This is a genomic window from Candidatus Kaelpia imicola (assembly GCA_030765505.1).
GTDB classification, from domain to species: Bacteria; Omnitrophota; Gorgyraeia; order Kaelpiales; family Kaelpiaceae; genus Kaelpia; species Kaelpia imicola.
The window spans coordinates 1-57,671 of record JAVCCL010000020.1; the positions used below are offsets into that span (position 1 = coordinate 1).

Genomic DNA, 57,671 nt, shown 5'->3' on the forward strand with positions numbered 1-57,671 from the left:
CTGCTGGAGATTTGGCTGATTCAGTACAATCTCATACCTATAGCTTAGCCGGCACTTATACAGCTACTTTAACAGTGACTGATGATCAAGGTCTTTCAAGTACAAATACGGACAACAGCGTAGAGATTACAGTAGAAAAATCTCCTCCTGTAATCGGTGATATTATGATTGATGATGAAAGTAATGAACTCTGTGCTAGTTATGATGGAAACGAAGCCTGCCATACATTTTCTATTAATGTTGATAATACAGAAGCAACATATGATCCAGATGGAGAGATAGACCTATATGAATGGGATTCTGGAGACAATCATACAGCTAGTGGAAAGTGGTTTACGAGCTTTGCTCACACTTATGGTCAGGGTCTCTATATAGCTACATTAGAAGTAACAGACAACGATGGTTTAATCACCACTAAGAAGTTTGACGTAAAAGTAGATGTAGAGTGTTCTAATACTGTAGAGTGTAACTCCAATACATCCCCCTATTGTGTAGATAATCAATGTGTTGAATGTCGCTCATCTAGTGATTGCCCTAATGTGGGGGCTTCATGTATAAGTAATAGTTGTCACTTTGGAGAGAAGAGATGTCCTCAAGCTAATGGGAATAATTATTCAACGTTGGATGGATGTAAAGGGCAATGTAAGAAGCTTAACGGCAGCTATACAAGTGGATGTATAGAACATTGTAGCTGGCACGATGAGGATGGCGATATTCACTATGAAGAAGGAGCAATAAAATGTTCAGTTAATCAAGATAATAAGATTACGGTGGATGGATCTCAGTATACTCGTAGCATGCAGTGGTACCAATGCAGTTGTCATTAACCATTAATGACTAATATAGAATGCCCCGATTAACCGTCGGGGCATTCTTTGTTTGGGAGCAAAATTCAATTCTATAGCCAATTTTGTAAACAGTAAGAGCACTTATTTTTTAGAGTTTAAAATTTTTTATCTTTAAAATTTATTTTCTGTTATATATAATAACCCAGTATGAAAAGCACAAAACAGTATTTCTTAAAAGCTTTTTTATTGCTCTTGGTTTTTTCGTTTAAATTTAATATTTCCTCAGCCGAAGTATCTCTTACAATAATCGGGGAAGATAAAGAGATATCTCAGGATTTTGTTAAAGGGTTAAAGAGATATTTACCTGAGTTTAGTCATGTCTATTATCATCACAAAGATTCTAAAATAAGAGATGTTTTAAAAGAACTTCAGCTCTCTTACCTTCCGGTTATTATTTACGATAAAGATAAACTCGACAGTGCTGATAAGGAACTTTTAAAAAAGAAACGTTTAATAACCAAGGAAGGTGACTATTCTATTTTTTCACCCTCCAGACTGCATTATGTAACAAATGTTCATCTCCTAAATCGTAAGCCTATCCCTAATCAGCTGGGCATATTCGCTATGAGTATGTGTCCTTATGGGCAGAGGGCGCAGCGGCAGATTACCAGGCTTATAGAAGAAAACGACCTGCCGATAGAGTTAAAATCCTATTTTGTAGTTAATCTAAGAGACGGCCGGATTACTTCCATGCACGGGCCGAATGAAGTAGAAGAAGATATTCATCAGCTTTTAATTAAAGAGTACTGGCCGGAGAAATTATCCAAGTATCTTCTTTTAACTGAAGAGATGAGCCGTTTTGAAGCGCTGGATAAGGCCGGGCTCTCTTATAAGAAAATAAGTAATTTAAGAGAAGAAGGCGAAGAATTACTTAAAGAGAATATGAAAGTTGCCCAGGAGCTTGGCGTTCGTGCTTCTCCGACATTCCTCTGGGAGAATGTATATTTAATATCAGGCTTAAATAAGATTATCGAAATCTTAGAACAGAAAAAGGTAAAAGCTGATAAAGAGACAGATTTACCTTCAGGCCGTAAGAAGATTCCCGGACAGCTGGGTATGTTTATTATGAGTATGTGTCCTTACGGAGAGAGGGCGCAGCGGCAGATTACTAAATTTATAAAAGAGAACAATTTGCCCATAGATTTAAAGCTGTATTTTATTGCAGATATAAAAGAGGGAGTAGTTACTTCCATGCACGGGCCGGATGAAGTAGAGGAAGATATCCATCAGCTTTTAATTCAAAAGTATTGGCCGGAGAAATTATCCAAATATCTTCTTTTAACTGAAGAGATGAGCCGTTTTGAAGCGCTGGAGAAGGTAGGGGTATCTTATAAAAAAATAAATAATTTAAGAGAGAGAGGCGAGGAGCTGCTTAAAGAGAATATAAAAGTTGCCCAGGAGCTTGGTGTTAGTGCTTCTCCGACATTCCTCTATGAGAATGTGTCTATAATATCAGGTATAGATAAAATTATGGAAATTTTAGAACAGGAGAGAGTAAAAATTCATGAAAAAACTCATCCGCTCATAGAGTATAAGATTATCGATTCAGGTGATTCTAAATCATCTCAAAACATTATTACTTTGCTTAAAGAAGACTTCAGGCTTCAGGGTTCATCTATTCCTATTGGTTCTCCTTTAGCAGAAGAGTACATAGAGAGATTTAAAGTTGATTACCTTCCTTTTGTTCTGATTAAAAAAAGCGGTGATTTAGCCTTACAGAGAGTCTTAAGAAAAAAACTTGGCTGGGAGGAGAGAGACAAAGGTTTTGTTATGCCTAAAGAGTCTGTTTTAGGAATTTCTCCTGTCTATTATTTAAACCGCGAGAAGAAGGAAGATCAGGTTGATGTTATAGCAGGAAGGAGAGAGTTAAATAAATTCAGAGACAGTTCGTTTATAAAGGTGTTGTCTGATTTAGGAATCAAAGTCAACTTTCATAAGCAGGGAATATTCTTTAAATCCGGATTATATAAAGAGTTGGGTATTAAAAAACTTCCTCTAATTTTATGGGAGAATCGATATTTAGTGTCTGATTTTAAACAATTATCAGGGCTGCCTGAGGTAAAGCAGAAGTTTGAAAATTTAAGAACAGATAGAAGAATAATTCTGGATTTCTTCTCTTCACCCTCCTGCCGTTTCTGTAAGACTGTAGAAAATAAAGTTTTACCTCAAATGATAGAGAGATACGGGGATTTACTGGATATAGTTAAATTTGATACCAGTCAGCCCCGGAAGTATAAATTTTTGCTCAGGATAGAAGAATATTTTGATATTGATGAAACAGGTATACCCAAAATATTTTTAGGTAAGAGAGTTTTAACAGGTAAAAATGGTATAGAGAGCGGATTAGAGATGGAAATTTTAAATGCTTTATTCAGCGGTACGCAGATTTTTAACAATACTTCTGAACCTGTAAAAATAGATTGTTTTTATAATCTCTCTTATATTCAAAAGAATAAGGATGCAGAATATATCTGGGATGAGTTTTTGCCGCTTATAGAGAAAAGATATAAAGACCGGATAAAATTAATTAAATACGATATTGCGAAAAAAAAGAATTTTGATTTGATGCTTCAAATGAAAAAACAAATTTCAGAGAGGAAAAGTTATTTTACCCCTAAAGTGTTTATTGCAGGAAGTATTCTCGAAGTAGCTGATGATATAAAGCAGAATATGGATTTATTAATTCAGGAGGAACTGTTATCTTCTTCCAAAGAGCAGGGAGAAAACATATTCGTCTCAAAAATTTCTAAATTTACCTTGCCTGCTATTATCGGCGCCGGCCTTTTAGATGGAATAAATCCCTGTGCTTTTACCGTGATCATTTTTTTCATCTCTTTCCTTGTCATGGCGGGGTATAAGAAAAAAGAGATGTTCTATGTAGGCAATGCATTTATATTTGCCGTATTTCTAACCTATCTATTAATCGGGCTGGGATTGTTTGCTGCATTTTACAGGCTTGCATTTTATAAAACAGTATCCGGTATCTTTCGTTATATCATTATTGGAATTGTATTTTTGCTTGCCGGACTGAATCTATACGATTATCTAATTTATAAGATTAAAAGAACACCCAAAAATTTGATACTTCAACTGCCGGTGAGGATAAAGTTCTTGATTAAAAAAGTTATCGGCAGGGGATACCGGGGGCAGGATGCAGAACCGCAGGGGATTATGAGGCTTACAGCCATTGCGCTGAGCGTAGGGTTTATAGTTTCGATTTTAGAATCTGTCTGTACCGGGCAGGTATATTTTCCGACAGTTGCATTTCTGGCCCAGCTTCCCGGTATTATGAAAATAAGAGCCTTAAGCTATCTTCTTGTATATAATTTAATGTTTATTATCCCGTTGGTTATAATATTTATGCTGGGACTGTTAGGGGTAAGTTCAGGCCAATTTGAGCGGTTTCTGAAGCATAATCTGGGTAAGATAAAGATAGTTACGGCAGTACTGTTTCTCTTCCTGGGGTATATTCTGATAGTCTTATATTAATTTCGCATTTTACTTTAGAGGTCTCCTTATATAGAATAACAGCATGCAGGAAAGAGAAGAGAACTTTATCGGACGGCTGCTTCTTAATGTAGGAGTTATAACAGAAGAGGGTCTGGAAAAAGCTCTTACTGAGCATAAAAGGACGGGTGAGTTTTTAGCAGCTACTATTGTTAAATTAAAACTTGCGCGGGAAGAAGATGTATTCAGTATCCTGGGCGAACAGTTAGGCGTAAGTTTTATAAATTTAAAAACTGCTTCTATTAGTCCTGAAGCTTTAGAGAAAGTGCCTGCCCGCTTTGCTTTACATTATAAAATTGTGCCGGTAAGTTTCAAAGATAATTTGCTGGGAATTGCAATATCCGACCCCTTAAATATCCAGGTTTTGGATGATATCAGAATGCTTTTAAACGTAGATGTCAAGGTTTACATTGCATATGAGAAAAGTATTGTTGATGCAATCAGCAAAAATTACGGTCTTGGAGCAGGGACAGTTGAGGGGTTAGAAGATAAGGAAGAAGTTCAGGAGGAGAGAGAAGAGGACCAGGGGGTTGAAGAGTCTTCAATTATAAATTTTGTAAATCAGATTTTAACGCAGGCGGTAAAAGAGAGAGCTACCGATATCCACATCGAGCCGTTTGAAGACGAATTAACAATTCGTTATAGAATAGACGGTATCTTGTATAAGACGCCTCTTCCTCAAGGGGCTAAGCAGTTTCAGAATGCAATTACGTCCCGCATAAAAATAATGGCCAGTTTAAATATTGCAGAGAGAAGGCTTCCTCAGGATGGAAAGATTCTCTTTAAGATGGGTGAGGAGGAGTATGATTTGAGGGTCTCAACCCTTCCTACCCCTGAAGGCGAGAGCATAGATTTAAGGATATTATCTAAAACGATGCTTTTTAATTTTAAAGATTTAGGATTGCTTGAAGAAGATCTCTCCCTGCTGGAGCAGGTACTGAAGAGACCTAACGGTGTGGTCTTTGTTACCGGCCCGACAGGAAGCGGGAAGACCACCACTCTCTATTCCTGTCTGCAGAATCTTAATACCCAGGACAGGAAGATTATTACGGTTGAAGACCCTATTGAGTATAGGATTAAGGGTATTACTCAAATTCAGGTCTATCCTAAAATCGGGTTATCTTTTGCCTATGGATTGCGGTCGATTTTAAGGCATGACCCGGATATTATTCTGATTGGCGAGGTGAGAGATGTTGAGACCGCAGAGATTGCAATCAGAGCGTCTCTAACGGGGCATCTTGTTTTTTCGACTATCCATACTAATGATGCGGCAAGCGGTATAACCCGCCTTTTGGATATGGGCATTGAACCCTATTTAATCGCTTCGACCGTGGAATGCTTTATTGCCCAGAGATTGGTCAGGGTCTTATGCCCGAAGTGTAAATTTAAGGTTAAAGCAGATGATAAAATATTAAAAACGTTTGGAGAGAAAGAAGAGGTTGACATATATGATGCCAAAGGGTGCGAAGAGTGTAAATATACCAAATATAGAGGCAGAACGGCTATTTATGAATTTCTGTTGGTTGGTTCTGAAATAAAAGATTTAATCGTAAAAAGAAGTTCGGCAAATAAGATCAAAGAGCAGGCTGTTAAATCCGGTATGGGGACTTTAAAGATGGAAGGCTGGCAGAAGATTAAACAGGGCATGACTACAGTTGATGAAATTTTGCGGGTGGTTTCAGGGGAAGAGTTTAACGAGGGATGAAAACTTTCTATTACAAGGCGCGTAATCAAAACGGAGAATTAATAGAAGATAAGCTGAATGCTGATTCACAGCATCAGGCGATTGAAGAGCTTACCAAAAAAGATTTTTACATACTCTCTCTACAGGCGGCAGAAGAGAGAGCTGCGTCTTTAGTCAGAAGAAAACCGAAGGTAAAAGATGTAGCGCGGTTTACAGCAAGGCTTTCAGAATTGGTTTCGTCGGGCGTGCCGATTTTAAGAGCTTTGGATTTACTGGAGAATCAGTTTGTCAATAAACCTCTGGGGAAGATAATAGCCGATCTGGTTTTGAGAATAAGAGACGGGGCAAGCTTCTCCGAGTCTGTTGATAGTTTGGGAGTATTTCCTCCTATTCTCTCTGCGTTGGCAGCGGCTGGTGAAGCGGGAGGTAATCTTGATTCAGTCTTAAATGAAGCAGCCAATATCTTTGATAAAGAGCTGGATTTAAAAAATAAAGTAAAATCGGCAATGTTTTATCCTGCACTGGTTCTTACAATGGGAGTTCTCACAGTTTTCTTTCTGCTCTCTTTCGTGATACCTAAGATTTCCGGAATTTTCCAGGATTTAGGCCAGGCGCTTCCCTTAATTACAAGGGTGGTTGTAACAGTCAGCGGTATTTTTGCAAAATTCTGGTGGCTCTTTACTATATTAGGAGTTGCAGTGTATATAGCGTTTAAAAAATATACCAAATCGGAGGAAGGGAAATTATTATGGGATGAATTTAAACTTAAAATTCCGATAGTTAATAAAATATGGATTCAGAGAGAGTTGATTTTATTCTCGAGAAGTTTAGGGCTGCTTGTAAAATCAGGGGTACCTTTGGTCGAGGCGCTTGATTTAACCAAGTCAGTGGTATCTATCAGCAGGTATAAAATAAGTATCGAAAAATTGAAAACAGATTTGAAAGAAGGAGTTTCGTTAAGTTACGGTGTAAGAGATTTCTTGCCTCCTGAGGTTACCGACATGATTTCAGTAGGCGAGGAGAGCGGCAATTTAGATAATGCTCTTTTGAATATTGCCCGAAATTATGAAAAAGAGTTGGATTATAATCTTAAAGTAACTACTCAGCTGATAGAGCCGTTAATGATCTTGTTTGTCGGGTGTATTGTAGGTGTTATAATAATTGCAGTTTTATTACCGATTTTCCAGCTTAATATGATTATAAGGTAGGAGGAGTGAAGATGAAAAGGAATGCTTTTACTTTAGTCGAACTGTTAGTTGTTATTACAATTATAGGAATTTTAACGGCGACTATTTTGCCCCGCTTGGCAGGCAGGACTGGAGAAGCGAGGATTAAAAGAGCAGAATCTGAAATTTACGGTACTCTTTCAACAGCTCTCGATATGTATGAACTGGATATCGGCAGATACCCCGACTCTTTAGAGTGTTTATGGCGTTTGGATGCACCCTCAGGGTTTGATGTGGATGAATATAGCAGTCTCTGGGAAGGACCATATATAAAAAGGGCAAGAGTTAGAGGAAATTCTATTCTTGATCCCTGGGGTAATCCCTATCAGTACGAATCAGTCGATCAGGGGAGTTCTTATAAAATTTCTTCTCAAGGAGCGAATACCCAGGACTCAAATGACGATATTGTTTATTCCGGAGAGATGACGTTTGAGGATTAGCAGGCGGGGATATTTTCTCCTGGATGCTGTTTTAGCAACTTTAATACTCTCTATTCTTCTGAGCGCCGTGCTTCTCTCCTTACAGACTTCAATAAAAGGGTTTCGAAAAGTAAATCAGCTTCTGTACGGTTATTGTCTAACTGAAGATGTTGTCTATTATAAATTGCTGCTGGAAGATAATTTTGAAAATCAAGGCAAAAAAAATACCCCCTACGGTGAATTCAGCTGGTTAATCAAAGAAGATAGAGAGCAGCCGGGTAATTTAAAAATAATCAATGTAGCAGTTACTAAGAATACGAAAATTTGTTCAAAACTTTCTTCTTTAGGTTTTAAATAAAGTGGCAGCTAAAAAATCTTTTACTCTACTCGAACTTTTAATTGTAATTGCCATAATATCGGTTTTGTCGGTTATTATCCTGCCGGGTTTTTCTAATAAATATAATGCGGTGAAATTTGATAATTTTTGTTTTAAAGCGCTGGATGTTTTTAAATTCTCTCAAAATAAGACTATTCAGGAAGCTAAGATTGTAACAGTTAAAATCAAACAGGATGGGTTATCAATATATCTATCGGATGAAAAAGCAGGGGAACTGTTAATCCCTGCTATCTATGAGATTGATTCCGAAATAACCAGTGTCGATATGTTTCCTACCGGAGAGATGCGCCTATATGCGGATTCTTTAGTCTTAGACAGAGCGGAGATAGAACTGTCGTCAAAATTCGGAGTTAAAAAAATTGTCCTCTTAGCCGGAGCAGGAGATGTCTCTATTGAAAAGTAAAAAATCATTTACATTGGTTGAAGTTATAGTGGCAGTGGTGATTGTCTCTTTAATATTCAGCTTGAGCAGTTCTTTGATCTGGCTGAGTTTCAGGCTCTCTGTAAGGAGCAGGGAGGTTGCGGTCCGTTTTTCAGGTATTAGAAATGTTTTTGAAATTTTGAGTAATGATTTAAGGTCTGCCTGCATTTTTGATTATAACGAAGAGCCCAATTTTATAGTTGATTCAGAAAATAAAATAATCTCTTTCTGGATGACCCGTCCTTCAGAAAGTGTTAAGACAAGTTATCTTCTGCCGATATTAAAGGTCAGCTATTTTGTTAAAGAGGAGGAAGGGAAGAGAGTGCTGTATAAACGGTTAGAATCCGAATTTGAAGATTACAAAAAAGAGATACCTATCTATGAAGCAGATTTTGAGTTTTCAGCATTAATCTATAGTGAAGATAAAAAAGAGTTATTAACCGAGCAGTTTTATTCCGACAGTAAATTGCCTCAAGCGGTAAAAATCAAGTGTATAAAAGATGAAAATGAAATTGAGAAAATTATCTATATCCCATCTGGTAAAAGTATTTAAAAAAGGTGGGGTGGTATCTATCTTTATCCTCTGGGTAATTGCTGTATCAGTATTGATGTCTGCCGGCATAAGTTATAGGGCTTATATGGAATTACGTTCTTTCAGGTTCTATAGGGAGCGTCTCTATGCCCGAAATTTAATCTGGCGGGGTTTTATGCAATCGCTGGAATTACTGAGATTAGATTATGAGAATAACTCTGGAGTTGATGATTTAAATGAAGAGTGGAGTAAAGATAATATTGAATTTCAGAATGAGTACGGTATATCCCATATTAAGATTGAGGACGAAGATAGAAAGATAAATATCAATCAGATTGCCAGGGAAGAAAATCTGGATCTTTTGAAGGAATTTTTCTCTTTAGAGTTTGCTCAACCAATAATTGATTGGGTAGATCAGGATGATTCTCCATATTCTCCTTATGGAGGAGAGCAGGAAAATTATTATAATCTTTTAAAATATAATTGCAGGAATTCCAACATTAGAAGTTTATACGAGATAAAATATATTAAAGGATACCCTCCCGATTTTAACTTAAGAGATCTGGAGGATCAAATTACCGTTATAGGGAGTGAGAATAAAGTAAATATTAATACAGCGTCCGGAGTATGTTTTAAGACGTTAGGACTGCCTGAATCTCTTGTTGCAGAAATTTTGGAATTTCGTCAACATAACGGTGTTTTTGATAACGTACCTGATAATATTTCAGGAATTTTCCCTGAAATTGCAAATCTTGATATAGAGAATCAATGGGCTGCTTTGAAAAATTACTTTAAAGTGAGCTCTCGATATTTTAGAATATACATAACGGTTCAGACAGAGAGAGGAGTTAAACGCTATGCCCAGGCTTTAGTAGAAAGAAAAGGCAGCAGGTTTGATATCCTTTCTTGGCAGGAGAATTTCTGGGAGGAGTAGATGTATAGTTTTGAAATAGAGAATGAAAAGATTAAATTTGCTAAAGTCTTGTTCAAAGAAGGCAGGTTTTTCTTATCCGGGCTAGGAATATTTAACCGTCCTATAACAGAGAAGAATGGAAAGTTATTAGAAAAATTATTACATCAAAATGAGGAGTCAGTAATATTTGTAATTCCCAGAAGAGAGGTCTCCATTCATTACCATTCTTTTCCCTCTCAAAAAGACGAAGAGATTAATCAGATGGCAGGATATCAGGCGCTGAGGCAATTTCCTTATAAGGATTTGAATGTCCTTCATTCAGCGAATGTTCTGTTTAAGATCTCTAATGGATATACAAAAGTTATGCTTGCGGTTGTAGGAGAGGAGACATTGAATAAATACGTATCTGAGCTTACTCGTTTTATATTACCGAATAGAGTTACAATAAACAGCTTGGGCGTTGTCGGTTTTTATAAGATGATAAGAAAAGATAAAGATAGAGTCTTAATTGATATAGATAATAGATCCAGCAATCTGTGCATAATAGGAGGCGGTAAACTTCTGTTCTGCCGGGAAATCAACAAAGGGTTTTATTTTATAAAGGATAACGGCATAACTCCATGGCTGAAAGAAGTTTCAAATTCCATTGCAGCATTTAACAAAGAGAAGTTAAATCAAGATATAAGATCGCTTACTATATTTGGCCCTCGGCATATAAGTTTTATGGAAGATAGAAGAGCATCTTTGCCATTTGATGATGTTGAATTCATCTATCAGGAAAAGTTTATTTCTAAGGAAGAAGATTTTCAGTTTTTTGGAGAAAACAGTGAAGAGATTTACTCTCTAGTTAAACTGTTAGGTTTAAGTTCTATCCAGGTTCCGGAGTTTGATTTAATGCCGATAGGGATAGCTCAGCGGGTTGTCAAAAAAAGCCTTTACAGAGAGAGGAAGAGAGCAGGTGTCTATTTTGTATTGGCAGCTTTAATCTGTATGCTGATTGTGGGATTGGAGTATAAAAGGGAAGAAGTATATTTAGACAGGTTAAAGAGTTTTGTTAATAGCGTAAGCCCTGCTGTTAAAACTTTAGAGATGAGGAAAAAGATAAATCGAGTTTTTTTAAAACATTCCCGGGATGCTATTTTTTTAGATTTATTTAAAGAGTTGGTTGATATAGTTCCGGATAATATTTTATTAAGGAGGGTAGATTATGAGAAAAATTCGCAGTTAGTTATAGAAGGAATCTCTTCCAATGCAGATTCGATATATGAACTCTATGAAAACATTAAACATCTTCATGCAGTATCTAAAATCAAAGCGTTTAAGATAAATACTACATCAAAACAAGAGAGCGTCTTTTATTTAAAATTGGGATTAAAATGAATTTAGACAGATTAAAAGATAAGCAATATTTAAAATTATTTGCTGTTATCGGTACAATACTGCTGTTATACATTGTAGTTCAGCCTTTTATTGTAAGATGGAGCGGTTTAAATACTGCTGTAAAAATAAACGAAGGTAAGTTTCATAAAACCTTAAAGCTGATTTCTGAGAAAGATAAAATCAATTCTGTCTATAAAAGTATTGCTGCAGAGGTTACCCTTGATAAGCTGATTGCGGGTGACGATGAAGAGGTGCGGATTTCTGTCTATAAAGAATTAAACAGGTTAGCTAATTACTGCAGGGTAAAATTGCGCAGCGTAACACCGAAAACAACTATTTTGAATAAGGAGAATGAACAGGCGTTATATTTTGAAATAAACGTAGAGGCGGGCTTAGAAGGAATATTAAAATTTTTGTATCATATCGAGAGCCCTTTTAGTCTAATGTCTGCTGAAAAGATTAAAGTAAACCCGGGTAGTAACAATAAATTGATGTTACAGATAAAATTGAAGAGAATTTTAATATGAGACGGCTGGATTATTCTTTACTCCAGTATGCTAAGACTACAGCAATAGCAGCATTTGTATTGCTATTTTTATATTTGGTGTTTAGAGAGTCTGTAAATATAGACGAAGTTTTAGAAAAAGCTTCTATTGGGGGAATAAAAAAAAGTACTATCGATATTCCTAAAAGAAAAGAGATAGATGAATATTCTTTGATTTTGAATAAGAAGAATATTTTTGATTTTTCCAGTGGAGAAAGAGTGACTGAAGAGAACCTAAGTCGAGAGAAAGATGTTTTGGCTGATCTTTCTTTTAATGGTATAATCATCCTGGATAAAAAGTATGTTGCTATTTTTAGCAAAGAAGATAAAAAACAACACCTGGTTCCCGAAGGGCAGAATATAAAAGGCATAAAAATTAAGAAAATAAAACAGAGTTCAGTTATAATAAGTGTTAATAATGAAGAGAAAGAGATTAGTTTTTAGCCTAGTACTTTTATTATTTTCCTTTTCAGCTTATGCATCTCAGGTAGATATTGGTGCTGCGGTTACTTTGGACATTAAAGGGATGGATATACTTGATGTATTAAAAATAATCTCTTTGCGTTCGGGATTAAGTATCGCTGCCTCTCCTTTGGTGCGGGGTAAAGTTACAGTCTTTTTAAAAGATGTTTCCGTCTGGGATGCCTTTGAAATTTTAATTGCAGCAAATGATCTGGCTTATGAAAAAAGAAAAAATTTAATTACCGTTATGACGAACAAGGAGTATAAAGAAAAATACGGCAAGCCGTTTTATGACTTAAGAGTAATTAGAAGATATAATTTAAAGGATGCCAAAGCCGCATCTATAGGAGAGACTCTTGAAGAGTTTAAAAGCGATATAGGCAAAGTGATTATTGACAGTTTTTCAAATTCTATAATTGTTTTGGATACTCCTGATGTTATTTACGAGATTGATAAAATAATAAAAGCGGCAGATACCCCCTTAGAGACGAGAGTAATCCAGCTTAACTATGCCCGGGTTGAAGATATAAAAGAGAATGTAGCTGATCTTGTAAGCAAGGATGTAGGGGTAATAAAATTTGACCAAACCTCAAACAGAGTTATAGTCACGGATATTTTCAGTAACGCTGAGCACATTGAGAAGGTTCTCACTGCTTTTGATAAGAGACCTCAGGCTGTTAAGATTGAAGCTAAGATTATCCAGATTACTTTAAGCGACGAATATCGTTTAGGCGTAGATTGGGAGGGAGTATTCGGGAAACATTTAGGAATATCTTACAGCGGTAATTTACCTGTATCGGGTAGTGCAGGTGTAGGGCAGATTGCTATAGGTAAGGCAGCTTTAAATGTTGATCCAGCTTTAAACGGACAGCATCAATATTACGGGATTGTTAAGGCTTTTGATACCTACGGGAAGACCGATGTTCTCTCTTCTCCTCATATAACAGTATTGGATGGACAGGAAGCCTATGTTCTTGTAGGCGATAAGGAGCCTATCGTCTCTGTCTCTGTCACATATCCAGAGTCAGGTGAGACCCTGTACTCTGAGAGCGTTGAATACATGGATACAGGAGTCAGGCTTAGTGTTACGCCTTATATCTCTGATGACGGTTTTGTAACTATGCAGATTAAGCCTGAGGTTAGCTCAGGTACAGAGGTTGAGGGAGCTTTAGAGGGTTCGATATATATAAAGAAGACTACATCTGAAGCAGAGACAACAGTTATAGTAAAAGATGGTGATACTATTATTCTTGCGGGTTTGATGAAAGAGACAGAGGTGTATGAGAGAGAGAAAGTTCCAATTCTTGGAGATATTCCGTTAATAGGAAAACTCTTTTCTGAGAAACATAAGAAAAAAGTTAAGACAGAGATTATTATCTTACTTACCCCTCAAATAGTAGGAGTTAAAAAGGGTCCTGATGATAATGCCTCTGATTTTGCTAAAGAGCAGTTTGGTTATGAGAGCCTTGAAGCAGATTCAATTAGCTCAATTAAAAGATTTGATTATGCTAAAACAGAGATGATTTTGGCAGAAGATAAAGAGCGCAGCTCTTATTCGGAATACTATCTTAAAATTACAAATATGATTTATGATTATTTTAGCAAGAATTATTTGAATATGGGGTTAAACAGAGAAGTGAATGTTGTCTTTCTTCTTAGTAACAGAGGAGATTTGATAGGTGAGCCTGCAGTTGTAGGTGAGGTTGATCCTATTGTAAGAGATTTGGCGATAGAGGTTGTCAAAAAAGCAGGACCTTATCCTGTATTTCCTATTTTACTTGATAAAGATAAAGAAGCTTTTAATATACTTCTTAATTTCTAAATAGGATTATTGAGTCTTTACCTTATTCTCTTTGCACCGAAGAACTTCTTGGTAAAATTAGCTGCTATCTTTTCATCGTATTTTCTGCAAAAGAAGATGTTTATATAAACTGAATTTCAGAGTTTTGAGAAGTACCTCGGCAATAAATGGTTTCTATCAATAAATAATGGGGAATAAGAGTTATGTTCTAAATTGAAAATGTCTTAGCAGATTTCATTATCTGCCCCAAAAATAATCGTTTGTCAGGGTTTTTTATCTCAGAAGGAGCAGCAGGTATAGGTTCCAGGAGAGAGCTTACTTTTGCTGCCTTACGAAAAAGATATTGCATATGAGTAATATGTCTGCCTTTTTCAAAGAAAGGAGATACTACAATTAAATCAATATCGCTATCTTTCATGGGGTTGCCTTCAGCGTAAGAACCAAATAACAGTATTTTTTCTATGGGAATTTCTTTTTTTAACTCTTCTGTAAATCGTTTAATTAAAGTATCTATTTTTTTATTTTTTTTTCTTAGCCATTTAAACATTTTCTTAGTTTTATCAAAATAATTAATTGCCGTTTTTTTATTAATAATCTCAGAAATACTTCTTTTGTAATTACCATATCTGGCTTCAATTGCAAATGGGGTTAAGTCTGCTAATAAATCTTGATAATCAGGAGGCATAAAATTATAAACTTTAGTTAATTCCGCTAATCTTACTAAATTATGTGTCCGTAATACCTCTCCTCCCTTTTCAACAATAATAGCTTTAAGAATTTTCTCAAGCGCTTATTGAGACATAAATGCTACATATAAATGTCGGCCAGCGCTGAGCATTGCTTTGGCAGTATCTAAATCATACCTTGCTCTCATTAACCATTTTTTAGTAACTTCTTCCATAAGTGTTAAGATAATAACATAATATAAAAGGTTTCTCAATACGTTATTGAACTCTTTTCTTTTTATTCATCATTTATTGTCTATTACTATAATTTCAATTATAAAGGGAAAAAAGTTGAGTTTTAACATTTGAGATTTATATTTATATTTTTTATCTGCTAAGCAAGACTGTGCTGAAAATCGGGAGCTAAAAGATATAAACTATGAGTCAAGAGCTGCCTTATTCCGCTTTCCTTAGAATAAATCTTTTTCTCATCCGTTTTGATTGGAAGAATTTCTTAGTGAATTCAACTGCTATTTTTTCATCGTATTTTTTACAAGAGAAGATGTTTATATGAGCCGAATTCCAGAGTTCTGAAAAATGGCCTGTAATTGAGCTTGTCTCGATAAGCTGAACTAAAGAGTAACCACTGGTATGCGGTTTCTCATGTCCGAAGTGCGGTATCAGTGCTTTACCGTATTGTTTCATCTTTATGAGTTTACAGAGTTTATCTGCATAGGATTGAATCTCTTTTTTTGTTGCTATCTTTTTGGGGTTGCAATCATATAGATCTAAAATTAACTCCCAGCCAAAAACTTTCTCTTTCATTTTCTATCTCCTGTTAGCTTTTTTATATAGTTCGGTAACTTAAAAGATGCTAGATGTATTTCAGGGTTGTAGTACTCTGTTTTAATGTTGGTTTTAAGAAATCTCTTTTTAATTACAGTTAAAGACAAAGATTTTATATTTATTTTATCTGATGCAAAGATAAGATTGAAAAAACCGCCTATATATGTTGGTATAGCAACGATATAGGCATCAGTATACTTAAATATTTTGGATAGTCTCTTATAATTGTCTTTTAGCTCTTCTTTTTGGAGGAAAGAAGAGCCGCTCTGTCTTACCATAATGCCGTTATTTTTTAAAATCTTGGATATGTTCCTATAGAAGTTGTTTTTAAAAAGTACCTTTGCGGGCCCGATTGGGTCAGGCGAATCTATTATTGCTATATCATAAATTTTCTTCTTACCCTTTATAAGCCCTGCTCCGTCTGCGATAACCAACTCTAGTCTTTTGCTTTTAAATGCATCTTTACATATTTGGGGCAGATATTCCTTTGTCTGTTCTATAACTTTTTCTTCTATCTCAACCAGTGTAACTTTTTTAACCACCTTATGCTTTAAAACTTCCCTCAATATTCCTCCGTCACCTCCGCCTACTATAATTATATTTTCAGGGCTAGGGTGTGAAAAGAGAGGGATATGAGACATCATTTCGTGGTAGATGAATTCATCCTCTGCTGTTGTCTGGATTGCCCCATCCATTATTAGTGCGGTTCCAAATCTATAAGTTTTTAGAAACTCTATTTTCTGTAAGGATGAATTAGATGAATAGAGTTTTTTTTGAACTTTTAATTTCAGTTCAATATCTGCGTATAGAGTTTCAGATGTCCAGGAGTCTTTCATCAAGGATTCCCCTTTTAAACTCCATAACCTGGATCTCTTCTGCTGAAAACCCCTCTTTTAAAATAGGAACTGCAAGGTAGGGATCTACATCGCCGCAGACAAATATATCAGCTGCTGCATAATTAAATTCCGGCCAGCTATGTACGGAGATATGAGACTCTTTAAGTATTGCAACAGCAGAGATACCATTGTAAGGAGAGAAGGCGTGAGCATAGACATGTAGAAGAGTTGCCTTACATGCTCTTACGGCATTTTTTAATACCTCTTTTGTATTCTCTTCGGAAGCTATGTTTTTTGCACCCCACAATTCTACAATCAGGTGTTTTCCTGCGTAGCTTATAGCACCCTCTTTACAATATACAGATTGTGACTCTTTAACTGTTTGACTCTTCATATTTTTCTCTCAAGTATTTAATTTTAATAATCATATATGATAGGAACAGTTTTAAGTATAGTCAATAATTTATTTCATTTCTTAAACATTTTTTAAACATCTTCAAGTTGCTTTATTGGTCAGTCTCTATTATAATAGAGATGCATAAAACCAGTTATGTTTTAGAGATTGTTAAAAAAGGAGGCAGCAGCAGTGAAAAATATTCTGGTTGTAGACGATGATGCAGATCTAAGAACTGTTGTTAAGATGAGGCTTGAAATAGAAGGTTACAATGTTAATACAGCATCTGACGGCAAGGAGTGTCTTAAGGCAGTCGCAGAAGGGAAGCCGGATTTAATATTGCTGGATATGACAATGCCTGTTATGGATGGATATACTGCGTTGAATAAATTAAAAGAGCAGCCTGAGAGTGCAGATATTCCTGTAATTATTTTCTCAATAAAAGAGAAGATGAAAATGGAAGGTCTCTTTATGGGTGATAATGTTGCCTGTTATATTGAGAAACCATTTGAGACAGAAGAGCTTATCGGTAAAGTTAAGGCTATTTTGGGAGAATAGTTTGACTTTTCTTTTCTCTTATGTACAATATTCCTTTATTTAGATTTAGGAGAGAGTTATGAAATTAAAATTAGGTATTCCAAAGGGTAGTTTACAAGAGAAGACAGTTCAGATTTTTAAAAAGGCTGGTTTTAATATAGCTTTAACTTCAAGGTCCTATTTTCCTTCGGTAGATGATCCAGAACTTGAACTCGTAATGTTAAGAGCTCAGGAGATATCTTACTATGTTGAAGCTGGTGTACTTGATGCCGGTCTGACTGGTGAGGATTGGATACGTGAGAATAACTCCAAGGTTGTGCGGGTAGCTGAACTTATATATGCAAAACAACAGATGGTACCGGTGAAATGGGTTTTGGCTGTAAGGGAAGATTCTAAAATAAAGAGTGTTAGAGGTCTTGAAGGTAAACGTATTGCTACGGAGTCTTGTTAACGTTACTAAGAAATATCTTAAGCATAATAAGGTTAAGGCTGATGTTGAATTTAGCTGGGGTGCAACGGAGGTAAAGGTTGCAACTGGTTTAGTAGATGCTATAGTTGAACTTACCGAGACCGGCCAGAGCCTAAGAAAGAACAATCTCAAGGTAATTGATACGATATGCGGTTCGACTACAAAGTTTATCGCCAACAAAAAAAGCTGGAAGAATTCCTGGAAAAAGAATAAGATAGACAGCCTCGTGCTTCTTTTAAGCGGAGCATTGGAAGCGGAATCTAAGGTTGGCCTTAAGATGAATGCAAGGAAGAACAACCTTAAGAAGATTCTCGATATATTACCCGCTATGCGCAGACCTACTATATCATCGCTTACAGAAGATGGCTGGTTTGCGATTGAGACTATAGTAGATGAAAAAATAGTGAGAGAGCTGATACCGGAATTAAAGCTTTTCGGGGCTGAGGCCGTTATAGAGTATCCTTTAAACAAAGTAATATTTTGATATGTTTTTGATTTGGAATTTATCTATGGAGGTATGATATGCCTTGCGGCAGAAAGAGAAAAACAAGAAGTATAAAAACGCATAAAAGAAAAAAAAGATTAAAGAGAGATAGACATAAGAAAAAGAAAAGGTAGTCTTTAACTACAATGAGAAAATTTCTTCTTCTTCCACTTATCCTAATTGCTCTGAGTGCTTCCTCAAGTGAGGGCTATAACTCCGGAACATCCTCTTCAGCCTATGCTCATTTTATGATGGCTGTTGTCTATGAAGATAGAGGGAGTTTAGAGGATGCTTACGCTGAATATCTCCGGGTTTTAGAGTATGACCATGAGAACCCGACGATATATATCAAGCTTGCCTTGATAGACTTGAAAAACAACAGGATAGAAAAATCGGTTGCTAATCTAAACAAAGCAGGAGATTATGCCTCTAGTGATATAAGGATCCACTTCGTCTTAGCTTTGATCTACAGTTCAATAGGAAAATATGATAAAGCAGCAGGAGAGTATGAGAAGATAGTTACAATAGACCCGCATGATATCATGGCTTTGGCATCTCTTGCAGATATGTATTTACTTCAGAAGAGAGTAGATGATGCCACAGCTGCTTATGAGAGACTGCTGGAAGAAGAGGTTGATATTCCTGCTCTGCGCTTCAACCTTGGAATACTCTATTCTAAGAACGGAGAGATAGGTAAGGCTATAGGGCAGATGGAGAAAGTTGTTGAGCTTGACCCCGGTTTTTTACAGGCCTATGTTACTCTGGGTGTTTTTTATGAGATGGATAATAATTTCAATAAAGCTATAGAGTGGTATCAGCGAGGTTTAAATATAAAACCGAAAGATTTAAAGCTTTTGAAAATTCTTGCCCAGGCTTACTATAAGGCTGGAGATATAGAGAGAGCAGAGACTACATACAAAGATTTAATTCAGGAATTTCCTCAAGAGAGAGGCATCTATCTTGATATTGCGTACTTTTATATAAAAAATGCGGATTACAAATCGGCAGAGGAAGCGCTGGAAAAAGCAGAGCAAGAGAACTTCAATATATCTGAAGTATATTTTTTAAAAGGTTTTCTTTTTTTTAAGCTTAAAAAGAATGGTAAGGCAATAGATTTTTTCAAGAAATCTCTCGAGCTGAGACCAAAGAATGCAGAAGCCTATTTTTTCCTCGGCGCTGCTTATGAAGAGATGGATAGATGGGATCTAGCGGTATCTAGTCTAAAAAAGGCAATAGAGGTAGATTCAAAGCATGCAGATGCTTTGAATTACCTGGGTTATATGTATGCCGAAGATGGTAAGAGCCTTGAAGAGGCTAAACTGTTGATAAAAAAAGCGCTTGAAATAGAGCCTGATAATGGAGCCTATCTTGATAGCATGGGTTGGGTCTATTATAAACTGGGTAATTACGACAGAGCTTTGGAGTTTCTTGAAAGAGCTATAGAAATGAAAAAAGATGACTCTGTAGTTATAGAGCATCTTGGGGATATCTATTTTAAAAAAGGCATGCTTGAGAGAGCTTTATCGCAGTGGCAGCATGCATTTCAGCTTAGTCCCGAACAAGAAGGGCTGGTTGAAAAGATAGAGAAAGTGAGAGATAAGATTGGTCAATAAAAAAGTAGATCTGGAATTTTTAAAACAGAAAGCTTTGGATATACGCTGCAGTATTCTTACCATGCTAGAAGAGGCTGGTTCAGGCCATACAGGAGGTTCTCTATCTTTAGTTGAGATTTTAGTTTCGCTTTATTATTGCAGGTTAAATCATGATCCTAAGAATCCTTCATGGGTTCAGAGAGATAGATTTATTCTTTCCAAGGGGCATGGTTGCCCTGCTCTATATGCTGTTTTGGCTGATTTCGGTTATTTTCCCAAGGCTGAGCTTATGACATTGAGAAAGTACGGTTCTCGTCTTCAAGGCCATCCTGAAAAGGGTCTTGCAGGTATAGAGGCTTCAACCGGCTCTCTGGGGCAGGGGCTCTCCATCTCAATAGGTATGGCTCTATCTGCAAGACTTGATGACAGAGAGAATAGAATTTACTGTGTACTTGGTGATGGAGAGACGAATGAAGGCCAAGTCTGGGAGTCTGCTATGACGGCTGCTCACTACAAACTGGATAATATAATAGCGATAGTGGATTATAACAAATTACAGATAGATGGTCCGGTCTCTGAGGTTAAAAATTTAGAGCCATTCGAAGAGAAGTGGCGCTCTTTTGGTTGGAAGGTAAAAAGGTGTAATGGTCATGACTTCCAGGAATTGCTTGATGCTTTAGATTGGGCGGATAGTATTAAGGAATATCCGGCTGTTATTATTGCAGATACTGTTAAAGGTAAAGGTGTCTCATTCATGGAGAATGATAATCGGTGGCATGGAGTTGCTCCTGTTAAGGAAGATCTAGAGAAAGCTCTTAAGGAGTTGAAGGATAGATGAAGCCTACTAGAGATGGATTTGGAGAAGCATTACTAGAGCTGGGTAAGAGAGAAGAGAGGATAGTTGTACTCTCAGCTGACCTGACAGAGTCGGTTAGGGCGGGTGCGTTTAAAGCGAGATTTCCAGAAAGGTTTTTCAGTTTTGGTATATCTGAGCAGGATATGATTTCTGCTGCAGCCGGGTTTGCTCTGGAAGGCAAGATCCCTTTTGCAGCTACATTTGGGGTCTTTGCATCAGGAAGAGCTTGGGATCAGATAAGGACTTCAATTGCTTACATGAATCTTAATGTAAATATCGTTGGTTCTCATGGAGGGATTACAGTAGGCCCGGATGGTGCGACTCATCAGGCTTTAGAAGAGTATACGCTTATGAGGGTCTTGCCTAATATGTGCGTAATCGTGCCTTGTGATTTTTATGAAGCCAAAAAAGCGACAGAGGCAGCTGCTTTTTATCCCGGGCCGGTATATTTAAGACTCACTAGGAATAGAGTGCCTTTTCTAACCTCTGAAAATGATGATTTCCAGATAGGTAAAGCCCGGGTATTTAGGGAAGGAAGTGATGTTACCATAGTAGCATCGGGTCAGATGGTACATCTCTCACTTAAGGCTGCCGATATTTTAAAAGAGGAAGGAATCTCTGCCGGTGTTATAAACCTCCATACTATAAAACCGTTAGACAGAGATACGATTTTAAAAGCTGCCCGGGAGACGGGGGCTATACTTACAGTTGAAGAGCATCAGATTTTCGGAGGAATGGGCTCTGCAATTGCTAAGTTTATCTCTGAAAACAACCCTGTTCTTATTAAACTTTTGGGTATAAGAGATCGTTTCGGAAGAAGCGGTGAATCAGATATTCTGCTTGAAGCTTTTGGTTTAACCTCTAAGTGTATAATTAAAGAAGCAAAAGAGCTTATTAAAAAGAAACAGAGTTGATAGTTTTTAATACACCTGCCAAATTAAATCTTTTTCTTGATATACTCTCTAAAAGGAAAGACGGTTACCATAATATCATCAGTTTGATGGTCAAAGTAGATCTCTATGATGTTTTAAGTGTTGGAGTTTTAAGAGAAGATAGAGTATCTCTATCTGTTAAAGGAGATGCTCCGGAAGGAGCTGAAAACAGCTGTTATAGGGCAGCTAAGATCATAAAAGATAGATACTGCATTAAAGAGGGCCTTCAGATAAAACTGGAGAAAAGAATACCTTCAGAGTCAGGTTTAGGCGGTGCAAGCTCAAATGCTGCCTATGTACTGAGAGCTGCCAGAGAGATATTTGATATAGATATTAGTAAAGAAGAGTTGATGAAACTGGGAGCAGCTATCGGTTCCGACGTCCCTTTTTTTGTGAATGATTCTGCTTGGGCAGTAGTTGAAGGTAAAGGTGAACGTGTACGTTCAATTGATACACCGCTTGTTTTCTCTGCTGTTTTAATCTTACCTCAGTTTGGCAATAAGACGGAAGATTTATACCGAAAATGGAAACCTTCCTTGACAGAGTCTGGTTGTTGGGATAAAATTGAACTTTGCAGCGCAGATGATGTTGAAATGAATTTTTTGAAGAAATATTCTTACAATGTTTTTGAGAAATTAAAAAGTAGTGCCATGCTGTTCTCCCTCAGAGAAGATATTAAAAAATTTGATGTTGATTTAGTCAGGATGACTGGTACTGGTTCTGCAATTTACGCAATATCTTCTGATATAGATAAATTAAATTCTCTAAAGAACCATTGTGGCTCTTTGGGATATAATACTTTTTTAGTTAGGTCATTAGACTAAGGAGGTGCCCGTTTTGGAGATTACAGAGGTAAGAGTGTTTCCCAGGGTGAAAGGCAACAGGAAACTGAAGGCTTATGTAACTATTACCTTCGATGACTCTTTCGTCGTTCGCAATATTAAGGTTATCGATGGCAATAAAGGTCTTTTTGTTGCTATGCCTTCCAGAAAGGTTCAGAAACCATGTCTTAGGTGCAGGAGGAGTAACAGCATAGCGGCGAGATTCTGCAATTATTGCGGTGTCGCTCTTGAGTCATCCAGATATCCTGATTCTCATGATAGACAGCAGGAGACCAAAGATATTGCACATCCGATCAACCAGGAATTTCGTGCTTACATCGAAGGGAAGGTTCTGGAGGCATATGAAAAGGAGATGCAAAATCCGAGCTATCAGAGCGAAGAAGAGCATAATCTGGAAGGAGATTCTACAGATATAACTCTTTAAAATTTCGGTATTTGGGGAATAGTGTAATGGTAGCACAACGGCTTTTGGAGCCGTCTGTGGAGGTTCGAGCCCTCCTTCCCCAGTATTTAGTTAAATGTAATCCTTTATGAAAAGTATTTGCGGGCTAATATTGGCTGCAGGTAAAGGGACCAGACTTAAATCATCCCTGCCTAAATATCGTCATAAGATAGCAGGATGGTCTCTACTCAGGCATTCCATAGAGAATTTAAGAGGGGCAGGAATAGATGATATCTATGTTTTGGCTGGATTCGGAGAGAGTGAGTTCATAGATAAAAATTTTTCCGTTAGTACTATAGAACAGAAAAGAAGGACGGGGACGGCAGATGCATTACTTATAGCTCTGAAGAATATTCCTAAAAAATATAAGACTATAGTTCTTCTCTATGTAGATGTTGTATTATTGAAAGCTAAGACAATCAAGAGTCTTCTATCTAAGCATAATAGAGATAACTCCGATATAACGCTCCTCACTATGGAGCTGGATGTGCCCAAAGGCTATGGAAGGGTACTTAGTAATGAGAGCGGTAATATGGTTGCTGTAAAAGAAGAGGATCTGCTCAATAAATCTGAGAAGAAGATAAAAGAAGTCAATGTAGGGGTCTATATCTTTAAAAGAAAAAATAGTTTAGAGAGAGATCTCTGTAGTATTAAGCCTAAAGGAGATAAAAAAGAGAAGTATCTGACTGAGATTTTTCCTATATATAACAAGAGAGGTCTGAAGGTTCTGGCTTTAAAGCTAAAAGATATAAACGAAGGGCTGGGTATCAACAGCAGGAGAGAGCTGGTAGAGGCTAACAAAATTCTTTACAGAAGAAACGCTGATGAGCATATATTGAAAGGGGTGAGTATATTGTCCCCAGAGAATACCTTTATAGAGAGAGATGTGGCCATAGGGCGTGATACGGTTATATATCCTTTTGCTTACATAGGTTTTGGGGTTCGGATAGGAGAGAACTGTATTATAGGACCATCTTGCAGAATAAAGGGAGGCAGCAGGATAGGGAATAATGTTAAGGTAGAAAATTTTGCTGAAATATCACATTCCGAGATAGACAATAATTCTAAGATAAAACATTTTTCTTACATAGGAGATGCTTCTGTCGGCAAGAGTGTCAATATAGGGGCCGGAACTGTAATTGCGAATTACGACGGCAGAAGAAAGAATAAGACAGTCATAAAAGATAATGCTTTTATAGGCAGCAATACGACATTAGTAGCTCCTGTTGAAATAGGCAAGGGTGTCATAACGGGGGCGGGTTCGGTTGTAACGAAGAATAGTAAGATAGCCGATAATAGTGTAATTGTGGGGGTTCCTGCTAAAATTTTAAGGAGGAGAAGAGATGGATAGATTAACAGTCTTTAGCGGTAATGCTAATCCTGAGCTGGCAAAGAATATATCCAGTTATCTGGGTGTTGAATTAGGAGATTCTATAGTCTCTAGGTTTAACGATGGTGAGATCAGAATTAAGATTAAACATAATGTTAGGGGTAACGATATATTTGTAATTCAGCCGATATGCTCTCCGTCAAATGACAATTTAATGGAACTACTTATTATTATTGATGCTTTAAAGAGGGCATCGGCAGGTAGAATTACTGCGGTAATACCTTATTTCGGTTATGCCAGGCAGGATAGAAAAGATCAACCCCGCGTGCCTATAACGGCAAAGCTTGTTGCCAACCTCATAACTGTGTCCGGTGCCGATAGAGTTCTTACGATGGATTTACATGCCGGGCAGATCCAAGGTTTTTTTGATATCCCCCTAGACCATCTTCTATCTGTTAAAATCTTTGTTGAGTATATAAAAAAGAAGATAGACTGTTCTAATCTAGTTGTTGTATCTCCTGATGTCGGAGGCATTAAGATGGCCAGAGCCTATGCTAAGAAGCTTGGCCTACCTCTTGCTATAGTAGATAAGCGCAGGATAAGCGCTGAAGAGACAGAGGCGATGAATATTCTTGGTGAAATAGAAGGTAAGGATGTCTGTATAGTCGATGATATAGTTGCAACAGCTGGCTCTCTTATCGAGGCTATAGAAGCTCTTAAAAGTAAGGGGGCAAAGCATGTCTATGCTGCAATAAGTCATCCAGTGCTTTCTGGTCCTGCTATAGATAGACTTCAAAATTCTTCAATAAGTAAACTCTTTGTGACAGATACCGTTCCTTTAAACGAAGATAAGCTTATTGATAAAATAGAGGTTCTCTCGGTTGCATCTCTTTTAGGGGAAGCAATCAAGAGAATACATGAAGAGGCTTCAATAAGCGTGCTGTTTGATTAATTAAACCCTTGCAAAAATCATATTATTTGTGATATATAGGAGGGCACGATTTTTTTATTTTATAGAGGAGGTTAATAATGGAAAAATTAAGAATTGAAGTAAAAAAAAGAGATGGAATAGGTAAAAAGTATGTTAAAGGTATCAGAAAGAATGGCCTTATACCAGCAATATTGTACAAGAAGGGGTTAGCTATGCCTCTAGAGCTGAAAGAGACTGATTTAATACACCTTTTTCATGAGGCGCACTCTGAGAATTTAGTAGCCGAGCTCTGTATTCTATCTGGTAAAGATAAAGAGGTTAAGACTGCTATACTCAAAGATGTAGAGCATGACGTTATAAAAGGAAGTATTATACATGTTGATTTTCAGGAGATATCCCTTGATGAGGTTATTAAGATTAAAGTGCCTGTTGAGGTCAAAGGTGAACCTGTAGGAGTTAAGGAGGATGGCGGAATCTTAGATCACCTTCTCTGGGAGGTAGAGATAGAGTGTAAAGCGGCCAAAGTTCCTTCTAAGATAGAGGTCAGGGTCGATGACTTAAATATAGGCGATGCAATCCATCTTGCTGATTTAGAATTTCCTCAAGGAGTTAAGGCGATAGGAGATTCAGAACAGGTTGTAGCACATGTTGTTGCACCTAGAGAGATAATTATTGAAGAAGAGGTTGAGAGCGATATTGCAGCAGAGCCTGAAGTAATAGGCGAGAAGAAAGAAGAGTCGGAAGAGGCAGGGAAAGAAGATTTTAAAAAAGAAGAGAGAACAGAATAATATAAAGTCATGCTTTTAATCTCTGGGCTTGGCAATCCTGGGTTGGAGTATAAAGATACTCTGCATAATCTTGGTTTTATGGTTCTGGATGAGTTGGCAGCCAGGCATGGTTTAAAATTCAGAAAGAGCAAGTGCGGAGCCAAGCTAACCATTATGGCCCAACCTCATTGCGGAGAAGAGGAGAGTCGGTTGAAGTCCAAATCCAGCATCTTAAAGAGTATTTTGAGATTTAGAAGAGTAGAATCTCAGACAAGAATAGTTTTGGCTAAGCCTCATACGTATATGAATCTAAGCGGCAAATCAATAGCATGCCTTAAAGATAGATATGGCATTAAAAGTAGCAATATAGTTGTTGTATCTGACGATTTGAATTTAGAGCGAGGTCAGATAAAGATCAGAACAAAAGGTAGTTCTGGAGGGCATAAGGGGCTGCAGTCTGTAATTAATGAGATTGGAACCGAGAATTTCCCCCGTTTTAGGATAGGCATTGGAGAGTCCTTTAAAAGAGAGAGATCAGAAGATTATCTCTTAAGCCGAATAGCTGAAGAAGAGAAGCTGGAGTATGCTGATATAGTGTGCAATGCTGCCGGTGCCATTGAGTTTTATCTTAAAGAGGGTATAGAGAAAACAATGTCAATCTATAATTTTAGAAACACAATTTGATGGTTGCTAAGAATTTGCTTATATGTTAATATTATCAGCCAAAAGGAGAAAATATTTGATGAAAAAATATGAGATAATGCTTATTTTAAATCCGGATATGAGTGATACGGATATAGATTCTCAGATGAGCAAGATTAAAGATTCTGTAGTCAAATTAAAAGGTAAAGTTGTTCAGTTTGATATCTGGCAGAGGAGACAGCTTGCATATCCTATAGAAAAGTTTCAAGAAGGAGTCTATCTGCTGGGAGAGTTTGAGATGCCTGAGGAGATAGTGAAAGGTATATCCGGAGAGTGGCAGTTAGACTCAAATATATTAAGGTTTCTGATTTTTAAGAAAGAGAAGGAGGGATAAAATGCCCAGTTTAAATAGAGTATTTTTAATCGGCAATTTAACTCGCGATCCAGAGATTCGCTATACACCTTCAGGTACCTCTGTTGTTAGTTTTGGCTTAGCGGTGAACAGGGTTTTTAAGGCTCAAACAGGTGAGAAGAAAGAGGAGACTTGTTTTGTTAGAGTAGTGACTTTCGGAAAACAGGCTGAATCTTGCAATCAATATCTTGCTAAAGGTAGGCTCGTATTCATAGAAGGTAGATTGCAGTATAGAAATTGGGAGTATGAAGGTAAAAAATATAACGCTTTAGATGTTATAGCTGATAGGGTTCAGTTTTTGACCAGAGCTAAAGAGGATGGAACTGCTTCCTCTGATTTTGAAGAAGGTGTTATTCCTGAAGATATTTCTTCAGAAGAAGCCGGTTCTGCCAGTGAAGGCGAGGTGCCGTTTTGAGAAATACAAAGAGTAAAACAAGTAAAAAGTTCCCATTTAAGAATTTAAAAAGGAAGAAGTATTGTAGATTCTGTGCAAAGAATATTAAAGATATAGATTATAAAGATGTTGAACTCCTGCAAAATTTTCTTACCGATAGAAGCAAGATGAGAACCAGAAACTCTAGCGGTAATTGCGCAAAACATCAGAGGAAAATATCAAACGCTATTAAAAATGCCAGAATGGTGGCTTTATTGCCTTTTGTTACTGAATAATGAAAGTGATTCTATTGAAAGATTATGAAGGTTTAGGTTTAGAGTCTGATTTGGTCAACGTTAAAGATGGTTATGCCCGTAATTTACTAATTCCTCAGGGTATTGCCCGTCAAGCAACTGCTGGAGTTTTTAAGGAGCTGGAACTTAAGTTTGCTGCTGCAGAGAAGAAGAAAGGCAGAGAGACGAAGAGACTGGAAGAGTTAAAAGATAAGTTGTCTGACGTATCGCTTACAATAGGAGTTAAGGCCGGCGAAGAAGAGAGAATATATGGAGCTGTTACAAATATCGATATTGCCAGAGCATTAAAAGATGAGGGGTTTGATATAGATAGACATACGATAGATTTATATGAACCAATAAAGGAATTAGGGGTTTATCAAATATCTATCAATCTACATTCTGATATTATAGCAAAGGTCAAAGTTTGGGTTGTTAAAGAATAATTTAATAATGAGTCCTCGAGAAAAATCAGATTTGCCCGAGCAGCTGCCGCCTCAGAACATTGAAGCCGAGATAGCTGTTTTAGGTTCAATGTTGTTATCTCAAGACGCTATATCCCAGTCTGTTGAGTTATTGGATAAACTTTTTTTTTATAAAGATTCTCATCAGAAGATATTTCAAACTATAGTTGAGCTATATGATACTTCGTTAGCCGTAGATCTCTTGACCCTTTCCGAAGAGCTTAAAAACAGGGATATGTTGGATAATATTGGAGGTCCGGCATATCTGGCTACAATCTCTAATTCTGTTCCCTCGGCTGCCAATATACAGCATTATGCAAGAATAGTCAAAGAGAAGTATGTTTTACGTTCCTTAATTAATAGCTCAACCAAAATAATAAAGAAATGTTATGACCCGGTTGATAATGTAGATAGACTGCTAGATGAGTCAGAGCGTGCTATTTTTGAAATAGTTTCTCATAAGATGGAAGGTAAGATCTCTTCTATAAAAGATCTTATAAAATCCAGCATCACCACGATAGATAATCTTTATCAGCGTCAGAGTAGTATAACAGGGGTGCCGACAGGTTATAATGATTTCGATTCTTTAACAGCTGGTCTTCAAAATTCAGACCTGATTGTTGTAGCCGGAAGACCTTCTATGGGTAAGTCTGCATTTATATGTTGCGTTGCAGAGCATGCAATACTTGAAGAGAAAATTCCTGTTGCAATATTCAGTTTAGAGATGTCGAAAGAACAGCTAGTGCATAGAATACTCTGTTCTCATGCCCGTGTTAACGCACATCAGGTTAGACGCGGGTTCTTAAGACCTGAAGATTGGCCTAAGCTTACATCTGCTGCAGGTAAGCTTGCAGAAGCACCTCTATTTATAGATGATACTGCAGGCTCCAGTGTTTTAGAGTTAAGGGCAAAAGCAAGAAGATTAAAGGCTCGCCATGATATAAAGCTCATAATAGTAGACTACATGCAGCTTATGCGCAGCAGCTATCGTTCTGAGAGCAGGCAGCAGGAGATATCTGAAATATCACGCAGTCTTAAAGATTTAGCAAAAGAATTAGGAGTTCCTCTTATTGCTGTGAGTCAGCTTTCGCGTGCGGCTGAGATGAGACAGGATAAGAGACCGCAACTTTCTGATTTAAGGGAGTCCGGAGCAATAGAACAGGATGCTGATTTAGTTGTTTTACTTTTCAGGGAAGAATATTATTCTCCTTCTGGAGAAGAGAATAAAGGTGTTGCGGATCTCATTATTGCCAAGCAGAGAAACGGTCCTGTAGATACTGTCAAGCTTGCGTTTATTAAAGAATATACCAGGTTTGAGAACCTTTATAAAATGGAGGTTAATTTAAGTTGAAAGTAACAAAACTTAGTCTATCTTTTTTCTCGTTTTTGTTTTTAATTTCTGTATCCTGGGCTCAAGATATGCCCAATATCTTAGATCTCCAGGTTGTTGGAAACAAGAATATTAGCGAATCTGCTATAATAGCTAAAATTAAAGTTAGGCCTAACCAGCTCTTCTCTCAGCAGATGATAGATGAAGATATAAAACGGCTCTATGCTACAGGGTTTTTTACTGATGTTGTTGTTGATGCGAAAGAAGAGACTGATGGCATCATTATCATATTCTATGTGAAAGAAGCACCGTATGTTGATGGAGTTATCTTTAAGGGAAATCGTATCTTTAGAGATGATAAACTGGAGAGATTGGTTAAGACTACTGGGGGGCAGTTTTTTGACAAATGGCAGCTGAAGACAGATATGGAGGAGATCAAGTTAAAGTATCAAGAGAAAGGCTTTGCAAACGTAGCTGTAGATTATGATTTAGAGATTGATCAGAATAGTGATAAGACTACGGTGGTAATTAATATTGATGAAGGGGGAAGAGTAAGGATAAGAAAGATTGAGTTGGTTGGAGTAGAGGCTTTCAAAAAGAAGAGAATTCTTAAACTTTTGAGGACAAGAACAAAGACTTGGTTTAGATCCGGCGCTTACAAAGAAGAGGTTTTCAAGGAAGATCTGTCCAGGATAGAGGATTTTTATAAAAGAGACGGGTATCTTGATGTAGAGGTGAGCGGCGATTCGAGCTTCGATAAAAAAGGAAAGATGATTTTAACAATAAAGGTTGATGAGGGAAAACAGTATAAAGTTGGAGAAGTGTCTCTGGAGGGTAATAATGTTTTTCCTTTAAATGAAGTTGAAAGTATTCTAAAGCTCGATAGGGATAGTGTGTTTAGTTATGACTCTTTGAAGCTTGATACTCAGAAGCTGCAGGATTTTTATTTTAACAAAGGTTATATCAAGGCTCAGATTGAAACGGTACCGGTGATTAATTCAGAGACTGGGTTTGTGGATATAAAATACTCTGTAGTAGAAAACGAAATACATTATTTAGACAGGATAGATATAAAGGGTAATGTTAAGACTAAAGATGTTGTAATACGGAGAGAGTTAAGGATGTATCCAGGTGAGAAATTTGATGGCAGCAAGATAAAGAGATCTAGGCAGAGACTTGAAAATCTGGGTTATTTTGAAGAGATAGATTTCGACATTTTTCCGACTGATGAGGAGAACAAGGAAGATTTATTGGTACGTGTAAAAGAGTCTAAAACAGGAGAGTTTAGTTTTGGCGCCGGATATAGTTCTGTTGATGAGTTTATAGGTTTTGTCGAATTGAGTCAGAGGAATTTTGACATATCCAATCCTCCAACGTTTACTGGAGGAGGTCAGAGAATTACGCTACGCACTGAGATGGGTACAACCAGGAATGATTATGAGTTGAGCTTTACAGAACCCTGGATATTCGGTTATCCTTATCTTTTTGGTTTTGATATCTACCAGCATTCGAGAGAACGGGAGAGTGATATCGGTTATGATTGGGATGAGGAGCGACAGGGTATATCTTTAAGGCTAGGCAAGGAGATATCGGAGCATAATAGCCTCTACCTGAGAACGCGATTTGATAAGGTGGATATATCTAATGTTGCTGCAGATGTTTCAAATGCTCTTAAGAATGAGGCCGGAGAGAAGAATATCTATGCTATTAAACTTACCTTCGCTAGAGACAAAAGGGATAATATTTTCGATCCCACAAAAGGATATTATTTTAGCAGTAGCCTTGAAAATGCAGGTGGTTTTATGAGTGGAGATGTAGATTTTTTACGTCAGACGAATCAATTTAGCTGTTACTATTCAATACGTGAAAAATGGGTTTTAAATTTTAGGCTCAATTCTGGTATAATAGATACTCAGGGCGATACATCTTCCGTGCCTCTCTATGAGAGATTATTTGCAGGAGGGGCTTATAGTATTAGAGGATATGATGAGAGAAGCGTAGGGCCTAAGGATACGGTTAAGACGAGTGATCCTATTGGAGGCGAAGCGCTCTTAATAGGAAATATCGAATTGACAGTTCCTATTTATGAAAATATAAAAGGTGCTTTCTTTTACGACGTTGGTAATGTTTGGGAGAAGAAGAGTGATTTTGCTTCAGATGGGTATAAATCTTCAGTTGGTTGTGGTCTAAGATTGAATACTCCCATTGGACCTATAAAGTTGGATTATGGTTATCCTTTGGATTCGGATGAGAATGATTCTGATAGTGGAAAAGTCCATTTTAGTATGGGACACAAATTTTAAAAGGAGAAAAACAATATGAAAAGAATATTTTTTACACTGTTAATATCAGCTATTCTTATCTCTGGTTTTGTTGAAGCTGCTGATAAATTTGCCTGCGTAGATTTGGAACAGGTTTTTAATGAGTATCAAAAAACAAAAGATGAAGAAGCAAAGCTTACAAAGATAGGCGAAGAGAAACAGAAAGATATAGACTCTAAGTTAAAAGAGATAGATAGATTAAAAGAGAAGCTGGATCTACTGTCGGATAAAGAGAAAGAAAAGATAAAGGTTGAATTAAATCAGAAAATGGAAGAACTGAGACAGTTTGACCGTCAGGCAAGAACAGACTTAATGCGTCAAAGAAACGAGATAATAGAGGGGATACTTCAAGAGATAAATAAGGTTATTGAAGATTACGGCAAGTCAAGAAAATATACTATAATGTTTAACTCTAGAGCTCTTCTTTACAAAAATAAAGATTTAGATATTACCCAAGAAGTGATAAAATATTTAAACAAAAAATATAAGTAATTATTAAACCTAAGACAAGGAAGATAAGTGAAGGTAAATTCAGGTTACGATGAGAATGGTTTTCGCCCCCGTCTGGATTTAACGCTGACTCGTATAGCTAAGCTTATAGATGGTGAAGTTATAGGTGATGGCAGCATTATTATTAAAGGGCTATCGGGGATTAAAGAGGCTCAAGAAGGCGATATTACATTTGTAGCCAACCCTAAATATTTTTCGCTTATAAATACAACCAGAGCGTCTGCCGTTATTACCTCGCAAGCTGTTGAAGGCACAGATAAGCCTATAATAAAGACGGAAAATCCTTCTCTTGCTTTTGCCAAGCTGGTTTCTCATTTTGCTCCTGACGAGAACGGAATAAAGCCGGGAGTCCATCCTACTGCAATAATTGGTAAAGATGTAAAGTTAGGGGAGAATGTCTCTATTGGGCCTTATGTGGTAGTATCAGATGGTGCCTTTATCGGAGATAACACTGTTTTACAAGCAGGTGTATATGTAGGAAGCTATAGTAAAATAGGGGCAAGTTGTACAATATATTCTCATGTTGCTGTAAGAGAGCGGGTAACTATAGGCAGCAATGTGATAATACATTCCGGTACAGTAATAGGTAGCGACGGTTTCGGTTATGCCACTGTTAAAGATGTCCATTACAAAATTCCGCAAATAGGCACTGTATTTATAGAGGATGATGTTGAAATAGGAGCAAATGTGACTATTGACAGGGCTCGCTTCGGGAAGACTCATATAAAGAGGGGAACAAAAATCGATAACCTTGTTCAGATTGCCCACAATGTTGAGATAGGCGAAAATTCTATTGTAGTAGCTCAGTCTGGGATATCCGGCAGCACTAATATAGGTAGAGGTGTTATATTGGCGGGGCAATCTGGAGTTGTTGGCCATATCAATATAGGTGATAATGCGCGTGTGGCAGCTCAGGCGGGAGTTACAAAATCAGTTCCAGAAGGTGAGGTAGTGTCGGGCTATCCTGCTAGGCCTCATGGCACGGCAAAGAGAATTAATGCCTGCGTACAGAAGTTACCAGAATTCTATAAATGTATTAAGGGTCTTCAGAAAAAGATTGAGGATTTGGAATCAGAGTTAAGGGAGCTACGGGAAAAGGCGTCTTAAAGTGGAACATCAGCATACTATTTCAAAAGATGCAGCTATCTCGGGGGTAGGTCTTCATACAGATGAGAGAGTTAATTTAAAGATTAAGCCTGGAGAGGTTGATAGCGGAATAACTTTTAGAAGAATAGATATAGAGAGTTCTCCTCTTATACCTGCTCACATCTCGCATGTTCTAGATTTGACTTTAAGTCTTAGGCGTACGTCTATTGGCATTGATAATATAGAGATTCATACAATAGAACATCTTATGGCTTCTTTGGCAGCCTGTAAGATAGATAATGTCTTAGTTGAGATAGATGGTGTTGAGGTTCCAGGTTTAGACGGAAGTGCTCTGCCTTTTATTGAAAAGATAAAAAATGCAGGCATAGTTAAGCAGAATGCAACAAGGAAGACTTATCGACTTAAAGAACCTATTTTAGTTGAAGATGGAGAAGCCTCCCTGATGGCTTTTCCCAGCAATAACTTAAATATCTCTTACCTTCTGAATTATGATCATCCTCAGCTTAAAACCCAATATATAAGACATGTTTTAGATGAGGGAACATTTAAAGATGAGATTGCTCCCAGCAGAACATTCTGTTTAGAGGAAGAGGCTGAAAAATTAACGGAGATGGGCTTAGGTAAGGGTGCTAATTATGACAATACGCTAGTTGTAACTGATTCAGGTGTTATAGAAAATCAATATAGAATAGAAGATGAGCCTGCAAGGCATAAGGTTCTAGATTTAATAGGCGATCTTTATCTCGTAGGTTGTAAGTTGGAGGCTAATATAGTAGGAATAAAGAGCGGCCATCCTTTAAATATAAGGATGGTTAGAAGAATAGAACAGCAGATCAAAAGGTTTCAGCAAGCCGGGATACATAGGGGCGGATTAAAAGAGTTTGAGCTACCTTTGGGGGTGGAAGAGATAAAGCAGATACTTCCTCATAGAGATCCTTTTCTTTTTATAGATAGTATCATAGAGATAGAAGAGGGCAAGCGTGCTGTGGGGATTAAAAAGTTGGCTTTAGACGAGTACTTCTTTAAGGGTCATTTCCCAGGGCGGCCGGTTATGCCGGGAGTGTTAATAGTTGAGGCGATGGCTCAGGTTTCAGGTGTATTGATGTTAATCCAAAAGCAACATAGAGGAAAACTTGCTTTCTTTATGGGTGTTGATAAGGTTAGATTTAGAAGGCCGGTTCTTCCTGGAGATCAATTGTATCTTGAAGCTGAAGTTGGTCGATTAAGGACAAAGACTGGTGAGATGCATGCAAGAGCATTGGTTAACGGCAAGGTCGCGGCTGAAGCATCGCTGCTCTTTGCTTTAATTGAAAAATAGTAAAGATGATTCATCCCACCGTAATTATCAATAGCGGATCAAAGATAGCTTCTGATGTTGAGATAGGCCCTTATACCGTTATTGGTGGCGACGTTGAAATAGCATCAGGTACAAAGATAGCATCTTTTTGCACTATTACAGGCTATACAAAGATTGGAAAAAACAATAATATCTTCTCTAATACTGTTTTAGGAAGTATTCCTCAGGATTTAAAATATAAGGGTGAGAAGAGCAATCTCATTATTGGAGATGGAAATAAAATAAGGGAGTTTGTAACTATGAACCCTGGGACTGGTGAGGGAGGTAAGACCGAGATAGGTAATAATAATCTGATTATGGCTTATGCGCATATTGCACATGATTGTATAATAGGAAACAATGTTATTATAGCCAATGTTGGGACTCTAGCGGGGCATGTTGAGATGGAAGATGGTGCAATACTGGGTGGTCTTGCTGCGATACATCAGTTTGTCAGAGTTGGAAGATTAGCGATCATAGGAGGATGTTCTAAGGTTACTCAAGATATACCGCCTTTCTCTATGTGTGATGGTCATCCTGCCAAATTCAGAGGTTTGAACCTTGAAGGACTTAAAAGAGCAGGATATAGTGTTGAGGAGCGGATGATTTTAAAAAAGGTTTTTAAAGTCCTCTTTCTATCTAAGCACTCTCTATCAAATGCTATAGAGATTGTTTCTAAAGAGTATAAAAGCAGAGAGATAAATTCTCTGCTTGATTTTGTGGCTAAATCAAAAAGAGGTATATGCAGATAGAGAGAGTTGGTCTTATAGCGGGAGGTACAGAGTATCCTCTTTTAGCGGCGAAGCAGGCTAAATTGAAGGGAGTTCAAGTCTATGCTGTTGCTATCAAAGGTTTGACGTTATCTGAGCTTGAGAGAGAAGTGGAAGATTTAATCTGGATAGAACTTGGTCAGTTTAAACCTTTAATAGATTTTTTCAAAAAATATGAGATATCATCTGCTATTATGGCAGGCAATGTTAAAAAAGAAGATCTATTAAAACATTTTAAGCTTGGTCCTCGAGTTTTTGCCATGATGAAAGGTTTTACTAATAAATCAGATATGAATCTACTTGATATAGTTGCTAATGAGCTAAAAAAAGTAGAAATTAAATTGCTAGATGCTAGAACTTTTCTGGATGACTATATTGTCAAGAAGGGTTGTTTGACGCAGAAGCCCCCAACAGATAAAGAATGGGAAGATATTCGTTTTGGTTGGGATTTAGCAAAGGCGGTATCTTCTTTCGATGTCGGTTTAACTGTTGTTGTTAAAGATAGAGTAGCTCTGGCAATTGAGGCTGTTGAGGGAACTAATGAGGCTATTAAGAGGGGGGCAAATCTTGGCGGAGAAGGATTTGTTGTTGTAAAAGTGGCACGGCCTAATCAAGATATGAGATTCGAGCTTCCTGTTGTCGGACTTGATACCATAAAGTTGTTAAAGAAGCTTAAAGCATCTATTCTTGCGATCGAGGCTGATAAGACTCTGTTTTTTGATATCCCTGATTCAATTAAAGAGGCAGATGGAGGCTCTATCTCTATAGTAGCGTTATAGCGATTACATTCCGTTATTTGATAGAAAATATTGCCTCAATCTATTATATTATTCACTATGTTAAGCTCTCAAAAATTGTACGATACTATTGTTGTCGGTGCTGGTCATGCAGGTATTGAAGCTGCTCTGGCATCTGCTCGTATGGGTTCTGAAACACTTCTTTTAACTATGAGCATAGCAAATATTGCCCAGATGTCTTGTAATCCTGCAATAGGAGGGGTAGGCAAGGGTCAGCTTGTCAAGGAGATTGATGCCCTCGGCGGTGAGATGGCAAAAGCTATAGATGAAGCTGGAATACAGTTTAGAATCTTAAATTCTTCAAAAGGTGCAGCAGTTCGCTCTTCCCGGGCTCAGGCAGATAAGGTGAGGTATAGTCTCTATATGAGAAGAGTGCTTGAAGGACAAGATAATTTAGATATAAGAGAAGCTAAAGTAGTAAGCCTTATAGTAAAAGATAAGAGCGTTAAAGGTGTTCTAACGGAAGATTCTGTTGAGTTTAAGGCTAAGACTGTAATTTTGACTCCGGGAACATTCTTAAATGGTTTAATACATATAGGATTGGATAGCTATTTTTCAGGGAGGATGGGTGAAGGGGCAAGCTTAGCGCTCTCTGAAAATCTTAAAGAATTGGGTTTTGAGATAGGAAGATTTAAAACGGGTACACCTGCGAGAATCTATAAAAATTCAATAGATTTTTCTAAGATGCAAGTTCAACATGGCGATTATCCGATACCGTTTTTTTCATTCTGGACTAAAAATAAAGAATTGGAGCAGATTGACTGTTTTCTGACTTATACAAATAAGGCAACTCATGAGATAATCAGGGATAATTTGGATAGATCTCCTCTATATTCAGGCCGTATTAAAGCAACAGGAGTGAGGTATTGCCCGTCTATTGAAGATAAGGTAGTCAAGTTTCCGCATCACGAGCGCCATCTGGTCTTTTTAGAACCTGAAGGTCTTCAGACAGATGAATATTACCCCAACGGAATCTCAAACTCTCTCCCTATAGATCTACAGATTAAAATGGTGAAAACTATTCCAGGTTTAGAGAGGGCTGAGTTTGCAAAGCCGGCATACGGAATAGAACATGATTATATAGATCCGACTCAGTTATATCCGACATTAGAGACAAAGCTGATTAAAAATCTTTACCTTGCCGGGCAGATTAACGGAACTACTGGCTATGAAGAAGCAGCAGCTCAGGGACTTATGGCGGGAGTGAATGCAGCTTTAAGGGTTAAAGGTAAGGCTGATTTTATCCTAGATAGGAGTCAGTCCTATATCGGGGTTTTGATAGACGAGCTTGTTACTAAGGGTACAGATGAGCCTTTCAGGATGATGACTTCCCGGGTTGAATTTAGATTGCTATTGAGGGAGGATAATGCTGTTTTAAGGTTAAGCGAATTTGGTTATAAGTTAGATTTGCTTACCAAGGAGAAGTATAAAGATGTTTTAGGTTTTAAAGATAGAATAGCAGAGGCAGGGGAATATTTGAAAAGGAATAGAATAAGAACTGAAATATTAGGAGAGAAGATGCCTTCGTTAGGAATTTTAAACTCAAGGCAGTCTTTAAACTACGAGAGTTTACTACGGCGGCCTGAAATCGATTTTAATCATATTAAACTATTGGATGATAAGATTGCTGGATTTGATGACAATATTTTAAATCAGATAGAGATAGAGCTAAAATATGAAGGCTATATTAAAAGACAGTTTAAGCAGGTTGAAGAGTTTAGAAAGATTGAGAACATAAAGCTGTCATTTGATTTAAATTATAAGAATATGTCCGGATTGTCATTAGAGGCAAAAGAGAAGTTAAATAAGCTTAAACCTCTGAGTTTAGGGCAGGCATCGCGTATCCCGGGTATTACACCTGCAGCCATTGCGTGCCTTATGGTCTATTTAAAGAAAAATAAATCATGGAAGGAAAAGAATTAGTAAATAAATTAGAGAGTTTTATTTTGGGAGAGAGAGCAGCTGTTTTTGGAACAGCTTTTGTTGAAAGTATAAAATCCGAGTTCAAACTATCACAAGGTGAGATGGAAGGCTTAGATCACGCTATAAGTTTTGGTTTTAAATTATCCAGCGCGGTTTTAGATGGTATTATTGAATACCCTACAAAATTATATTTTCATCACTATAGGATGGTTAATATGTTTTTAGACCAGCTCTCCTTAAAGGTTGTTAGAATAATCGAAAAAGAGGGTTTTAGGGCTCTAGCCATACCGGCTTCACAGATTGTCGATTGGAAGAGACAGACTTCTTATCTATCGCATAAAAAGGTAGCCTATCTATCTGGTTTAGGCTGGATAGGCAGAAACAATCTCTTGGTTCACCCTGAGTTTGGTTCTCAATTGAGGTTTGCTACTGTTTTAACCAGCCTTAAACTGCCTTCTAAAGAGCCTCTAGGATTTGGCTGCGGAGATTGTAGGCTATGTATCTCCTCTTGTCCTGTTGGAGCGATAACAGATGATCCAGAAGACTTTAATCACTTGGCCTGTTATAATAAACTAGATGAGTTTAAAAAGAAGAACTTTGTAGGTCAACATATCTGTGGAATATGTGTTAAGGTATGCAGAGTAAAGGCATAAAACAGAGGGTTAAAATTTTAAAGATTCTAAGTCAATCTGACTTTGTATCAGGTCAGAGTATTGCAGATAGCTGCAATATAAGCAGGATTGCGGTCTGGAAACATATAAACTATCTGAAGAGTAAAGGGCTAAAGATAAATACTTATCTCAATAAGGGATATAGTTTCACCGGATTTGGCGATAGGTTGCTTCCTGAAGTGGTTAGACTCAATCTCCTCAAGAATAATTTTATAAAGGATATTATCTATTTTAATGAGATCGATTCTACCAATAATGCTGCTAAGAGAATACTTAAAGAAGGTTCTCTGGTTATTGCAGAGCAGCAGAAGAAAGGGAGAGGTAGGAATGGAAAGGAGTGGAAGTCTGAGAAGTACAAAGATATTCTTTTCTCTGTTACGGTCTCTCCCAAGATGCCCTATCACTATCTTCCGATTTTTAATATTGTAGGTGCATTATCTATAGCCGGAGCTTTAAATAGGTTGTTTAAGATAGATGCAAAGACCAAATGGCCAAATGATATCTTAATAGGGAATAAGAAAGTAGCTGGGGTGCTGGTCGAATTTATCGCAGAGATTGACTTAATAGATAAGCTTATTTTAGGAGTCGGCATAGATGTAAATTCTAAGCCGAAGATATCTAGAGCCTCTTCAATTTTATCTATTCTGAAGAAAGGCAAATTAGATAGGCTGGAAATTTTAATCGCAGTTGTTAACGAGCTGCATAGTTTTATAAAATTAATTGGAAATAAAAATTTCTCTAAAATCCAGGCTATCTGGAAGAGCTGTTCATTGGATTACGGTAAAGATGTAAAGGTAAAAGAGAATGGAAAAATAATTGTCGGAAAGTCAGATGGAATAGATAGTTATGGCAATTTGATTCTTAGAGAGGGCCGTACTATCTCTATCCTCCATACTGTAAGCTCTCTTAAGATTATATAGTTTGAATCATACCCAATCCACCATGGTTAATTTTTTATAACCTTTATTGACATTGTTTACTTTTTTTATATAATTGTTAACATCAAATATCAATCTTTTCAGTTTTTTGATTAAAAACTATGTATCGAAAGAATTTTTATTTAGCTGGAAGAGGTGTTGGCTTATCTCAGTTAGTATTTTCGCTTTTAGCAACAATAGTAGGTGCTTCGTCAACAATCGGTTTGATGAGCTTTGCCTATGCCGTTGGTCTGCCCGCTGCTCTATGGCTTATATTTCGTTCACTGGGATTATTTTTGCTCTCCTTGTGTTACTCAGGATTTTTTTCAAAAGACGATAACTATACAATTTCAGAATTCCTGGGTAAGAGATACGGTATTGAAGTCAAAAAGATTGCAAGCTGGGCTATATTTCTATCTTGGATTGGGGTTATTGCTGCTCAGATTCTTGCATTAAAAGAACTAATTGGGGTATTTATTCCCGCGGCTCCTTCAGTTCCAACCGTTCTTGTAATAACAATATTTTTAGCAGCATATACTCTAATAGGGGGGCAGAGAGCGGTAATAGTTACAGATAGAGTGCAGCTTTTGCTTTTGATATCGGGACTCTTGGCTATAAATTTTGTTTTTATAAAAAGATTAGGATGTAATTGTATAAATATAGGTTCTGATTATATTAATTTTCCTGTCAATAGTAGATTTTCCATGTCTGAATTATTATACCTCGGCTCTGTATTGATACCTGTATATTTTATAGGTCCGGATATACATTCCAGGATTTTCTGTTCTCGCGATAAGAGAGTTATTAAAAAAGCTCTTAAGATTACAGCTCTGATTCTTTTACCCCTTTCATTATTGATAGTATTTCCTGCTTTAATGCTTCATGGTGCTCCAGTTTTTTCTGGCCCAACCGATGTTTTGAATCTTTTTTTTAATCAGCTTATAGATTTTAGACCTGCTTTTTACCTTTTCTTAGTTGCCTTAATATCTACGCTTCTCTCTTCAGCAGATAGTTGTCTTATGACATCAGCTACCATATTTACACACGATATATTAAACCTACATAGAGATAGAGATGTTCTTTATACCAGGATTACTATATTCTCAATAGCATTGCTGGCATTTGTTTTAAGTTTTTATTTTAAAGATATTATCAGTCTTCTTAAAGCCTCTTATTCAATCTATACATCGGGCGTATTTATTCCTTTCTTATTGATTCCTTTTAAAGATAGATTGAAAATCAAAAATAGAGCTGTTTTTATAAGCATGCTGGTCTCAGGCTCTATCGGGATAGTATCTGTTTTTTCGGGTTTTAAGATTGGAGTAATCTGTTCATATTTAGCCTCAGGAGTTGTTATATGTATTCTCTCTTATCTAAAAAAGTGAATTTAGTCCTTTTTGCGTTAACTCTGATTAAAACTATAGATGCTTCTGAGATAATTAAATTGTCCCCTATAGCTCTTAGAGATGATTTTTCTTTTTTTTCAGGTCCGTCTTTTTCAAGCAGCAAATTAGTTACAAAAGAAGAGGAGAGTTTTCTCTATGGCTCCATAGATGATCTTATTGAGAGCGAATTCAATATCGATATACAGCAGCGCGGTCTGTTTGCTGTGCAATCGGAGCTGAATATCAGGGCCAGTAGTTTTGAGCAGAGCCTTGTTGTTGTTGATGGGGTTAATCTTAGTGATCCTCAGACATCTCATTTCAGTATGGATCTACCGCTCTCTAATTATGATTGGCAGAGTATAAAAGTGTTAAAAGGATCAAGCTCTTCTCTCTATGGTTCTCATGCTATAGGCGGGGTACTTGATATTGAGACTGTTAGCCCGCGGGAGAATAATCTAAGAGTAAGCAGTACTTTTGGGGAGAAGCAGCTGCGTGTTTTTGATATTGCCTTAGATAGGGTTAGTGAGCCATTGAACTATCATCTAAGTATTCAGCAAAGTTCCTCTGCCTCCTACAGGGAAGAGACTGATTTTAGCTCATTCAATATATTCTCTAAGTTTATTTTTAATGAAATATTTGGTTCACCCAAAGTCGTTCTTGCCCATAATAGCAAAAAGTTTGGCGCCAGCTCTTTTTACTCCTCCAGTTATCCTAGAGAAGAGGAGAATATAGATACAGAGCTTTATATTGTTAATTTTGATTTTATTTGGAATAATTTTGCTTTCTCTCCGATTTTATATTTTCGTCGTCATTGGGATAAGTTTATTCTTGATAGAAGTAACCCTGATCTGTTTAAAAACGTCAGCACTAATTATATTAGAGGGATTAAATTACCCTTCAGCTTTGCAATGCTTGATACCGGTATAGACCTATCTCTGGAAGTTAGAGAGGAAGAGATTGACAGCACAAATATGGGTAAGCATTCAAGATCTCTGTTCTCTTTGTCTACGGCAGCATCTAAAGAACTATCGGATAGATTAAGTTGTTTGATAAGTTTTAGAATAGATAATTATAGTGGCCTTGATATTGAGGTAAGTCCGGGGCTCTATCTTGAGTATAGACTAACAGAAGATAAAGGTATCTTTTCGTCTTTTCAGAGAGCGTATCGAGTGCCGAGTTTTACAGAGCTCTATTACTCCAGCCCGGCCAACATTGGAAATCTTAGCTTGTCAGTTGAGGATTCTTTTAGCATAGAATTAGGCTACTTAAAGAAAGGTATCTTATCTTACGGGGCTTCAGTTTTTCGGCGCTTTGATTACAATTTAATTGATTGGGCCAGAAACTCTACTTCTGATGCCTGGAGAGCTCAGAATGTCTCTTATGCTAAAACAGATGGAATCGAAGGCTGGCTCTCTTATGATGATTTTAAATTCTCATATGCTCTGTTTGATGCAGAACATAAGAGCAGAGCATCTTATAGTAAATATATTGCTAATTATCTTCAATATAATTTTAGTGTTTCACAAAAAATAGAAACAGATTATTTCAATATTAACTTAGGTTTAAGCTATCAGGAAAGAGTTAAAAATAGCGGATTTTTTAATTTAGACGTAGTCTTATTTAAAGAGATTATTTTAAAAGGTAATTCCGTTGATCTTTACCTAAAGTTTATGAATTTAACCAATGCTTCGAAGTCTGATATAGGAGGCGTTCCGCTGCCCGGAAGATGGGTCTCAATGGGTATAGCAATGGCATTTTAGCCATTTAAAACTCCAATCTTGAAGCTATTTAGAGTATAATAAACGGATGGCTTGGGATAGATTTTTAGATCAAGATAAGATAATCTCTATACTTAGGTCTTATATAGAGTTAGATCAAGTATCAGGCAGCTTTATATTTTCAGGATTAAAAGGGGTCGGCAAGTTCTCTATCGCTAAAGAGTTCTCTAAATCTGTTAATTGTTTACAAAGTGCTGGAGATAGCTGTTCCGTTTGTCAGAACTGTGTTCAGATAGAGAGAGAATTTCATCCCGACTTTTATATTGTTCGTCCAGCAGAGAAATCCGGTGAGATAACCATTGATATGATAAGAGAGTTGCAGAGGTTCTTGAATCTCTCTCCCGCAAATGCGAGAAAGAAGTTTTTTATAATAGATCAGGCTGAGAAGATGAATATTGAGTCAGCCAATGCATTTCTTAAAAGCCTTGAAGAACCTCCTTTAGATTCTGTTATTATCCTGGTTAGTTCAAGGCCGGGTGCTCTCATTGCTACTATAAAATCCCGCTGTAAAGAGTTGAAATTTAGACCCTTAAGTAAGAAGACTATAGGGATACTGCTGAGAGATAAGTTTGAATTGACTATAGAGGAATCAGCAAGAATATCGGCTCTCTCTGAAGGCGGATTAGATTTCGATTTAGAGGGCATAGATTTAACCGGTATTGAGACAACTTTAAAAGAGTTTTTCCGCTTCCCGCGGTTTAAAGAGAGAGGAGATAAAAACCTTTTGCATCAGCAGAGGGAGAGGTTAAAAGATAAGATTAGAATTCTGATTCTTTATATTAGAGATATTCTGTGTATAGTCAATGAAGTCGATTCTCTATCAGTTTTTCCAAGTTTAGACAATAGAGATAAGGTTATAAATATTGAGTCCAAAGATTTAATTGAAAAAATAGATAAATTGGAGTATCTTTACAGTGCGTTAGGTTCAAACGTAAATCCGGATTTTATCTATAAAGTAGTTAGAAATTTATATAAGGAGGTTGAGCTTAAAAGTGAAATACACAGTTAATGTGCGTTTAAGAGAAGCAGGCAATGCAATAAATGGCTTTTGCGAAGATATCCCTCTCTTAGCCGGAGATATCGTTATTCTTCAGGTAGAGAGAGGCTATGATTACGGTGAGGTTATTTCCGACCCCCATCAGATGAGTAGTGATAAAGATATAAAAGGAGCTTATAAGGTTATAAGAAAAGCAACCAGGGAAGACTTTCTGCAAATAAAAAGAAATGAGAGAAAATCCAGAAGTGCTGTCAGAATATTTGAAAGAAAATTACGCCAACATAAGCTGGAGATGAAACTTGTTGGAGCAGAGTATGCGTTTGACAGGACAAAGATAATTTTCTATTTTACAGCTGAGGAGAGGATAGATTTCCGCTCCCTCGTGCGTGATCTGGCCAAAATATTCAAAACCCGCATAGAGCTTAGACAGATAGGTGTTAGAGATGAAGCTAAGATATTGGGTGGTTACGGTGTTTGCGGCAGACCGCTCTGTTGTGCTTCATTTTTAAAAATGTTTTCTCCTGTCACTGTTAAGTTTGCTAAAGAGCAAAACCTTCCCATGAATCCGAGTAAGATATCCGGTGTCTGCGGGAGGCTGATGTGTTGTTTAGGTTTTGAGAAAAAGTTCTACGATCAGGCACTAAAAACAATGCCTAAGATAGGACAGAAAATAGATTTAGAAGACGGTAAGGCCAAGGTCATAGATGTAAATTATATTACAGGATTTACCAAGGTTGAATGTGAAGACGGAAGGATTAAGAAGATAGACTTTAGAGATAAAAAGCCTGTTTCTAAAAATGAAAAATAAGAAATTCTGCATAACCACTCCGCTCTATTATGTAAATGGAGAGCCTCATATCGGTCACTCCTATACCAATGTAGCAGCAGATGTTTTAGCTCGTTATATGAGGATGAAGGGAGAGAGCGTATATTTTTTGACTGGCACCGATGAGCATGGCCAGAAGATTGAGAGAGCAGCCAAAGAGTCAGGTTCGGATGATGTTAAGGTTTTCTGTGACTCAATAGTAAATAAGTTTATTGACCTCTGGGGTATTTTAAATATATCTTACGATGATTTTATTCGTACAACAGAGTTTCGCCATGAAGAGACGGTCAAGAAAATTCTCGGCTCTCTTTATAAGGAGGGGTATATCTATGAATCAAACTACGAAGGTTGGTATTGCATGCCCTGTGAGACTTTCTGGATAGAGTCTCAGGTTGAGAACAAGCTTTGCCCTGACTGTGGAAGAGAGTTAGAATTTATAACCGAGAAAAACTATTTTTTAAAAATGTCAGAGCATAGAGATTGGCTTAAAAACTACCTGCAAGACAATAAAGGTTTTATCTTGCCTCAGTCACGTTTTAATGAGGTTATCTCTTTTCTTGAAAACCCATTGGCGGATCTATGCATCTCCCGCCCTAAAGAGAGGGTTTCATGGGGAATAGCTATCCCCTTTGATAACGATTATGTTACTTATGTCTGGTTTGAGGCTCTGCTTAACTATATAACAGCCCCAGGTTTTTTAAGAGAAGATGATAATTTCGAGAGTATTTGGCCTGCAGATGTGCAATTTATGGCAAAGGATATTTTGCGTTACCATGCTGTCTATTGGCCGATAATGCTGCATATGTTAGGGTTGGAACTTCCTAAGATGGTATTCTCTCATGGTTGGTGGTTAGTAGAGAAGGAAAAGAGTATTGATAAGATATCTAAATCAAAGGGTAATGTGGTTGATCCCAGGGAGTTGGTCAATAAATATAGCACTGATGCTTTGAGGTATTTTTTACTTAGAGAGGTTCCTTTTGGAATGGATGGGAACTTTTCAGAAAGCAGTTTTATAAAACGGGTCAACTCGGACTTGGCTAATGACTTCGGAAATCTTATTTTCAGAACTTTGAATATGATAGTAAAATATTATGACGGTATTATTCCGAAAAACGAGAGAGCTTTTGATAACTGCGATGAGTCTTTCTCTTCTAAAATTGCGTCAATCTATGAAAAGATTGAAGAGTTCATGAAGAGAGTTGATTATCAGAATGTTTTAGAGACTATATGGGAGTTAATAAGTGCAGCAAATAAATATATCGAGTTAAAAGCCCCCTGGAAGCTTAAAAAAGAAGACCCCGATGAGCTTGCCTATGTTATATATACTCTCTCTGATGTAATAAGGATTGTTTTGGTAGCACTTACTCCTTTTATTCCGGCATCTACTCAGAAGGCATGGTCTTATTTCGGGTATAAGGATAAGGTTGAAGAACATAGTTATTCTGAAATATCATTATGGGGCAAAATCCCTTTTAATCAGATTGTTGAAAAAGGAGAGCCTCTATTTCCCAGGATAGAGGTAGAAAAGTAATAAATGTATCTTGTCGATACTCATTCTCATCTCTGGCATCCGGAGTTTAAATTTGATTTAAAAAGAGTGGTCAATAGAGCTAAAGAAAAGAGTGTTGAATACATAGTTGTATTAGGCGTTGATTTAGATACCTCTCTTAAATCCCTCTCTATTGCAAGAAAGTTCAAGAATATCTATGCTGCTGTAGGGTCTCACCCGCATAATGTAAAATCTTTTAAAGATAGAGATCTGCTGATTTTAAAGAAGCTGCTCAGGAGAAAGAAGGTTGTTGCTTTTGGGGAGATAGGCCTTGATTACTACAGGAAGAGTTCAACTTCTAAGAACCAGATATCAATGTTGGAGAGACTGCTTGGACTATGGCAGGATTTTAACCATCTTCCGCTTGTTATACATAATAGAGATGCTGATGAGGATATATTATCAGTCCTGGATAACATAAAAAGATTTTCGCCTAAGGTTATTATGCATTGTTTCTCCGGAGATATTGATTTTTTAAAAAAGTGTCTAAAGAGAGGTTTCTATATATCCTATGCTACCAATCTGACGTTTAATCGAGATTTAAAAAAACTTATTAAGCATACACCATTGGATAGACTATTGCTTGAGACAGACTCTCCCTATCTTGCGCCTTTAACAAGGAGAGGCGGTAGAAATGAACCTGCATTTTTAAAAGATTCTTTAGATATTGTTTTAAAAGAGAGATCGGTAACTGAAGAAGATCTCAGGCGGTCTCTAGCATTAAATTCTAAGAGGGTGTTCGGTATAGGGAGCATCAAGAGAGAACCCAAGTATCTGTATAGATATAAGGATGGTCTATATATAAACCTTACAAATAGATGCAGCAACAGGTGTTATTTTTGCAGCGGTTTGGTCAGTGATTATTTTGCGGGGCATAATTTAAGACTTAAGAGAGAACCTAAAATAGGCGAGGTTTTAAGGGCTATTGAAAAAGAGAAAGGATTTGATGAAGTTGCTTTTTGCGGCATAGGAGAACCTTTCTTTAAGTTTAGAGAGTTAAAAGAGATAGCTAAGGGTTTAAAAAGCAAGGGTTATAGAGTCCGCGTTATTACTAATGGATGCGGTAATTTAATCTCAAAAAGAAATCTCTTGCCCGAACTTAAAGGCTGTATCGACAGCATATCTATCAGTCTGAATGTCGAGGATAAAGATAAGTATAATTCTTTCTGTAATCCCGATTTTGGAGATGATACTTTTAACAGAGTGATAGATTTTATTAAAGAGTCAAAAAAATATATACCTTGGGTAGAAGTAAGTTTTTTAGATATAGAGGGGTTCTCCCTTGAAAAAGCCAGGAAAATAACTGATGATTTGGGAGTTAAATGCAGAGTAAGGGCCTATAATTTGATTAAAGCCTGATTATTATGGATTTTAAGAAAGGTTTAAAAGATTTTGTCGATGAGTTTGGTTTTTATATCTTTATACTCTTCTCTACATTTGTAATATCTCTCTTTGAAGCAGCTATCCCAAGGAGAATATGTCTTGGTCAGTTATACTCCAAGGCTTTAGCTTTAAAGCAGGTGTGGGAAGAGAGGCTGGCTTTAAACGAAGAGAAGTTTTTAAATTTAGAAACTATTTTTGGTTCTCCGCTTTTTTTGATATTTTTGATATTCGCTTTTATCTCTATGGTTATGTTCTTAATCCAAATTTATAGAGCATTGACTTTAAAACCTCTTATAAAGAGATCCAATTTCTCTCCTTCTCCTCTCTGGAGTTTAAAAGATTTTCTTAAGATATTGGTTTGGGTTATATTCTGGCTTCAGATTTTCTCTGTCTCAGATGAGTTGCTGGGATTTTTTATGAAAATATCGACCGAAAGAGAGTATATAGTCTTTAATCTTTTTAACTCATTTGCTTTAGATGTTACAATATTCGTTCTAATTTTATACTGGCTTAAGAAGTATTTCGGGCAGGGTCTGTCTGCAGTAGGTATAGGGCTTAAAAAGATGCTTTATTCTCTTAAAATAGCACTATCAAGCTATCTTTCTTTTATCCCTCTGCTCTTTATAGTTATGGTTTTAAGTTTGGCATTTTTGGGCAAGTATGAGAAAGCAAGTTCTCCGCAGTTGATATTCTTTTTTCTTCTTTTTGAAAAGAACCCTCTTGTTCTAACTTTGACCTCTCTCTTTGTCATTTTAATCGGGCCTTTTGTTGAAGAACTGTTTTTTAGAGGTCTGCTATACACCGTTTTAAAAAAGTCAATAGGGGGATTACAGGCGCTCGTAATCTCATCTTTATTGTTTGCGTTTCTCCATATGAATATCATAGGTTTTTTTCCCATACTGGCTTTAGCTTTTCTATTTGTATATCTTTATGAGAAGACGGGTTCTCTATGGTGCTCTATATTCGTGCATGTTCTGCATAATGGTTTTATATTGCTATTGATATTTCTCTGGAGGAGATATGTAGGGATATGATGGATTTTAAAGATTTCTACGGTAAGAGTTTTCATATAGAACATTTAAAATGGGATGGAAGCTGTCTTGAGGTTTTAGATCAGAGGCTGCTTCCTGATAAGATATTTTGGGTGAGCGCAAATAACATAGAGGATGTCTTTAATCTAATTAGAAAGATGTATATTAGAGGTGCACCTCTAATAGGGATTGTTGCTGCTTTCGGGGTAGTTCTAAAGATAAAGTCTGACATGCCCAGAGATATTGCAGGGCTAGAGAGGCAGATTGATAGTGCAATAGAGATATTATCTAAATCTCGGCCCACAGCGGTAAATCTACACTGGGCGTTAAGAAGAATTAAAGAAGTTTTCAATAAGAATAGAGATAGAAATTTAATTGAATTGATAGATATTATAGAGAATGATGCACTATCTATATGGAAAGAGGATCTAGAGCAATCTTACAGAATAGGAGATTTAGGTTCTGAGCTAATAGAAGATGAGGATAACGTTCTAACGCATTGTAATGCTGGTGGACTTGCAACAGGGGGCTATGGTACGGCTCTGGCTGTATTCTTCAGCGCTAAAGAGAGAGGAAAGAATTTTTCCGTCTATGTAGATGAGACAAGGCCTCTGCTTCAAGGCGGGAGGTTGACTTGCTGGGAATTAAAAGAGGCAGGTATAGATTATAAATTAATTACCGATAGCATGGCCGGGTTTTTAATGAAAGAGAAGAAGATAGACAAAGTGTTTGTCGGAGCCGACAGAATAGTTAAGAACGGTGATTTTGCCAATAAGATCGGTACTTATTCTTTAGCCAGACTTGCAGGGATACATAAATTACCTTTCTATGTTGTTGCTCCTTCAACCAGTTTCGACTTATCTCTGGATAGAGGAGAGGATATTCCCATTGAAAGAAGAGGTTCTGATGAGGTTCTTAAGATATCCGGGGTTAGAGTTGCGCCTTCCGGTACTAGAGTTGAAAATCCGGCTTTCGATATAACCGAGTCTGAATTTATAACTGCCATAATAACTGAGAAAGGAATAATAGAGAGACCTTTTAAAGAGAGAATCAAGAAGGTGCTAAATGGATGAGGATAGATTGGTAACCTTATTAACTTCATTGTTTAAAGATGATAGAGGTTTAATAGGTATAGGAGATGATGCTGCGGTATTACCATATAAGGAGGGTGAGAATCTTCTCTTTACAACCGATACCATTATTGAAGGCAGACATTTTGTAAAGGATAGATTAAGCCCGTATTATATAGGCCGTAAGGCTATGGCGGTTAATATATCAGATATAGCTGCTATGGGAGGGGAGCCTCTCTATGCGGTGGTCAATCTTGGAATTAAAAGACTGGATAAAAGTTTTGTATCCAACATCTATAAGGGTATTAAGAATATAGCCGAAAGGTATGGCATAAAAATAGTGGGCGGTGATACGGTTAAGAGCAGCTCTCTTTTTTTGGCTGTTGCTATGATAGGCAAGGTTAAGAGTGGTCGTCTATTGACTCGATCCGGGGCTAAGACTGGCGATACTATCTATGTTACAGGTACTATTGGCGGAGCTACCTCTTCTTCTAAGCATTATAAATTTAATCCAAGATTGAAAGAGGCTCAATGGTTGAGTCGTAATTTCAAGATAAATTCTATGATAGATGTAACAGATGGCTTGATTTTAGATCTTAGTAGATTATGCAGGGCTTCTAATAAAGGTGCTATCTTAGATAAAAGATTGATTCCTTTGTCAACAGGAGCAGCCAGCTTTAGCAGTGCAGTCAAAGAGGGGGAAGATTTCGAATTATTGTTTACCGCTTCAAAGAAGAGTAATATTCCAGGCTCTATTCCAGGTTGCGGTCTTAAAGTCAGGTCTATAGGCAATATTATAGGAAAGAGAGATAGAATCCTTATTCAGGAGGCAGGACGGGTGAGAGAGGTTAAAGTAGGGGGTTATGACCATTTCAAGTAAAAAGATTTATACTAATTCTGAGCAGGAGACTTTTAATTTAGGCAAGAATATGGCGAACTCTATCTCTCCTGGGGTAGTGGTCGGTTTTGAGGGAGAGCTGGGTGCGGGTAAGACCGTTCTTGTAAAAGGTATTCTGGCAGGATTAGGATATGAGCCCAAAAATGTAGTTAGCGCTTCTTTTGTTTTAGCCCAGGAATATAAAGCCAGGTTCCCTGTTGTTCATATGGATCTTTATAGATTGACCAATAAAGCTGAAATATTTGAAATTGATTGGGATGATTACATTTCCAGAGAGAATGTCGTTCTTGTAGAATGGGCGGAAAAAACCAAAGGCGTTTTAATTCTGGATGTTTCGGTAAAGATAGTTCTTCTATCCGAAGATAGGCAGCGGTTAGTAGAGGTTGATACAGATAACGTAAAATTTTTAAAGGAGATAACTTTTTAATTAAGATGTTTATTCTTGGGATAGATGCTTCTTCAGATCGGTTGAATATCGGATTGGGTAAAGATGGCGAGCTGGTCTCCAGCCTATCACTGGAAAATCCTCGTAAGCATACAGCCTTGTTATATAAATATATTAATGCGGTATTAGAGAAGAGAGGGATAGCAGTTGAAGATCTAAGTTGTTTTGCTGCTGTTGTAGGTCCAGGTTCCTTTACTGGAATAAGGATAGCTGTTACAGCAGTTAAGGCTCTTGCTTATGCTTTAGATAAAGACGTGGTGGCTTTAAACTCTTTGGATCTATTAGCCTTGAACGCATCTCCTTTTAAAGGCGATACTGTTGCTTCTTTAATGGACGGCAAGAGAGGCAATATCTATTTTTCTAAGTATAAAAGAAGTGGGGATGGCTTTAAAAGAGTTAGTGAATATGCTCTAATATCTGCAGAAGAAGCTGGAGATAGATTAAAAGATCTGGATATTGTTTTGGGAGATGGAGTTGATATGTTAAGAGAAGTTTATCCTCATATAGAGAATAACTTAAATATTCCAGATAAAGAGAGCTGGTCTATAAAGCCTGAATATATGATAAGTTCAGCTTTTCACAATTGGAATAATGGAGAGAGGGAGAATATATTTGATTTAAAGCCCGTTTATATTTATCCTAAAGAGTGTACGATAAGGAGATAGTATAATTAAAAAAGGTGTAATATGCAGATAGACCTAAGAAATAGAATATCCTCCAGATGCTGGTTAGAGATAGATTTAAATATTTTAAGGTCTAATCTCCTAAATTTAAGAAAGTTTTTAAAATCAGAAGTCGGCATTATTGCTGTTGTAAAGAGTGATGCCTATGAGCATGGAATAAAAGAGGTTGTAGAAACCCTGGCAGATCTGGTCGATATCTTTGCAGTCTCCAGCCTTAATAAAGCCTATGAGATTAAAGAATGCGGCATAGATAAACCCATTCTCTTCCTCTCTAATCCTTTAGGGGCTGATGATCTAAATTTTATAATAGAGAAGGATATAATTCCGGTTATAAATAGCATTGAGTTTTTAGATTCTTTTCAAAGAAGAGCCGTACAGGCTGGTATTAAAATTCCGGTACATATCAAAATTGATACTGGTATGTCTAGATTAGGTGTAGGGTGGGAGGAGAGCAATAGACTGATAAAGGCTCTTCTTAAAGCCAGCCATCTTGATGTTCAAGGCTGCTTTACTCATTTTGCACATGCTGAAGATATAGATTTTACGAGGTTGCAGGCAGAGAGATTTCAACATTCAAGAACTCTTCTTAAGTCCCATGGTTATAATTTTATATCTCATGCGGCCAATAGTTCTGCAACTTTACGCATGCCTTCTCTCTGGTATGATTTTGTAAGACCGGGGCTGATTCTTTATGGGGTATACCCTGATTCTGGAGTAAAAAATAGAATTAGGATAACCCAGGCTATGAGCTTTAAAACCCGCCTTATAGAGATAAAGACTGTAAGAAGGGGGAGTTTTATAGGATATTGCTGTACCTATAAAGCTTCTTTGGATATGAAGATAGGCATTATTCCTGTAGGTTATAATCAGGGTATTCCTTGGAGTTCTTCAAATAGAGGTTCAGTTCTTCTGAGGTCCAAAAGAGTGCCTATTTTAGGTAGAATTTCTATGGATCAGATAATCGTTGATTTAAGGGAGGTCGAAGAGGCTCAGATAGGTGATGAGATTGTAATTACAGGAAAACAGGGGACTGAAGAGATAAGAATTGAAGAGCTGGCTGAGTTATCCAATACAATCCCTTATGAAGTTTTATGTAGTTTGGGCAAAGCTAAAGACAGAGTCTATCTTTAACTTGTTTAATTTATTAAATTATTTTTTTGTTGTCTATAATTTTAGAGCTGTTGTTATTTTTAGATAATAGATTTGCAAAAGGAGGTAGGAATGCGTAGTGATAAAATAAAGAGAGGAGTGGAGCGGGTTCCGCATAGGGCGTTGCTCTATGCAACAGGAGTATCTAAGACTGCCTGGAGAAAACCTTTTATAGGGATGGTTTCAAGTTTTACTGATCTTGTGCCGGGACATGTTAATATGCGTGTTTTAGAGCGTGCAATTGAGCAGGGTGTGTTCTCTGGAGGCGGTGTGGGTTTTTATTTTAGTGTACCCGGTATCTGTGATGGTGTTGCAATGGGGCATAGCGGTATGAGGTATTCTTTACCGTCGCGTGAATTGATAGCAGATATGATCGAGAGCACTGCTAATGCTCATCAGCTTGATGGTCTTGTCTGTCTCACTGATTGCGATAAGATTACTCCGGGTATGCTGATGGCTGTTGCCAGAATTAATATACCTGCGATTATTGTTACGGCCGGGCCCATGCTTGCCGGTAATTATAAAGGTAAGAGGCTCTCTTTAGTCCGTGATACTTTTGAAGCCATAGGTCAATATAGAGCAGGTAATATATCAAGAGATGAACTTACTGAATTAGAGTGCCGTGCTTGTCCTGGAGCTGGTTCATGCCAGGGAATGTATACAGCAAATACAATGGCCTGTTTAACGGAGGCATTAGGAATGAGCCTTCCTCTCTGTGCCACCTCTCCGGCTGTGTCTGCTGAGGCGGTAAGAATTGCAAGAGATAGCGGCGAAAGGGTTGTGGAGCTTGTAAAGAAAGATATAAAGCCAAGAGATATAATGAATAATAAATCGTTTGATAATGCTATAGCAGTTGATATGGCTTTGGGTGGTTCGACAAATACTGTCTTACACCTTAAAGCTGTTGCGCATGAAGCAGGAGTAGAATTATCACTGGATAGGTTTGATCAGATAAGCAAGAAGACTCCTAATATTTGTAAGCTCAGGCCGGCTGGAGATTACATGATGGAGGATCTACATAGAGCAGGGGGTATACCGGCTGTTCTTAAGAGGCTTAAAAAATTAATCAAAAACAATATTACTACCTCAGGTCATATGGTTCATAAAATCTTAGATAATGCAGAGATATTTGATGATGATATTATAAGGTCAACAGATAGAGCCTATTCTAAAGAGGGTGGTATTGCGATATTAAAGGGTAATATTGCTCAAGATGGTGCGGTTGTTAAACAGTCGGCGGTATCTAAGGAAATGCTTAAATTCAAAGGTAAGGCCAGGGTTTTTAATTCTGAAGAGGCTGCAAATAAGGCTATTTTAGACGGTAAGATAAAGAAGGGGTCGGTTGTTGTTATAAGATATGAAGGACCTAAGGGCGGTCCCGGTATGCGTGAGATGCTGGCTCCGACTTCAGCCGTATATGGTATGGGTTTAGCTAATGATGTTGCCTTGATAACTGATGGCAGGTTTTCAGGAGGTACCCGTGGGCCCTGTATCGGACATATCTCTCCAGAGGCCCAAGAAGGGGGTGCTATTGCTTTAATTCAGGAGGGAGATGTTATTAAGGTTGATATTCCTAAAGGAAAGTTAAATCTTTTGATCTCCGAGAAAGAGTTAAAAGAGAGAAAAAAGAGATGGCGTAGTCCAGAGTTAAAAGTAAAAGAGGGCTGGCTCTCCCGCTACGCGAAGCTGGTTAGCTCTGCCAGTACAGGGGCTGTTTTTAAATAAGCTTTTGCAATGATAACTTCTCAGATAGAGAAAATAGATAATTATAGGTGGCGTATACCGAGAGATTATCAGAAAGGTATGAGAGTTCCGGGGATAGTCTACGCCACTGAGGATATGTTTGATAAAGCTATAGACAGTCAGGCCTTTAAGCAGGTTGCCAATGTTGCCCATCTTCCTGGGATAGTTAAATACTCTCTGGCCATGCCCGATATCCACTGGGGTTATGGTTTTCCAATAGGAGGGGTTGCAGCAACCGATCCTGACAATGGCGGTGTTATCTCACCCGGTGGAGTTGGGTATGATATAAACTGCGGCTTAAGGCTTTTACGTTCGGATATAGAGTATAAGGATATTGAAAAAGAGGTTATCAATTTGGTTTCATCTATCTATTCCTCTGTTCCTGCAGGAGTTGGCTCAAAAGGTGATGTCAGATTGTCCAGAAAAGAGGAGAGGAGTCTTTTATTAAAGGGTGCAAGGTGGACTGTTGAGAAAGGATTTGGAGTAAAAGAAGATCTAACATACTGCGAAGAGAATGGTCAGATAGAGGGAGCAGATCCTGATAAAGTAAGCGATAGAGCATATGAGAGAGGTAGAGACCAGTGTGGAACTCTTGGTTCCGGGAATCATTTCTTAGAGATTCAGGTGATAGATGAGATATACGATGAGTATTCTGCTGATAGGTTAGGACTAAAGAGAGGTGCTGTCACAGTAATGATCCATACCGGTTCTCGCGGGTTTGGTTACCAGGTCTGCGATGATTATTTAAAGACCATGGTTAAAGCAGTCAGTAAATACGATATAAGCATTCCAGATAGACAGCTCGCTTCCGCTCCCATTAATTCTAGGGAAGCGAAAGATTATATCGGGGCTATGAGATCTGCTGCTAACTATGCCTGGGCTAATCGGCAATATATTACTTATTTAATAAGGACTGTTTTTGAAAAGGTCTTTGCTCAGAGCTGGGACTCTTTGGGACTCAATTTAGTATATGATGTTGCTCATAATATTGCAAAATTCGAAAAACATATTGTAGATGGAAAGAAGAAAATATTATGTGTTCACAGAAAAGGTGCGACACGTGCATTCGGACCTGATCATCCTGAGATACCGGAAAAATATAAAGATATAGGTCAACCTGTGATTATACCCGGAGATATGGGTACGGCCTCCTATCTTCTGCTTGGAACTGAATCTGCAATGAGAGAGAGTTTTGGTTCAACCTGCCATGGGGCAGGCAGGGTTATGTCCAGAACGGAAGCGATTAAAAAAGGCAGGAATAGATCTATTAGTAAAGAGCTTAAAGATAGAGGAATATTTGTTTTATCTAGAGGCAAGAAGACATTGATTGAAGAGATGCCTGATGCATATAAAGATATAGACCAGGTGGTTGATGTTGTTGTGTCGGCGGGAATATCAAAAAAAGTTTGTAGAATGAGACCGGTTGGTGTTGTTAAAGGGTAGTTAGTTGCGATAAAAACAGGGAGGATATATGTTGGATCCAAAATTTATTCGTGAAAATAGTAATTTAATAAGAGAGTCTTTAAAGAATCGTAATATGGATTTCGATATAAGCAATTTTTTAGATTTAGATGAAAAGAGAAGAGTTTTTATAAAAGAGATAGATGATTTAAGGTCTGAGCATAACAGGGAGAACAAGAAGATTCCGGAATTAAAGAAGAGAGGTGAAAATATTAATGTTAAGTTAGAAGAGTTAAAAAAGCTCTCCGATAAAATAAGTTCTAAAGAACAAGATTTAAAAGATAGGGAAGATAAATTAAAAGTTTTACTTCTGAATATTCCTAATATTCCGCATCAATCTGTTCCTGTTGGCCCTGATGCTTCTTTTAATAAAATAGTTAGAGAATGGGGTGGAGACAAGAAGTTTGATTTTAAGCCTCTAACTCATATTGAATTAGCCGAACATTTAGATATTATTGATTTTTCAAGAGCAGCTAAGATAACAGGATCTAATTTTATTCTATTTAAAGGTTTTGGGGCAAAGCTTGTCAGGGTGTTAATGAATTTTATGTTAGATTTACATACTCAAAAGCATGGCTATTGCGAAGTATGGCCTCCATTATTAGTCAATAGGGATAGTATGATTAGCACAGGTCAACTGCCTAAGTTAGAAGAGGATATGTATAAACTGAACGGCGAAGATTACTTCTTAATTCCTACGGCTGAAGTACCTCTAACCAATATTCACAGAGATGAGATTTTGAATGAAGACGACCTGCCTATCTATTATACGGCTTATACTCCCTGCTTTAGAAAAGAGGCAGGCTCTTACGGTAAAGATACTAAAGGTTTAATTAGAGTACATCAGTTTGATAAGGTCGAGATGGTTAAGTTTACTACCCCTGAATCTTCTTGGGATGAACATGAGAAGTTAACTCAAGATGCGGAAGAGGTTTTACAGCTTCTGGGTTTAAGATATAGAGTTGTTGCACTCTCAACAGGTGATCTATCGTTTGCGGCTTCTAAGTGCTATGATTTAGAAGCTTGGACATCGGGATTAGAGAGGTGGCTTGAGGTCTCAAGCTGCTCTAATTTTACTGATTTTCAGGCCAGGCGGGCTAATATAAAAATGAGAAGAAAGGATGGCTCTTTAACTTATGTACATACTCTCAACGGTTCCGGACTTGCTTTCGCCAGGATTATAATATGCCTTCTAGAGGTTTACCAGCAGAAAGACGGTTCTATCTCTATTCCTGATGTTTTACGTCCTTATATGGAAAAATAGGTAAAATAACATTTTAATAATATTTAAAGATAGATACTTTAGTTTTAGATGTCTTTTCCATTGCATAATCCTCTATTTCTATTACA

Annotated in this window: 56 protein-coding genes, 1 tRNA gene and 2 pseudogenes; 54 read left to right on the forward strand and 5 right to left on the reverse strand. The window is 37.3% G+C overall.

Annotated elements, in window-relative coordinates:
• The 13 genes from P9L98_03285 to P9L98_03345 form a co-directional block, all read left to right on the forward strand.
• On the forward strand, positions 1-827 hold an 827-nt coding region (locus P9L98_03285), incomplete at its 5' end, for a PKD domain-containing protein (GenBank protein ID MDP8216328.1).
• A gap of 168 nt (positions 828-995) precedes the next feature.
• Entirely contained in the window at positions 996-4,337 is a 3,342-nt protein-coding gene (locus tag P9L98_03290; GenBank protein MDP8216329.1) for a cytochrome c biogenesis CcdA family protein, read from the forward strand.
• Positions 4,338-4,380: 43 nt separating this feature from the next.
• Positions 4,381-6,060: an ATPase, T2SS/T4P/T4SS family gene (locus P9L98_03295; GenBank protein MDP8216330.1), complete on the forward strand. Its 1,680-nt coding sequence runs from the start codon at positions 4,381-4,383 to the stop codon at positions 6,058-6,060.
• Positions 6,057-7,247 (forward strand): type II secretion system F family protein, encoded by a 1,191-nt coding sequence (locus P9L98_03300; protein ID MDP8216331.1) that lies wholly within the window; start codon positions 6,057-6,059, stop codon positions 7,245-7,247. Before P9L98_03295 ends, P9L98_03300 begins: the two co-directional genes overlap by 4 nt.
• An 11-nt stretch (positions 7,248-7,258) precedes the next feature.
• Positions 7,259-7,705 carry a type II secretion system major pseudopilin GspG gene (gene gspG, locus P9L98_03305; protein ID MDP8216332.1) on the forward strand — a complete coding sequence of 149 codons (447 nt, stop codon included), beginning with the start codon at positions 7,259-7,261 and terminating at the stop codon, positions 7,703-7,705.
• Positions 7,695-8,042, forward strand: coding sequence for a hypothetical protein (locus tag P9L98_03310; protein ID MDP8216333.1), 348 nt, complete (start codon positions 7,695-7,697; stop codon positions 8,040-8,042). The genes gspG and P9L98_03310 overlap by 11 nt, the downstream gene beginning before the upstream one ends.
• A gap of 1 nt (position 8,043) precedes the next feature.
• Positions 8,044-8,484: a prepilin-type N-terminal cleavage/methylation domain-containing protein gene (locus P9L98_03315; protein ID MDP8216334.1), complete on the forward strand. Its 441-nt coding sequence runs from the start codon at positions 8,044-8,046 to the stop codon at positions 8,482-8,484.
• Positions 8,465-9,055, forward strand: coding sequence for a prepilin-type N-terminal cleavage/methylation domain-containing protein (locus tag P9L98_03320; GenBank protein MDP8216335.1), 591 nt, complete (start codon positions 8,465-8,467; stop codon positions 9,053-9,055). The genes P9L98_03315 and P9L98_03320 overlap by 20 nt, the downstream gene beginning before the upstream one ends.
• Positions 9,009-9,968 carry a type II secretion system protein GspK gene (locus P9L98_03325; GenBank protein ID MDP8216336.1) on the forward strand — a complete coding sequence of 320 codons (960 nt, stop codon included), beginning with the start codon at positions 9,009-9,011 and terminating at the stop codon, positions 9,966-9,968. Before P9L98_03320 ends, P9L98_03325 begins: the two co-directional genes overlap by 47 nt.
• Complete coding sequence (locus tag P9L98_03330; GenBank protein ID MDP8216337.1) at positions 9,969-11,327, forward strand: hypothetical protein; 1,359 nt, start codon at positions 9,969-9,971, stop codon at positions 11,325-11,327.
• Positions 11,324-11,854, forward strand: coding sequence for a hypothetical protein (locus P9L98_03335; protein ID MDP8216338.1), 531 nt, complete (start codon positions 11,324-11,326; stop codon positions 11,852-11,854). The genes P9L98_03330 and P9L98_03335 overlap by 4 nt, the downstream gene beginning before the upstream one ends.
• Positions 11,851-12,315 (forward strand): hypothetical protein, encoded by a 465-nt coding sequence (locus P9L98_03340; GenBank protein MDP8216339.1) that lies wholly within the window; start codon positions 11,851-11,853, stop codon positions 12,313-12,315. Before P9L98_03335 ends, P9L98_03340 begins: the two co-directional genes overlap by 4 nt.
• A complete protein-coding gene (locus tag P9L98_03345) occupies positions 12,290-14,155 on the forward strand; it encodes a hypothetical protein (GenBank protein MDP8216340.1) in 1,866 nt (621 codons plus the stop codon). The genes P9L98_03340 and P9L98_03345 overlap by 26 nt, the downstream gene beginning before the upstream one ends.
• Before the next feature lie 187 nt (positions 14,156-14,342).
• Here the strand turns inward: P9L98_03345 and P9L98_03350 are convergent, their stop codons facing one another.
• The 5 genes and pseudogenes from P9L98_03350 to speD all read right to left on the reverse strand — a co-directional run bounded on the left by P9L98_03350 (position 14,343) and on the right by speD (position 16,875).
• Positions 14,343-14,681, reverse strand: coding sequence for a nucleotidyltransferase domain-containing protein (locus tag P9L98_03350; GenBank protein ID MDP8216341.1), 339 nt, complete (start codon positions 14,679-14,681; stop codon positions 14,343-14,345).
• Positions 14,673-15,008: pseudogene (locus P9L98_03355) on the reverse strand (HEPN domain-containing protein). Before P9L98_03355 ends, P9L98_03350 begins: the two are co-directional and overlap by 9 nt.
• 247 nt (positions 15,009-15,255) lie before the next feature.
• Positions 15,256-15,624, reverse strand: coding sequence for an S-adenosylmethionine decarboxylase (locus tag P9L98_03360; GenBank protein MDP8216342.1), 369 nt, complete (start codon positions 15,622-15,624; stop codon positions 15,256-15,258).
• Complete coding sequence (gene speE, locus P9L98_03365) at positions 15,621-16,481, reverse strand: polyamine aminopropyltransferase (protein MDP8216343.1); 861 nt, start codon at positions 16,479-16,481, stop codon at positions 15,621-15,623. Before speE ends, P9L98_03360 begins: the two co-directional genes overlap by 4 nt.
• Positions 16,459-16,875, reverse strand: coding sequence for an adenosylmethionine decarboxylase (gene speD / locus P9L98_03370; GenBank protein ID MDP8216344.1), 417 nt, complete (start codon positions 16,873-16,875; stop codon positions 16,459-16,461). The genes speE and speD overlap by 23 nt, the downstream gene beginning before the upstream one ends.
• A 192-nt stretch (positions 16,876-17,067) precedes the next feature.
• Between speD and P9L98_03375 the strand changes: the two genes are divergently transcribed.
• From P9L98_03375 to serS, 41 genes and pseudogenes are all read left to right on the forward strand, one after another.
• Positions 17,068-17,433 carry a response regulator gene (locus P9L98_03375; GenBank protein ID MDP8216345.1) on the forward strand — a complete coding sequence of 122 codons (366 nt, stop codon included), beginning with the start codon at positions 17,068-17,070 and terminating at the stop codon, positions 17,431-17,433.
• Positions 17,434-17,491: 58 nt separating this feature from the next.
• Positions 17,492-18,365, forward strand: a pseudogene (hisG, locus tag P9L98_03380) (ATP phosphoribosyltransferase).
• Between the two features lie 146 nt (positions 18,366-18,511).
• Positions 18,512-19,978 carry a tetratricopeptide repeat protein gene (locus tag P9L98_03385; GenBank protein MDP8216346.1) on the forward strand — a complete coding sequence of 489 codons (1,467 nt, stop codon included), beginning with the start codon at positions 18,512-18,514 and terminating at the stop codon, positions 19,976-19,978.
• Positions 19,968-20,795 carry a transketolase gene (locus tag P9L98_03390; protein MDP8216347.1) on the forward strand — a complete coding sequence of 276 codons (828 nt, stop codon included), beginning with the start codon at positions 19,968-19,970 and terminating at the stop codon, positions 20,793-20,795. Before P9L98_03385 ends, P9L98_03390 begins: the two co-directional genes overlap by 11 nt.
• Entirely contained in the window at positions 20,792-21,727 is a 936-nt protein-coding gene (locus P9L98_03395; protein ID MDP8216348.1) for a transketolase family protein, read from the forward strand. The genes P9L98_03390 and P9L98_03395 overlap by 4 nt, the downstream gene beginning before the upstream one ends.
• A complete protein-coding gene (ispE, locus tag P9L98_03400) occupies positions 21,724-22,569 on the forward strand; it encodes a 4-(cytidine 5'-diphospho)-2-C-methyl-D-erythritol kinase (GenBank protein MDP8216349.1) in 846 nt (281 codons plus the stop codon). Before P9L98_03395 ends, ispE begins: the two co-directional genes overlap by 4 nt.
• Before the next feature lie 13 nt (positions 22,570-22,582).
• Positions 22,583-23,011 carry a septation protein SpoVG family protein gene (locus P9L98_03405; GenBank protein ID MDP8216350.1) on the forward strand — a complete coding sequence of 143 codons (429 nt, stop codon included), beginning with the start codon at positions 22,583-22,585 and terminating at the stop codon, positions 23,009-23,011.
• A 12-nt stretch (positions 23,012-23,023) separates the two neighbouring features.
• A tRNA-Gln gene (locus P9L98_03410) sits at positions 23,024-23,094 on the forward strand.
• Positions 23,095-23,117: 23 nt separating this feature from the next.
• Positions 23,118-24,380: an NTP transferase domain-containing protein gene (locus P9L98_03415; protein ID MDP8216351.1), complete on the forward strand. Its 1,263-nt coding sequence runs from the start codon at positions 23,118-23,120 to the stop codon at positions 24,378-24,380.
• A complete protein-coding gene (locus P9L98_03420; GenBank protein MDP8216352.1) occupies positions 24,373-25,311 on the forward strand; it encodes a ribose-phosphate pyrophosphokinase in 939 nt (312 codons plus the stop codon). Before P9L98_03415 ends, P9L98_03420 begins: the two co-directional genes overlap by 8 nt.
• A gap of 77 nt (positions 25,312-25,388) precedes the next feature.
• Positions 25,389-26,078, forward strand: a complete 690-nt coding sequence (locus P9L98_03425; protein MDP8216353.1) for a 50S ribosomal protein L25 — start codon at positions 25,389-25,391, stop codon at positions 26,076-26,078.
• A gap of 9 nt (positions 26,079-26,087) precedes the next feature.
• Positions 26,088-26,741: an aminoacyl-tRNA hydrolase gene (gene pth, locus P9L98_03430; protein MDP8216354.1), complete on the forward strand. Its 654-nt coding sequence runs from the start codon at positions 26,088-26,090 to the stop codon at positions 26,739-26,741.
• A 58-nt stretch (positions 26,742-26,799) separates the two neighbouring features.
• Complete coding sequence (gene rpsF / locus P9L98_03435; protein ID MDP8216355.1) at positions 26,800-27,093, forward strand: 30S ribosomal protein S6; 294 nt, start codon at positions 26,800-26,802, stop codon at positions 27,091-27,093.
• A 1-nt stretch (position 27,094) separates the two neighbouring features.
• Entirely contained in the window at positions 27,095-27,526 is a 432-nt protein-coding gene (gene ssb / locus P9L98_03440; protein ID MDP8216356.1) for a single-stranded DNA-binding protein, read from the forward strand.
• Positions 27,523-27,780 carry a 30S ribosomal protein S18 gene (gene rpsR / locus P9L98_03445; GenBank protein ID MDP8216357.1) on the forward strand — a complete coding sequence of 86 codons (258 nt, stop codon included), beginning with the start codon at positions 27,523-27,525 and terminating at the stop codon, positions 27,778-27,780. Before ssb ends, rpsR begins: the two co-directional genes overlap by 4 nt.
• A complete protein-coding gene (gene rplI, locus P9L98_03450) occupies positions 27,780-28,223 on the forward strand; it encodes a 50S ribosomal protein L9 (GenBank protein MDP8216358.1) in 444 nt (147 codons plus the stop codon). Before rpsR ends, rplI begins: the two co-directional genes overlap by 1 nt.
• 7 nt (positions 28,224-28,230) lie before the next feature.
• Positions 28,231-29,592, forward strand: coding sequence for a replicative DNA helicase (dnaB, locus tag P9L98_03455; GenBank protein MDP8216359.1), 1,362 nt, complete (start codon positions 28,231-28,233; stop codon positions 29,590-29,592).
• On the forward strand, positions 29,589-31,874 hold the full coding sequence (gene bamA / locus P9L98_03460; protein MDP8216360.1) for an outer membrane protein assembly factor BamA: 2,286 nt from the start codon (positions 29,589-29,591) through the stop codon (positions 31,872-31,874). Before dnaB ends, bamA begins: the two co-directional genes overlap by 4 nt.
• 15 nt (positions 31,875-31,889) lie before the next feature.
• Positions 31,890-32,384, forward strand: a complete 495-nt coding sequence (locus P9L98_03465; protein ID MDP8216361.1) for an OmpH family outer membrane protein — start codon at positions 31,890-31,892, stop codon at positions 32,382-32,384.
• 27 nt (positions 32,385-32,411) lie between these two features.
• Positions 32,412-33,509, forward strand: a complete 1,098-nt coding sequence (gene lpxD / locus P9L98_03470; GenBank protein ID MDP8216362.1) for a UDP-3-O-(3-hydroxymyristoyl)glucosamine N-acyltransferase — start codon at positions 32,412-32,414, stop codon at positions 33,507-33,509.
• A 1-nt stretch (position 33,510) separates the two neighbouring features.
• Positions 33,511-34,827 (forward strand): UDP-3-O-acyl-N-acetylglucosamine deacetylase, encoded by a 1,317-nt coding sequence (lpxC, locus tag P9L98_03475; protein ID MDP8216363.1) that lies wholly within the window; start codon positions 33,511-33,513, stop codon positions 34,825-34,827.
• Positions 34,828-34,832: 5 nt separating this feature from the next.
• The gene (gene lpxA, locus P9L98_03480) at positions 34,833-35,597 is read left to right on the forward strand and encodes an acyl-ACP--UDP-N-acetylglucosamine O-acyltransferase (GenBank protein ID MDP8216364.1); all 765 of its coding nucleotides are present in this window, start codon (positions 34,833-34,835) and stop codon (positions 35,595-35,597) included.
• The gene (gene lpxI, locus P9L98_03485) at positions 35,588-36,394 is read left to right on the forward strand and encodes a UDP-2,3-diacylglucosamine diphosphatase LpxI (GenBank protein ID MDP8216365.1); all 807 of its coding nucleotides are present in this window, start codon (positions 35,588-35,590) and stop codon (positions 36,392-36,394) included. The genes lpxA and lpxI overlap by 10 nt, the downstream gene beginning before the upstream one ends.
• 57 nt (positions 36,395-36,451) lie before the next feature.
• Positions 36,452-38,335 carry a tRNA uridine-5-carboxymethylaminomethyl(34) synthesis enzyme MnmG gene (gene mnmG, locus P9L98_03490; GenBank protein MDP8216366.1) on the forward strand — a complete coding sequence of 628 codons (1,884 nt, stop codon included), beginning with the start codon at positions 36,452-36,454 and terminating at the stop codon, positions 38,333-38,335.
• Positions 38,317-38,988 (forward strand): hypothetical protein, encoded by a 672-nt coding sequence (locus P9L98_03495; protein ID MDP8216367.1) that lies wholly within the window; start codon positions 38,317-38,319, stop codon positions 38,986-38,988. The genes mnmG and P9L98_03495 overlap by 19 nt, the downstream gene beginning before the upstream one ends.
• Entirely contained in the window at positions 38,970-39,926 is a 957-nt protein-coding gene (locus P9L98_03500) for a biotin--[acetyl-CoA-carboxylase] ligase (protein MDP8216368.1), read from the forward strand. The genes P9L98_03495 and P9L98_03500 overlap by 19 nt, the downstream gene beginning before the upstream one ends.
• Before the next feature lie 119 nt (positions 39,927-40,045).
• The gene (locus P9L98_03505; protein MDP8216369.1) at positions 40,046-41,308 is read left to right on the forward strand and encodes a hypothetical protein; all 1,263 of its coding nucleotides are present in this window, start codon (positions 40,046-40,048) and stop codon (positions 41,306-41,308) included.
• The gene (locus tag P9L98_03510) at positions 41,281-43,068 is read left to right on the forward strand and encodes a TonB-dependent receptor (protein ID MDP8216370.1); all 1,788 of its coding nucleotides are present in this window, start codon (positions 41,281-41,283) and stop codon (positions 43,066-43,068) included. The genes P9L98_03505 and P9L98_03510 overlap by 28 nt, the downstream gene beginning before the upstream one ends.
• A gap of 46 nt (positions 43,069-43,114) precedes the next feature.
• The gene (locus tag P9L98_03515) at positions 43,115-44,095 is read left to right on the forward strand and encodes a DNA polymerase III subunit delta' (GenBank protein MDP8216371.1); all 981 of its coding nucleotides are present in this window, start codon (positions 43,115-43,117) and stop codon (positions 44,093-44,095) included.
• Positions 44,079-44,891: a stage 0 sporulation family protein gene (locus tag P9L98_03520; GenBank protein ID MDP8216372.1), complete on the forward strand. Its 813-nt coding sequence runs from the start codon at positions 44,079-44,081 to the stop codon at positions 44,889-44,891. Before P9L98_03515 ends, P9L98_03520 begins: the two co-directional genes overlap by 17 nt.
• Positions 44,881-46,440, forward strand: a complete 1,560-nt coding sequence (metG, locus tag P9L98_03525) for a methionine--tRNA ligase (protein MDP8216373.1) — start codon at positions 44,881-44,883, stop codon at positions 46,438-46,440. Before P9L98_03520 ends, metG begins: the two co-directional genes overlap by 11 nt.
• 3 nt (positions 46,441-46,443) lie before the next feature.
• Positions 46,444-47,817, forward strand: coding sequence for a YchF/TatD family DNA exonuclease (locus tag P9L98_03530; protein ID MDP8216374.1), 1,374 nt, complete (start codon positions 46,444-46,446; stop codon positions 47,815-47,817).
• A 5-nt stretch (positions 47,818-47,822) separates the two neighbouring features.
• Complete coding sequence (locus tag P9L98_03535; GenBank protein MDP8216375.1) at positions 47,823-48,875, forward strand: type II CAAX endopeptidase family protein; 1,053 nt, start codon at positions 47,823-47,825, stop codon at positions 48,873-48,875.
• Positions 48,872-49,945, forward strand: a complete 1,074-nt coding sequence (mtnA, locus tag P9L98_03540; GenBank protein ID MDP8216376.1) for an S-methyl-5-thioribose-1-phosphate isomerase — start codon at positions 48,872-48,874, stop codon at positions 49,943-49,945. The genes P9L98_03535 and mtnA overlap by 4 nt, the downstream gene beginning before the upstream one ends.
• A complete protein-coding gene (gene thiL / locus P9L98_03545) occupies positions 49,938-50,822 on the forward strand; it encodes a thiamine-phosphate kinase (GenBank protein MDP8216377.1) in 885 nt (294 codons plus the stop codon). Before mtnA ends, thiL begins: the two co-directional genes overlap by 8 nt.
• On the forward strand, positions 50,806-51,267 hold the full coding sequence (tsaE, locus tag P9L98_03550) for a tRNA (adenosine(37)-N6)-threonylcarbamoyltransferase complex ATPase subunit type 1 TsaE (GenBank protein ID MDP8216378.1): 462 nt from the start codon (positions 50,806-50,808) through the stop codon (positions 51,265-51,267). Before thiL ends, tsaE begins: the two co-directional genes overlap by 17 nt.
• Before the next feature lie 5 nt (positions 51,268-51,272).
• Positions 51,273-51,950 (forward strand): tRNA (adenosine(37)-N6)-threonylcarbamoyltransferase complex dimerization subunit type 1 TsaB, encoded by a 678-nt coding sequence (tsaB, locus tag P9L98_03555; protein ID MDP8216379.1) that lies wholly within the window; start codon positions 51,273-51,275, stop codon positions 51,948-51,950.
• 21 nt (positions 51,951-51,971) lie between these two features.
• Positions 51,972-53,099: an alanine racemase gene (alr, locus tag P9L98_03560; protein ID MDP8216380.1), complete on the forward strand. Its 1,128-nt coding sequence runs from the start codon at positions 51,972-51,974 to the stop codon at positions 53,097-53,099.
• Between the two features lie 90 nt (positions 53,100-53,189).
• Positions 53,190-54,842, forward strand: a complete 1,653-nt coding sequence (ilvD, locus tag P9L98_03565) for a dihydroxy-acid dehydratase (GenBank protein MDP8216381.1) — start codon at positions 53,190-53,192, stop codon at positions 54,840-54,842.
• A gap of 9 nt (positions 54,843-54,851) precedes the next feature.
• The gene (locus P9L98_03570; GenBank protein ID MDP8216382.1) at positions 54,852-56,303 is read left to right on the forward strand and encodes an RtcB family protein; all 1,452 of its coding nucleotides are present in this window, start codon (positions 54,852-54,854) and stop codon (positions 56,301-56,303) included.
• Positions 56,304-56,331: 28 nt separating this feature from the next.
• Entirely contained in the window at positions 56,332-57,585 is a 1,254-nt protein-coding gene (gene serS / locus P9L98_03575) for a serine--tRNA ligase (GenBank protein MDP8216383.1), read from the forward strand.
• Positions 57,586-57,671: the final 86 nt, after the last annotated feature.

Bases quoted from the DNA above. Each gene is read 5' to 3' on its own strand.
- P9L98_03290 (MDP8216329.1), top strand. From the start codon at position 996: ATGAAAAGCACAAAACAGTATTTCTTAAAAGCTTTTTTATTGCTCTTG.
- P9L98_03295 (MDP8216330.1), top strand. From the start codon at position 4,381: ATGCAGGAAAGAGAAGAGAACTTTATCGGACGGCTGCTTCTTAATGTA.
- P9L98_03300 (MDP8216331.1), top strand. From the start codon at position 6,057: ATGAAAACTTTCTATTACAAGGCGCGTAATCAAAACGGAGAATTAATA.
- gspG (MDP8216332.1), top strand. From the start codon at position 7,259: ATGAAAAGGAATGCTTTTACTTTAGTCGAACTGTTAGTTGTTATTACA.
- P9L98_03320 (MDP8216335.1), top strand. From the start codon at position 8,465: ATGTCTCTATTGAAAAGTAAAAAATCATTTACATTGGTTGAAGTTATA.
- P9L98_03325 (MDP8216336.1), top strand. From the start codon at position 9,009: ATGAAATTGAGAAAATTATCTATATCCCATCTGGTAAAAGTATTTAAA.
- P9L98_03330 (MDP8216337.1), top strand. From the start codon at position 9,969: ATGTATAGTTTTGAAATAGAGAATGAAAAGATTAAATTTGCTAAAGTC.
- P9L98_03335 (MDP8216338.1), top strand. From the start codon at position 11,324: ATGAATTTAGACAGATTAAAAGATAAGCAATATTTAAAATTATTTGCT.
- P9L98_03340 (MDP8216339.1), top strand. From the start codon at position 11,851: ATGAGACGGCTGGATTATTCTTTACTCCAGTATGCTAAGACTACAGCA.
- P9L98_03345 (MDP8216340.1), top strand. From the start codon at position 12,290: ATGAAGAGAAAGAGATTAGTTTTTAGCCTAGTACTTTTATTATTTTCC.
- P9L98_03350 (MDP8216341.1), bottom strand. From the start codon at position 14,681: ATGTTTAAATGGCTAAGAAAAAAAAATAAAAAAATAGATACTTTAATT.
- P9L98_03360 (MDP8216342.1), bottom strand. From the start codon at position 15,624: ATGAAAGAGAAAGTTTTTGGCTGGGAGTTAATTTTAGATCTATATGAT.
- speE (MDP8216343.1), bottom strand. From the start codon at position 16,481: ATGAAAGACTCCTGGACATCTGAAACTCTATACGCAGATATTGAACTG.
- speD (MDP8216344.1), bottom strand. From the start codon at position 16,875: ATGAAGAGTCAAACAGTTAAAGAGTCACAATCTGTATATTGTAAAGAG.
- P9L98_03385 (MDP8216346.1), top strand. From the start codon at position 18,512: ATGAGAAAATTTCTTCTTCTTCCACTTATCCTAATTGCTCTGAGTGCT.
- P9L98_03395 (MDP8216348.1), top strand. From the start codon at position 20,792: ATGAAGCCTACTAGAGATGGATTTGGAGAAGCATTACTAGAGCTGGGT.
- P9L98_03415 (MDP8216351.1), top strand. From the start codon at position 23,118: ATGAAAAGTATTTGCGGGCTAATATTGGCTGCAGGTAAAGGGACCAGA.
- P9L98_03420 (MDP8216352.1), top strand. From the start codon at position 24,373: ATGGATAGATTAACAGTCTTTAGCGGTAATGCTAATCCTGAGCTGGCA.
- P9L98_03425 (MDP8216353.1), top strand. From the start codon at position 25,389: ATGGAAAAATTAAGAATTGAAGTAAAAAAAAGAGATGGAATAGGTAAA.
- pth (MDP8216354.1), top strand. From the start codon at position 26,088: ATGCTTTTAATCTCTGGGCTTGGCAATCCTGGGTTGGAGTATAAAGAT.
- rpsF (MDP8216355.1), top strand. From the start codon at position 26,800: ATGAAAAAATATGAGATAATGCTTATTTTAAATCCGGATATGAGTGAT.
- ssb (MDP8216356.1), top strand. From the start codon at position 27,095: ATGCCCAGTTTAAATAGAGTATTTTTAATCGGCAATTTAACTCGCGAT.
- rplI (MDP8216358.1), top strand. From the start codon at position 27,780: ATGAAAGTGATTCTATTGAAAGATTATGAAGGTTTAGGTTTAGAGTCT.
- dnaB (MDP8216359.1), top strand. From the start codon at position 28,231: ATGAGTCCTCGAGAAAAATCAGATTTGCCCGAGCAGCTGCCGCCTCAG.
- P9L98_03465 (MDP8216361.1), top strand. From the start codon at position 31,890: ATGAAAAGAATATTTTTTACACTGTTAATATCAGCTATTCTTATCTCT.
- lpxA (MDP8216364.1), top strand. From the start codon at position 34,833: ATGATTCATCCCACCGTAATTATCAATAGCGGATCAAAGATAGCTTCT.
- lpxI (MDP8216365.1), top strand. From the start codon at position 35,588: ATGCAGATAGAGAGAGTTGGTCTTATAGCGGGAGGTACAGAGTATCCT.
- mnmG (MDP8216366.1), top strand. From the start codon at position 36,452: ATGTTAAGCTCTCAAAAATTGTACGATACTATTGTTGTCGGTGCTGGT.
- P9L98_03495 (MDP8216367.1), top strand. From the start codon at position 38,317: ATGGAAGGAAAAGAATTAGTAAATAAATTAGAGAGTTTTATTTTGGGA.
- P9L98_03500 (MDP8216368.1), top strand. From the start codon at position 38,970: ATGCAGAGTAAAGGCATAAAACAGAGGGTTAAAATTTTAAAGATTCTA.
- P9L98_03505 (MDP8216369.1), top strand. From the start codon at position 40,046: ATGTATCGAAAGAATTTTTATTTAGCTGGAAGAGGTGTTGGCTTATCT.
- P9L98_03510 (MDP8216370.1), top strand. From the start codon at position 41,281: ATGTATTCTCTCTTATCTAAAAAAGTGAATTTAGTCCTTTTTGCGTTA.
- P9L98_03515 (MDP8216371.1), top strand. From the start codon at position 43,115: ATGGCTTGGGATAGATTTTTAGATCAAGATAAGATAATCTCTATACTT.
- metG (MDP8216373.1), top strand. From the start codon at position 44,881: ATGAAAAATAAGAAATTCTGCATAACCACTCCGCTCTATTATGTAAAT.
- P9L98_03530 (MDP8216374.1), top strand. From the start codon at position 46,444: ATGTATCTTGTCGATACTCATTCTCATCTCTGGCATCCGGAGTTTAAA.
- P9L98_03535 (MDP8216375.1), top strand. From the start codon at position 47,823: ATGGATTTTAAGAAAGGTTTAAAAGATTTTGTCGATGAGTTTGGTTTT.
- mtnA (MDP8216376.1), top strand. From the start codon at position 48,872: ATGATGGATTTTAAAGATTTCTACGGTAAGAGTTTTCATATAGAACAT.
- thiL (MDP8216377.1), top strand. From the start codon at position 49,938: ATGGATGAGGATAGATTGGTAACCTTATTAACTTCATTGTTTAAAGAT.
- tsaE (MDP8216378.1), top strand. From the start codon at position 50,806: ATGACCATTTCAAGTAAAAAGATTTATACTAATTCTGAGCAGGAGACT.
- tsaB (MDP8216379.1), top strand. From the start codon at position 51,273: ATGTTTATTCTTGGGATAGATGCTTCTTCAGATCGGTTGAATATCGGA.
- alr (MDP8216380.1), top strand. From the start codon at position 51,972: ATGCAGATAGACCTAAGAAATAGAATATCCTCCAGATGCTGGTTAGAG.
- ilvD (MDP8216381.1), top strand. From the start codon at position 53,190: ATGCGTAGTGATAAAATAAAGAGAGGAGTGGAGCGGGTTCCGCATAGG.
- P9L98_03570 (MDP8216382.1), top strand. From the start codon at position 54,852: ATGATAACTTCTCAGATAGAGAAAATAGATAATTATAGGTGGCGTATA.
- serS (MDP8216383.1), top strand. From the start codon at position 56,332: ATGTTGGATCCAAAATTTATTCGTGAAAATAGTAATTTAATAAGAGAG.